This is a genomic window from Paenibacillus sp. FSL R7-269, from assembly GCF_000517865.1.
Taxonomy (GTDB): Bacteria; Bacillota; Bacilli; order Paenibacillales; family Paenibacillaceae; genus Paenibacillus_AQ.
Genome location: NZ_ASPS01000029.1, coordinates 1 through 48,398, shown reverse-complemented (window position 1 = coordinate 48,398; position 48,398 = coordinate 1). Strand labels below are relative to the sequence as shown.

Below are 48,398 nucleotides of genomic sequence, written 5' to 3'. Positions count from 1 at the left end.
TCGAAACTTTTTAAGCTTTGCCTTTCTCGCTTCCGCGATGATTCTGTTGAAGTAGCTTCAATATGATTAGTTTTCAGACACGCCCTAACAAAATATTTCTTTCTTCAAGAATAATAGGGGCCTTAAATGGTTTGGTAATATTCCAATAGGCTTCTGAAATTAATTCGCAATTGATCTGAGAAATTGTGAATTCTAATCTTTCTGCTGCTATGAGTATACTATTGAGACCGTAGTTTAATAACCAGTACTCCCCCTTAACTATCATCATCATAAGTTATTTGTTAAAAATCAATAACCTCGCGGCAATTTCCTGAAAACTCTAAACATGGTGAGATGATCATTTTGCTTCCTCCCTTGATATTAATTATAATAAGTTGCTTGTGCATGCCACATGCCAGCATAGACCTTCTTTTTATTTAGCAGCTCTTGGTGTGTGCCATACTCTACGATCTCGCCTTGATCAAAAACCGCCACCTTATCACAAAAGGTACAAGAAGACATTCTGTGGGAAATGTAGATCGTCGTTCTCCCCTTAGCCAAAACATTAAAGTGTTGATATATTTCTGCTTCAGCATAAGGATCTAGTGAGGATGTGGGCTCATCAAGTATTAAAATCGGAGCATCCTTTAGAATATTCCGCGCAATTACCAGCTTCTGATATTGTCCACCGGAAAGTTCAATTCCACTGCTGTCCAGTGTCTTGTATATGGATGTGTTTAAGCGTTTAGGTATTTCCTGAATTTTTTCGAATAGACCGACTTGCTTCAGTACCTCTTCCATACCATCTTCCGACCTTTGACTTTCGTTATCTAGGTTTTCTCTAATCGAGAATGGAAGTAGCTTATAATCTTGAAAGACGACAGAGAGAAGCTTCATATACTCCTCATAATCGTATGTCTGAATATTTTTTCCACCTAATAAAATTTCGCCTGCCTGTGGTTTATAAAGTCTGCATAGTAATTTAATGAAGGTTGTTTTTCCAGCACCATTAGGGCCTACAATTGCCAGCTTCTCGCCCATTTGAAGGATAATTGACACGTTCTTAAGTACTAATGATGAATCATCGTTATAGGAAAACGATACATTTTTAAATTCCAGCTTTAAATCATTGGGGAAGATACGATTACCGTCTTTATCAGGTTCTGGAACCCGGTTAAAAGTAATGAAGTTGTCGATGTGCTTACACATTTGCCTGAATTCAATGACAGACCTGGTCAGCTCTGTCAGATGATTAGAAAGTAAATTGGCAGATGAAATATACATCGTAAATTGACCAATCGTTATATTTTGTTTAAAAACACGGTAGGCCGCATAAGCAACAATAGCTGCATTCTGTATTTGAATAGCAAGTGAAGATATCCCGTAGCTCTTACCTTTGTAATGGGTTATTTTATCGTTGGCTGTAATCGCATCTTCATGATATTTCTTAGTTTTATTCATAATAAAAGGCGATATGTTATAAAGACGAATATCTTTTGCAGTAAAGAAGTTAATGGCCAGCCCTATATAATACGACCATTTCCGATTAAACAATACTTGATTTTGCTCATGTTCAAACTCTCTGTTCTTCATTTTTTTGTATATATATGAATTAAAAATCACTACTGCAACCACTAAGAGAAGGATATAAACATTCATTGTTACTACTATGATTAAAAACCCGATAAGCCCAACAACACTCTGTATAAAACGATTAAGTAATCCTACAATAGTCATCTTATTGTTGATAAAAAACATCACTTGCTCCCGCAAGTTGAGTACCTTCGCATCCTCTAAATATTTAAAATGAACATCCATAATCTTTTTGCCCAGCTGAAGCTCGATATCCGCCATAAGCAGATGATTTTTCAATTCCAAACTTCTTGCCATTAGCCTATCAAGCAAGCCAATGACTAAATTCCCAATAACCATTATAGAAATGTACATGATCAACTGACTAGCAACTTTGTAGACGGTTAATTCATCGATTATAAAACGCAGCATGATTATATTAACAAAGGGCTGCGCAGTTTGAACAAGTGCTGATAGAATCACAAGTATAAAGTAGTTCTTGGATAAGCCTTTTATAAGCTGGATGTAAGAAATAAATGTTCGGATATCATGCTTCATCGGAGTATTCCTCTCCAGCAGATTGATAGTACTGGCTTTGGACCTTAAACATTTGTGCATACTTACCATCAAACTTCATTAATTGATTATGATCGCCATATTCAACAACCGTACCATTTTCAATGTAGGCAATTTTATCGCAAAAACGAGTGCTAGATAGCCGGTGTGAAATATACAACACTGTTTTATTTTCTACGATTTCATTGAAGTTTTTATACAATTCATATTCTGCCAATGGATCTAAAGCGGAAGTGGGCTCATCGAGAATAATAATACCTCCGTTTTTATATAGAGCACGCGCTAGAGAAACCCGTTGGCTTTCACCACCGGATAACTCGATACCATTTTCGTCTAAAATCTTGTACAAACTCGTATGAATCCCCTGCTTAAATGAACTTATCTTCTCTGCCAGCCCAACCTTTCTTAGACATTCATTGACTAATTCGATATTCATTTCCCCGCGTTCTTGGAGTGAAATATTCTCGGCAATGGAATAGGCAAAGAGCACAATTTCTTGAAAAACAGTGGAGATAAGAGCGAGATACTGCTGCTTAGGGAAGGATTGAATGTTTATTCCATTCAGCAGGATTTCACCCTCAGACGGCTTATATAAACGACATAGTAATTTAACTATTGTCGTCTTTCCAGCACCGTTCACGCCCACAATAGCGAGCCGCTGCTCTTGCTCAATTGTCAAGCAAAAATCCTTCATCACAAAGTTATCCGCACCCTCATACTTAAATGATACATTCCTGAATTCAATCGAATAGGGCGGCGATAGATGCTGATCTGCGGGAAGGGCAGAGTCCTCCTCTTGTTCATAATACAAAAACTCACGTAAATCGCTAATACGCAAGGTATTATCATTAATATCCACCAAGCTGCTCATACTATTTTTAATAGCGTGATAGAATACAGCAATAGATGCCGAATACATGATAAAATCACCAATGGAAATTTGGTTATGCCATATCAGGTAGGCCAAATATGTATACGAAACAACTTCGCCAAAAAAAGAGAATAATAACTCTACGCTTTGAACAAAAAAATATTTCTTAGATATCTCTTTGGCCAAAAGAAAACGCTTACACTTTGCTATATTATATTTATTAATTAAAAACGGTCCGTAGTTGAACAAGCGTATATCTTTACCGTAGCTAAAATCCTTCATAATGCCGCTTATTACATCTTTCTGCCGCTCCTGCTCTGAAATGGCATCCTGCTTGTGGTAATGAAAGCTTTTGGCGTGATTAGTAAATTTCGCTAGTACAAACGCCATTACAACATTAAAGATAAAGAGTAAGGGGTGAAGCGTCATAATAATGGCCGCATAACCCAATACAATGAATATATTGCTCATCAGTGAAGATATTTGCGGCAAAAAACTATTTACCACACTATAAATTGTCATTCTTGCGGTATTGGATTTGTTCAAAAATTCAGCGTTTTCAATATTAGCATAATCTGTTGTTAGGTTAACGTTGGTATATTTGCGTAAAAATCCATACACAATTTTCAGACAGTTATTTCTCTGTTCGATAAAATTTATCGCGAAATTCACAACAATCAAAGCACCTGTGCTACAAACAATTAACATAATGAGCATATTAGAGCGGTTTTGTCCCGTTAATTCGTCAATGATTAACTTAGGCATGAATACCGCTAAAAATGGTTGAATGCTGACAAAAACCGTTAAACAAAGTGTCATTAAGATATATTTTTTATCAAAAAACCATGCTTTCCCGATGATATACAGAGTGTTTTTGTACTTCACATTTAACGTATCTATGTATGCAATATGACATCAGTCCTTTGATTAATATTAGTTACTATGTTAACCGGGCTGTCGTGGCTTCATTTAAGCCTACTAGGTTATTCAATTCCCCTTCAGTGCTGCGACAATTTCCATGCCTGGGTTGAGCTCGGGTTCAATGCCCTTGAACTCAGAGCTATAAATAAGGTTAATCAGGTCCACACTTAAATCGGGACTTTGCTGAATCACTTCAGCTATGATGACTATGTAAAATTTGGTGCTTCATTGGAATTTCCGCCTCTAATTGATACCTTATCATATTTCCCGGCTCCCGGCACAAACACGTCCTCCAGCACCATGCAGCACTCCCCTATCTCTCGCCAATTCTGAGAATTCCCTCTCACCGACCGCTTGTATGGATTCGCATACATTCTAGAATCATCACGGAAGTCCCAACTCCAGTACAATCACAAGTGGAAACGGCTTTGCCGTCCTTTTAAGGGACAGTACCGTTTCAGCGAGAAATAGAAGGATAAGTCATCGTGTGAAACATATAATTTCTTGTATTTCAAAAAAAGCCCACCCGTAATCACGGATGAGCTTGGTATTAGCTGCAACTTCGTCTTATTCGCTACGTTTCTTAGATTTACCCAGGGTCACAATCGTCATCATCATCCCTACAAGGCCCATGCCTAACAGCAATCCTTGCGAGAAATCCATCACGTTGCTTGCGCTAGGCTGAATCACTTGGCTGGCAGCAATGGCTGCAAGTGAGGCCAGGAACAGCGTCGATACCTGTTGGTTTTTGAATTGTTTTTTAATCATGTTAGACACTCCTTAGCAGGTTTTTATTTTGTATACAATCTTAGATTTTATAAGCCTTCATCGCTTTTCTGATCTCCTTGATGCTAGGGCGCTTGCCGTACATCAGGACGCCGGTGCGGTAGATCTTGGCGGCGAGCCAGCCGAAGAGGAAGGTTGTAGCCAGCAGGATCGCCAGCGAGACCATGATCTCCCAGAAGGCCACATGTCCGACCCCGATGCGCAGCAGCAGGCTGAGCGAAGAGGTGAATGGCACGAAGCTCGCGACCTTAACCAGCAGAGTGTCCGGGTTCGAGATACTGAACAGCGGCAGATAGAAGCTGACGAAGCCCAGCATCATGACCGGCATCACGGCCTGTCCCAGATCCTCTGTCCGGCTGACAATTGAACCGACAGCGGCATACATCAGGGCGTACAGGAAGTAGCCCAGGATATACAGGATGAATCCATAGACGAGAATTCCGGCATTCAGCTGGCCCAGATCCATATTGAAATCACTCAGGATACTCGAATTGTGCGGCAGCATCAGGTTGACGGCGATGGCAGCCGAGATAATCGCGATCTGCATCAGTCCGACAAGGAAGATTCCGATCACCTTGCCGAACATTTGGGTTAAAGGCGAGGCGCTGGTGATGAGAATCTCCATAATGCGCGAGCTTTTCTCCGAGGTAATCTCGGCTGAGATCATATTCCCGGTCATCATGACTGACATGAAGAACAGCATCAGCAGAACATAGACTACTACATAATTGATAACAGGCTTCGCTTGATCCTGATCTGAGCCATCCACTGCTCCGCTGGAACTGAGCTGCTCTGTACCGATGGAGACTGGAGCGAAGATTGCCGCCACCTGGCTCTCGGTCAGCTTGTCGCCGACAATCAGCCCGGTATTCACCTGCTGTAGAGCCGCTTGCAGATTCGTTCTCAGCTGGCTGCTGATGTCTCCGTCTTTGCTGTGATACGTAACCGGTGGCACCCCTACACTGCCCTTGTCGGCAAAGGTAAGATACCCCTCAATCTTCTCATCCTCCAACCCCTGCTTCAGCGCAGCATCCTCAGCGGAAGGATAAGCGGTAAATACGACTTTATCGTCTGCTTCAGCCGGCGGAGTATAAGCGAGCAGCAGCTCGGCGGGCCGGAAGCCCTGCGTGGCAACTATTCCGATCTGTGTCGCGTCCTTGGCACCGTCTTCTCCCTTGAACACTTTGATTAGATAAGGAATATTCATCCCAATGCTAAGCAGAAGCACCAGAATCAGGGTCGTAATCATGAAGGATTTCGTTCTTACCTTGTTCTTGAATGTGAAGCCGATAATGGTTGCCATTTTATTCATTGGATTCACCCACCGCTCTGATAAAGATTTGGTTTAGCGTCGGTTCCTTAATCTCGAAATGCTCGACCTCGCCTTGAGCCACAGCCAGCTGCAATATGCGCTGCGACGCTCCCAGGTCATTGATGGATAACACATACCCGCGCTCTTGCCGCTGCACTCCGGTAACTCCGGCAATCTCGGTAAGTCCGTTCACTTCCCCGGCGGTGCGCAGTACAACCTCTTCCCGCGGATACCCCTTCTTGATCTCGCGGATATCTCCCTGAACTACGGTGTTCGAACGGTCAAGAATCGTGATATTGCGGCATAATTCCTCAACATGCTCCATGCGGTGCGTGGAGAACAGAATACTCGTTCCCAGATCCCGCATCTCTCTGACTGTATCCTTGAGCAGCTCCACATTGACCGGATCGAGGCCGCTGAAGGCTTCATCCAGGATCAGAATCTTCGGCTTATGGACCACAGCGGCGACGAAGCCCATCTTCTGCTGATTACCCTTGGACAGCTCTTCAATCTTCTTATTGTAATATTCCGGAACATCGAAGCGCTCCAGCCAGTACTTCAGGCTCTTATCCGCTTCACTGGCGGACATCCCGCGCAGCTGCGCCAGATAGATAATCTGATCGCTTACTTTGACCTTCGGATACAGTCCCCGTTCTTCCGGCAGATAGCCCATCAGATGCTGAAGCTCCTTACTATACGGCTTGCCGTTATACAGGATGCTCCCTTCGTCGGGATAGATCAGGCCGAGCACCATGCGCATAGTCGTTGTTTTGCCGGCGCCGTTGGCACCCAGCAGACCGTAAATCTCGCCTTGCTCCACCTTTAGACTGATTCCGTTGACGGCTGTCTTCTCACCGTACTGCTTCACTACCTGCTTCAACTGCAATGCTTCCATTCTTATTCCCCTCTCTTCTGGTCGATCAGAACCGGACGATGTCCCCGGGTCCATAAGCTTAGGATTTCATCCAGCTCCAGGCTGCGGCTCTTGAGTACCTTTACGCCCAAATCGTGGATGCGTTTCTCATACAGATAAATTTGTTGGGTTAAAAAGGAAGCCACACCCGGCGTCTCGAGCTTCAGCTCCAGCGCTTGTGGCAGCTCGGCTGCGAGTGCCTGCAGGTCCTGCTCGTCTTCAATTTGAACCCACAGCTCAGCCCAAGAGCCGAATAGACTGTCCTTCTCGGCCATTCCCAGCAGCTGCCCCTGATGCATCAGCACGATGTAATCGGCCAGCCGCCGCACCTCATCCACAATATGGGTCGAGATGACAATCGTCGCCTCGTGCTCCTCCATGTAGTTCTGCAGCGTATCAATCATAGTCTTCCAGGCAAAAGGGTCCAGGCCCGAAGAAGGCTCATCCAGCAGCAGCAGCAGGGGCTTCGCCGCAAGGGCCGCCGCAAGCTCGAACTTGCGGCGCTCACCCTTAGACATTTTACCCAGTCTGGCATTCTCTGGCACTTCAAACCTCTGGATCAGCTCCTCGAAATAGCTCTGGTCCCAGGAAGGATACCAGTGGCTGCGGAAAGCCGCCGCCTCACCGGGTGTCCAGAAGTTCTCCTCTGGCTGGGGCATCTCCGGCACGTAAGAGATGGTCTGGCGGAGCTCCATCGGCAGTACACCGCGGTAAGCCTCTTCATACCAGCGGATCTCCCCTTCATCCGGCAAAATCAGCTGCAGGAGCATATTCAGCAGCGTGCTTTTGCCCGCGCCGTTCTGGCCCACCAGCGCTGTAATATATCCTTGCGGCAGCCGGAGATTCATCGGCCCGATGGTTTTGTTCCGCCGCTTCTTGCAAACATCCCGCAGTTCTATAGCTTGCTGCCCCATCAGCTTCCCCCTCTTTCTGCCTGCTTCCCGTATTTGCTCTTCACAATCTCTGTGAACAGCCTGGTCAGTTCCTCTTCGCTGCATTGGACGGACAGTCCCGCCTCCACGGCGCTCTCCAGCGCCTTGCGGATGGTCTCCTGCTTATAGTCCTCCATGGCTCCGGTCCCGATATGGGATACGAAGGTGCCCGTCCCCTGCCGGGTCCGCAGCAAGCCTTCGTTCTCGAGATCCTGATAGACGCGGCGGACCGTAATGACACTGCACTTCAGGTCACCCGCGAATTCGCGGATGGAAGGGAGCAGCGTCCCTTCTGTAATCGCACCTGAGATAATCAGCGATCTGAGCTGCGTCTCAATCTGATGATACAGCGGCTCTGCGCTGTTCTCATTAATTTGTATAGGTATCCACATCATTTACACCTGCCTTCCAGGCCCGGCCCCCGGATGAACGCCTTGCCCCGTCTCATACGAGATCACGGCTCTTCAGCCGGTAAATCGTCCACTTGCAGAATAGCTGCATGGATAGAACACCCGCTGCAAGTGCACCCCACATCAGCGGAGAGCCCAGCCCCCATGACCTGGAGGCAGCGACCGTAGCGAGCAGAATATTGCCTCCCGTCAGGTAGACTAATCCTGACACGCCCACCGCCAGCAGCATAACGGATGAGATGATCCAGAAGTACATGACGCCGCTGACCGAGAACTCGATGATAATGTAAATGCCTGCGACAATTAGACTGTAAGCGATCCAGGTAAAGGCAAAAGCCAGATACGAAGCAGGCGGCAATTCCGCGCGTATTCCAGGGCTGAACAGATAGATCAGGCTGAAGTACAGCGTGCCGTTCATGACAACGGCGAACAGGGTATCCAGCTTTCTTTTACAGAGAACAGCAGCTACAGGCACCGGCAACGCCCGCATATACCCCAGCATCCGGGTATAGGTATCCTCCGAGATATACTTCATGTTCCGCCGGGAAAAGGTGATCGTGAGCATAAGCATCATCGTAACCATCAGAACATCGCTGAGCAGCTGCTTGTCATGTCCTGTTAACGTATCGTCGATGACCATTCCTGACAGCGCAGCAAAATATCCCATGAACAGGAGCGAGAACAGTAGCGCCCACAGCAGCTTCCAGCGGTCACCGTGGAATTCGCTGCGTACGATGACCCATGCTTGCTTTAACGTCGTCATAACCTTTAACCTCGCTTTATTCTTCTTTGAGCGGCAGAAGCCGCCAGATCTGCTTAACTTCAGTGTGTATCTATGTGTGCTTACTGTATATATCTATATACACAGTATATGACCTGTGCTTTTCACTGTCAATAGAAAACCTCGGCTATTTTTATTCACAAAAAAACCCCGCACATGGGCGGGGTTGGTTGGACTTTATTTATAGGAGCATACGCAGGATTTACGGCACAAGTCCCGGATTTGAATGCAAATACCACATGAAGCTAAGTCAGTATGTATACTTTGACGTTTTTTGTCGTACAATATCTCTTATGCGACTTTTTTGGAGCGAAGCAAGAGAAACTATGCATACTTACGCATAATCAAACAGCAATGCGTTTATTATAGGTCATTTCCTAACTTCTGTATAGAAACTTCGCCGGACCAACCCCTCTATTTCCACAACGATGTTCAATTCGTGTCTCTGCAATTTTTGTCGAATCTAATCTATTGAATGAACGTACGCAGGCTGTCCTCTACAAAATCCGGGGCAGCCTTTTGAATCTGTTGAACGGTATGGAGATACCGCTGGGTGGTATTGATGTGGGAATGCCCCAGCGATTCCTGAACCTGCTGAAGTGACGCTCCCTGGAGCAAGGCCAGTGTGGCATTCGTATGGCGCAGCCAGTGCGGCGTCAGTTTTTTCTCAATCGTACTGGCAGCTCCGGCGTTCTTAATAATCCGTTCCACCTGCCGTGAAGATAACGGAAACATCCTCTGCTCCGGGGTGACCTCTTCCTTCCTTGGCAGGGTCTCAGACAACTTGGAGTACAGCTGCCAGAGGGTCGGCGGAACCTTGATTTCTCTGAGCTTGCTCCCCTTGCCGTTCTCCACGGTCAGCCAGACCGAGGTCTCCAGCAGATCATTATGGAAGTCCCCCCACTTCATCGCCGTCAGCTCCGATACCCGCAGACCCAGTACTACCAGCGTCAGCCCGATCAGATAGTTGCGCAGTCCTTGCTTCTCCAATACATCCAGTAATTCTCCCACCTCCCGTTTGGTCAGGAAGTTCTTGCGGCTGGTCACGGTTATTTTGGGGATGCGCACCGAGGAGGTCGGATTCACTGCAAAGATCCCGATATGCTGATCACTTCCCCATTTATAAAAAGACTTCAACGGCGCAAGGAATGCCGCTATGCTTGCCGGTGCCAGCTGCCTCTGATAGCTGTAGCCCCCCTGCGTCAGGAAAATCTTATACGCCTCAATCTCCCTCCAGCTAACTGCCCGTAAGGAGGTGCCTGCAATAAATCTGCGGAAATCAGCAATCGCGCGCTTATAATTCCGACCTGTATTAACATTCGTACAGCAGGTAGCCATAAACATCTGAACAATCTGATCATCGCTTAGATAGCCCTCTTCCGGGTACACCAAGCTGAGCGCCGTACGGCTAAATTCGGTCTGACTCATTCTTTTTTCATCACTCCTCAGGATTAGACATGTCGCATAAGAGATATTGTACGACATTTTTGTGGTATTTTGTCCCATTATCACACAGGGATGGCTAAAGACCGGAACATGCAAGATCAGCAGAAGGTAATGCGAAGAACTCAGGAGGGAGACGGAGACAGAGTAGCAGCTGCGGGCCAGCCAAGTAATATGAGAAGCCGGAGGGTAACTATGGAGACCGTTTTGCAGAAACAATATGTTGAATTCGGGGTAGATCACGAGCATTATGCGATCCCGATCTCAGATGTCCATGAAATTATAAGAATGCAGGAAATAACGGAGATCCCCAGCAGCCGTCATTATGTTAAGGGCATTATCAACCTCAGGGGTAAAATTGTGCCAGTGCTCAGCCTTAGAGTGCTGCTCCAGATGGAGGAAGTGGCCCATACCAAGCATACACGCATTCTGGTGGTTCATCACCAGGAGGAGTCTCTCGGCGTCATTGTCGACAACGTGAATAAAGTGACGACCTTCAGCGATATTCAGCCCGCAAATGGCAGCATCGCCGGAATCAGCGGTTCCTTCTTCAATGGAGTAGGCTTCTCTTCTTCCGGGCTGGTCGGCATTCTGAGGCTGGATGAGATCCTGCTGCGCGACTAAACAAAGGCTACACGGAGAGAAGGCGAACTATGGTTGATTTATCGGAATACCGAGGGATTTTTCTGGAGGAGCTGGAGGACCAGCTGCAGTTGATCGAGGATGAGGTGCTCAGGCTGGAGCAGGCCGGGGAGACGGAAGTCGGAATCCAGCAGTTCTTCCGGGCGGCCCATACCCTTAAAGGCTCCTCAGCCTCTATGGGCTACAACGGGCTGAAGGAAGTCACGCATCATCTGGAGCATCTGCTGCATCAGATGCGGGGCGGGGAACGGAGGGTCACGCCGGAGCTGATCCGCCTGTTCTTCGAAGCGCTGGATGGAATGCGCGCGCTACAGAGCGAAATCGCGGCTACGGATCAGGAGACCACAGATGTATCCGGTCTGGTTCAGCGGCTGAGTACATTCGCAGCGGAAGGGCAGCGGGAGCCAGAGGATAAGGCCCCCGCTGTGCAGACAAGCCAGGCCGAGATGCCCCTCCAGTTGTTCTGGGTGCATGTGTGGCTCTCTCCCGGCTGTGAGATGAAGCTGCCCCGTCTTCACCTGATCGATGCCAAGCTGCGGAGTATCGCTGCGGTCCTGCGCATGAAGCCGGAGCTGGAGGAGATAGAGGACCACGACAGCCGGATCGACGAGGCCTCCTGGTTGCTGTCGCCCAAGATTGATATCGGGGAGCTCCATCAGGAGGTCTTATCCATTATGGATGTTGATCGTATCTACATAGAAGAAGTGCTTAACGATTCTCCGCGTCCCGGTGAATACATGAGACCGCCCCATCTAGAGACTGGAAGCCGGGAGCTCCCGGAAGCACCCGAATCCCCGCCGTCTGCCGCTGACAAAACCAAGCCGCAAACCATCCGCGTCCAGGTGGAGCGTCTGGAGAAGCTGATGAACCTGGCGGGTGAGCTGGTCATCGACCAGACCCGGTTCCATCTGCTGAACCGCAGATTCCACCAGCAATACGGAACCAATGATCTGACAGAGGAGCTCGGCCAGCTTGCTGACCATCTGGCTATGATTACAGGCGAGCTGCAGGAGAGCATGATTAAGGTGCGGATGCTGCCGATAGAGCAGCTGCTGAGCCGCCTCCCCCGCATGGTCCGGGACTTGTCCGGCTCCCTGGACAAGCAGGTTGAGCTGGTCCTTGAAGGCAAGGAGACGGAGCTGGACCGGACGCTCATTGAGGAGCTTGGCGACCCGCTGATCCATCTGCTGCGCAATGCTGTCGATCACGGCATAGAGACCCCTGAAATCCGCCGCAAGTCCGGCAAAAGCGAGACCGGAACCGTCCGCGTCGCCGCCTCCCACGAGGACAACCAGGTCATCCTGGTCATCGAGGACGACGGAGCCGGGATCGATTCCGCCCTGATTGCAGAGTCTGCTCTGCGGAAGGGTATCATTACGGCAGAAGAGGCCGGCGGGATGACTGAGGATGAAGCGCTGCGGCTTATTTTCCGGCCCGGCTTCTCCACAGCTCAGCAAATCAGTGATATTTCCGGCCGCGGAGTCGGGATGGATATCGTCCGTAATGACATTGAACGGATTAACGGCATGATCGATATTGAGACCACCCGGGGAAGAGGCACCCGCTTCCGGATTCGCCTGCCCTTAACACTCGCCATCATCCGGGGTCTGCTCGTTCATGCCGGAGGAGCGACCTTCGTGATTCCCATGAGCAGCGTGGCCGAGATTGTCCGCGTCACTCCAGAGGAGATCAGCTCTGTCCGGGGGCAGAATGTCATTACCGCACGGGGCCAGCTCGTACCGGTGGTCTGGCTGCAGGATGTCCTGCGGCTCCCCGCAGGCGCGGGCGGCAGCGCAGCATCCATTCCGCTGATCATCGTGGGGCGGGGCGAGAAACGGCTGGCATTGGCCGTAGATACACTTATCGGCAATCAGGATATCGTAATCAAATCGCTCGGCTCCTACATGGGCAAGACTGAGAATATATCAGGAGCTACCATCCTGGGAAATGGAAATATCGCACTGATCATAGACATAGCCAGCTTATTTTTCACTACGGGAGTTTTCGCTTAACAAAATCATGTTTATTGGGGGAAACAGGTATGAAATGGTTCTATAATCTAAAAACAAGCGTGAAATTAATCTCGTCCTTCCTGATCGTCGCTGTTATTCTTTCCTTCGTGGGTCTCTACGGACTGAGCAATCTCGGCTCTATCAATAAGAGTCTGGATGATATGTATGTGAACAATCTGGTTCCCGTCTCCTCCCTGCAGAGCTCGCAGAACAGCTTCTCCGTCATGCGCGGCATCGTCAGGGATCTGTACATTAAGCAGACCCCTCAGGAACGCCAGCAGAGGGTAGAAGATTATAAAAGAGAGAAGCAGAACGTGCTCGATAGCATCGCCGCCTTCCGCAAAACCAAGCTGAGCCCGGAATCGGTTCAGACCATTGCCCCTTTTGAAGCTGCCTGGAATGAATATTTGCTTACCTACGATTCCCTGGTCAGCCTCGCGCTGAGCGGACAGGACGAGAAGCTGCTGGAGATGCTGCGCAGCAGCACGCTTAATAGTCAGGGCGATACCTTGAAGCAGATCCTGAACGATCTGATTCTCACCAATACCAGGGAAGCGGATCAGGCCCGGCAGGCTGGAGCCGTACTCTATAGCTCTTCACGCAACATTACCCTCGGCATTATTATCGGCGCGGTTATTCTGTGCATCCTGTTAGGGTATATCATCTCCCGCATTATTTCTAATCCGCTGGCGAAGGTTGTCAAGGTTCTCTCGAAGGTGGCTGACGGCGACCTGCGCAGCCAATCCGATATCGATACCAGAGATGAAATCGGCATTCTGGCTGCCAAGGTGAACGAGATGGTCGCTAGCCTCCGCAAGACAGTGGGCTCCATCCTGCTGCATTCCCAAAGCCTGTCCGCCGCCGCCGAGGAGATCTCCGCCAGTACGCAAGAGGTGGCAAGCGGCAGCACGACTACAGCGGATGATGCCGGGACCATTAGCGAGTTATTCAAAGAGCTGTCCAGTGCAATCCACTCTGTAGCCCAGAATACCGAGCAGGCCTCGATGATTTCCGATGAGACGGTAACCATTGCCGAGAACGGGAACAGCATCATTCAGGAGTCGATGGAGAGCATGCAGGCTGTCAGCGGGCAGATGGCTAAGCTTGAGGAGGACTCGCAGAAGGTCGGTGAGATTATCGATGTCATCGAGGATATTGCAGATCAGACCAACCTGCTCGCTCTGAATGCCGCCATTGAAGCAGCCAGAGCAGGCGAGCAGGGCCGCGGCTTCGCGGTTGTGGCCGACGAGGTGCGCAAGCTGGCTGAGCGCAGCGGCGAGGCCACCAAGCAGATTACCAGCATCATCAAGGGAATGCAGGTGAATACACGCTACAGCGTGAGCGCTGTACAGGAGAGTGCGGAGCTGTCGCAGAAGACCGGCGTTTCTTTTCATCAGATCGTGACGATGGTCAACAGCGCCGGCCAGAAAATATCAGAAATCGCCGCCGCCAGCGAAGAACAAGCCGCCCAGTCCACCAACGTCCTCGCTGCCGTGGAGAGCATCTCCGCCACCACCCAGCAGTCCGCCGCCAGCAGCGAAGAAACCGCCTCTTCCGCCCAGTCCCTGGCCAGCCTGGCCGAGGAGCTGCAGAGTACGGTGTCTTCGTTCCGGTTGTAGCTCTTGGTTCATTCAGGTGCCTGCAAGCTCTCTTTCGGAGCTTGCAGGTTTTTTTGTTTATCTTGCAGGATCAGACGGGTATACAGTATCTTTAATTATTGGAGGAATGTGTAATGGATGATTCTTGGTTCACGGTTACAGCAATCGATAATTCAACCTTCGCCATCAGCGAATACGGTCATTGGGAACAGGTACATTCCTTCCTGTTACTCGGAGCAGACCGGGCTGCACTGATCGACACAGGGCTTGGCATAGGGAATATCCGCAGCATCACCAGCCAGCTGACCAGGCTGCCCATAGATGTCCTTACTAGTCATGTTCATACTGATCATATAGGCAGCCATGGAGAATTCGGGCGGATTCTGGTGCATGAAGGTGATCAGCACTGGCTGATCCATGGTATCCAAGGCTTGTCTCTGGAGCAGATTAGGCGGAATATCGGCCGGGATATCACACGCCAGACACCTGCGGGATTCACTCCCTCTACCTACACACCTTTTCAAGGGGAACCGGCAGGATTGCTCCATGACGGAGATACGGTTGACCTGGGCGGCGGACGGATCATCACGGTATATCATACGCCCGGGCATTCACCAGGCCATCTATGCTTCTTTGATAATCAGCGGGGGTTTCTCTTCAGTGGCGATCTGCTCTATGACACCATGCCAGTCTACGCCTTCTACCCTTCCACGAATCCCGCTGAACTGACGCGCTCCCTGATACGCATTTCAGAGATTAGCGGCGTCCGCAAAGTATACGGCTCACATTATACTCTTGGACTTGAACCTGAGATTCTTCAAGAAGCAAAGTGTGCGGCTCTATATCTGCAAGAGCAAGGGCTTGATCATTTTGGAACAGGAATCCACCGATTCAATGGTTTTAGTGTACAGTTCTGAACGCAGCCGGTGGCGTTAAGTGGATTTTGTCCATCTATTTTGACGGCACCGCCCCATTCACGGACAACAGTTGGAAAAAACGACATTTAATTTCTTCGATTCCGTCCAATTCGATGATTTCCGGGGAATTAGGTGGACTTTTTCCAATTGCTTACCTGCAAATATCCGCATCGCTGGAATTAAGTGTGCTTTTTCCAACTATGATCCTTGCCCCTCTTCGCTGAACCCATCGATTAACGAAATCCCCTTGGTAATACGCACTGTACTCTCCTGCAAGAACCCACGGGTCCAATCGTCAGCCTGTGTTATATCCCAACTCCGGTGCATGCCGACGACTACGATAATTTCACGCAGTTTAAGAAACAAATCCAGTTGACTCTTCCAGCCATCGGGGAGCTGCCGGCCATCCTCCGTGTAGCCTAGCTCGAAATGCCGGATAAAAAGCTCGTATTGCGCCTTACGTTCAGACCTCGAATCTTCCCCAAATACATATAGTAAATAATAGAGCTGGATAGCAATATCCTCGGCATACCAGCTGTACTGACACTCATCGAAATCAAAAAGCGTGATCCGCCCTGACTCATCCACTGAGAAATTGCCTACGTTGATATCCCCATGAATTAAACCAAAATCATCTGAGGTGACAGGCAGACTGGCCAACTCTGCTTTTAGTCCATCAAGGGCATGTATAATGGGCCCAAGCTGTGCCGGTAAATAATCTTTCGCCCGCATAAGGTATTCATTAGTCTCCCAGGTATGCCTTCTGGATACCGGTTTGTACCGCTTAGTCAGTTCATGAAGCCGGCCTGTAATACGGCCACATTGTTCATATAGCATCGGGTTCCCCAGGCATTCCGGATATCCAATCTTCTTGCCGGGTGCATAATTGAACGCTGCTGCGTAAAAATCCATCGTATTCCCATGAATACGCTCAACGTCCTTTCCATTCACCGATCGAACCGGAGCTGAAACTGACACCCCTTTCTCCGCTAGGTAACGAATCCATTCGATTTCGGCTGCAACTCCCTCGGAGGTACGAAGTGTCCCCGGAGTAAAGCGAAGAATATATTGGGACTCACCGAGGATATAAGAATATATGAAGTTTTGAAAGCCTCCAATGAAGGTCAGATCCTTGGGGCTAATCCCAAAGCGCCTAGCACCTTCAGCAGCATGTTCGTCCAGAAACATTCGTTTGATGTGTGGGTCCATGTTTTCTCCTTAATGATTGAAATTAAACTGCATTGTTATTCTTAACATTTGGCGAGTGCAATCCCACGCGCATTGTAATCGGTTTTTCGATTACATTTCGCCCACTCCAAGCCCCTAACCCAAAAAAAGCCCGCCCCTCCCCCGCAGCAGCGGCAGATGGACAGGCTTCTCCCCTATTTCAAGGCATCTCTTCCCTTCGGATTACGCGCCCAGGATGATTTCCCAGACTGGCTTGGTATGGCCGCCCGGATAGAAGATATACAGCAGTACATAGACGGCAACTCCGGTGATGGCAGTGATGAACCAGATGACAGCGGTCACTCTGCCCCACTTGCGGTGCTTGGCATACTTGGCCTTGAAGCCGAGCGTCAGCGTGGTGATGCCGAATACGGCAGCGACGGTAGCCAGCACGATGTGGAAGATCAGGAAGACATGGTAGATCGTCGTCAGCTCATCCGGGCCGCCCCAGGAGGTATTGCCTACGAACACCGTTCTTGACGAGTACACCAGGAAGAACAGAATCGCTGCCACTGCAGCCGCAATCATCGTCTTCTTGTGCGCTTCGCGTTTGCCTTGAATGATCTGTCTCCAGCCGATTGCCACCAGCACCGCGCTTATGACGATGAACGATGTGCTGATCGTAGGAAACAATGTGAAAATATCCATGAATATCCCCCTCGGTACTTACCAGCTCATTATAGTTCAGACCTCCTCCGCCAGTGCAGAGGGTGACGCGGACACATCTGTGTCCTCTTGTCCGTTCTCTTTTTTATACCAATGATAGAACACATAAGCAAGCATCGAGGCGAAAATAAATTCCTGAATGAACTTCATCACGATGCCGCCGACCTGCTGATCTACCTTGGGAGAGAGAGATCCGAAGAAGCCGGGACCGCCAAAAGCCTGCAGTAATGCAGCCGGACTCTGCGGAACACAGTAGCCCATCGCCTTCGCCCAGGTGCCCGGGTCGCTATATGTAGCATAGAGGGGGGAGCCCGCAAAGATTATCAGCCCGCAGGCCGGTGTCAGCAGCACCATGTTCAGAAAGATGAAGCCTACCTGCCCCAGACCGCTAAGCGCCCGGTATTCCGGCAAGGGGTTGATCAGATTCCACCACATCAGCGCCGAGGTCAGGAACAGGACGCCATAATACAGACGGTGAACGGTGAAATGCAGCATGACATAATCATGGATGGCGGGGATATGGTAGAGCGAGAACAGGCCATTGAAGAGCAGGGCCGCCACCACCGGCTTAGCAAGAAAAGCCAGTCCCTTCAGCGGATTCACCCGCAGCAGAGCGCGCCAGCACCAGTCGGGAATACCGAGCATAATCAGCGGAACCGCCACCAGATAGGATAAGGCCATACTGACCATATGGAAGGAAAATAAGATATGTCCCAGCAGACTGACCGGTCCCCCCTGCGCCAGATAGAGGGCTAGTATTCCGCATAAGAACAGCCCCCTCCGCCAGAAGGGGACTGCAGTGCTGCCCTCAAAACGGGAGGCCAGCGGACCGATCAGCACAAAATATCCGGCAGTCAGGAGGAGCATCAGGGCCAGAAACAGCGGACTCCATAGTTCCGTAAAGCTGAAATATTGCAATCCCGGTATCATCCTCAAGACCTCCCCGGAGATAGAATCAATCCCACCATACCCAATAGAGTGCCATTACAATACAGGTGCCTGCGATAAAAAAACCGCCCAGCATGAAGATAATCGGGATCATATGCCCTTTGTCCTTCAGATGCATCCAGAAGCCCATCTGCAGGAACACTTGCAGCACAGCCATTACCAGCAGCAGGATGATCGCAAAGGTAGCATTCACCCCTCCGGCCGCCACCGCGGCAAAAGCGATCAGCGTCAGCACCACGGAGAACACAAACACCACAATATGCCGCTGCGGTCCTTCCGGACGGTGCCGGTGCTTCACCGCAGAATCTGAAGAAGGCTGCTTCGTCGTCATGGCTTCACCCCACCTTTCCGAGCAGGTATACGACTGTGAAGATAAAGACCCATACCACGTCAATGAAATGCCAATACATCGCCGACACGTAGATCTTCGGTGCAGTAACGACCGTCAGGCCTTTATGCAGCAATTGTCCGATCAGCACGGCAATCCACAGAATCCCGAAGGCAACATGGGCACCGTGGAACCCGACCAGCGTATAAAAGGCCGAGCTGAACGCACTCGTCGTCATCCCGAATTCCTCATGCCGGATATATACACTGAACTCGTAGATCTCCAGGATCAGGAATGCAAGGCCAAGCAGGACGGTCACCAGCAGCCAGTTCCGGAGCTGGGCCACATTTCCCCGGTGCATGGCCTGAATGGCGAACACACTGGTCAGACTGCTGACCAGGAGGAGAAGGGTCGCTGCTGCAACCAGCGGCAGGTGGAACAGCTCAGCCGCCGTGGGTCCCTCATTCGTCTGATTGCGCAGGGCCAGGAATGTAGCGAACAGGGTGCCGAAGAGCACCGCTTCCCCCCCGAGGAACAGCCAGAAGGCCAGCACTTTGTTGCGTCCTTCCAGGGTCGCTTTCTCAGGTTCATGCGGGAGTATACCGTCCGCCGCTTCAGCATGTGCCGTTGTCATCTCTGCTCACCTTCTTCCAGCTCTTCGGGTTCAATATGCCATCCGTGATCGTCGAACAGCGACCGCATCAGCATCGATCCGAAGGTAATAAGAAGCCCCAGCGCCGTAACAATATAGTTATTGAACAGGAAACTCATTATGCTGCTGCTGAATTCATCGCGGCTGAACATGAAGCCAAGGCCCGCAATGAAGATACCGACGGACATCAGGAACGGCAGAATCGTGGCTGACGGCATATGAATCGGGCCAATCGGCTCCGCAGGAGTCATGGCTTTATGCCCGGCCATTTTCTCTTTCCAGAAGGCATCCAGGCCCCGCACCAGCGGCGTCTGCTTGAAGTTATATTCCGGCGGCGGCGAAGGTATCGTCCATTCAAGCGTCCGCCCGTCTTCCCACGGGTCTTCCGGCGCATCCGCCGGCCGTCTGGAGGTCAAGAATACATTTATAAGGAAGATAATCATGCCCACTCCCATCAGGAACGCTCCCACTGTACTGACCAGGTTGAGCGTATCGAACTGCTGGTTCGGCAAATAGGTGAATACGCGCCGCTGCATCCCCATCAGCCCCAGGAAATGCTGCACGAAGAACGTTAAGTGGAACCCGATAATGAAGGTCCAAAAGGTCCACTTGCCCAAGGATTCGCTGAGCATGCGCCCGAACATCTTCGGCCACCAGTAGTGCAGCCCGGCGAACAGCCCGAGCACTAGACCGCCGACAATGACGTAGTGGAAATGCGCCACCACGAAGTACGTATCATGGAACTGGAAGTCCGCCGGCGCGGAAGCCAGCATCACCCCGGTTACCCCGCCCATCGTGAAGGTAGGAATGAACCCGGCCGCGAACAGATTCGGAGTCGTGAACCGTACCTGTCCGCCCCACATGGTGAACAGCCAGTTGAAGATCTTGATCCCGGTCGGAACGGCAATCAGCATGGTAGAGACGGAGAATAAGGCGTTAGCTACCGGACCAAGGCCGGTGGTGAACATATGATGCGCCCAGACCATGAAGCCCAGGAAGGCGATCAGAATCGTCGCAAAAACCATGGAGCTGTACCCGAACAGCCGCTTGCGCGAGAAGGTCGGAATGACCTCGGAGATGATGCCGAAGGCCGGAAGAATCAGAATATACACTTCGGGATGGCCGAAGATCCAGAAGATATGCTGCCACAGCACGGGATTGCCCCCACCGTCAACATCGAAGAAGTTGGCATCCAGTATCCGGTCGAAGGTAAGCAGGACAAGTCCTACGGTAACCGCAGGGAAGGCAAATAGAATAATGGCTGAGGTAATAAAGGTAGCCCAGGCGAACATCGGCATCCGCATGAAGGACATCCCTGGCGCGCGCATCGTAATGATGGTAGCCAGGAAGTTAATCCCGCCAATCAGGGTGCCGAGACCGGCAATCTGTAGTCCTATCGTATAAAAGTCCACTCCATGCGAGGCGCTGTAGCCCTTACCTGATAGCGGGGTATAAGCCGTCCAGCCCGCATCAGGCGCGCCGCCCATGACCCAGCTCAGGTTCAGCAGAAGACCGCCGAACAGAAAGGTCCAGAAGCCCAGCGAGTTGAGAAAAGGAAAGGCGACATCCCGCGCGCCGATCTGCAGCGGAATCACCGCATTCATCAGCGCGAATATAACAGGCATGACTCCAAGAAAGATCATGGTCGTGCCGTGCATGGTTATCAGCTCGTTGAAGGTCTGGGCATCCAGGAAGGTATTCATCGGCTTGATCAGCTGAATACGGATCAGGATTGCCTCCAGGCCACCGATGCCGAAGAATAGACCTCCGGCCCATAGATACAGGATGGCTATTTTTTTGTGGTCGACGGTGGTAATCCAGTCCATCAGCCCGGTATGCCGCTTGGCGCTGTGGCCGGGCTGCAAGGGCTGGGAGGGCTGCAAGGATTGCGCTGCGTGAGCCAAGGTATGTACCCCCTTATCAAATATGCTGCTTCCGCTTCAGTCATAAGCCCCTATTCCAGCGTATAACCGGCCAGATATTCGGCAATGCCGTCGATCTCTTCATCACTTAAGCCCATATCCTTCGGGTTCGGCATCTTGTTGCCGGGCTTCACACTCTGCGGATCATGCAGCCAAGTCTTCAGATTCTCCAGGATTGGCGCCCCGTCTTCACGGGTGTCATCATTAAGCAGAATTCCCGCAACCGATTCACGGGAGCCAATTCCGGTCAGGCTGGGAGCCACCGGTGATGCGGGCATGCTGCCAATCGCGTGGCAAGTCAGGCACTGGGACTTGAACTTCTCGGCCAGTACCGGGTCTTCCGGCATCACCGACTCCGGCGCCTTCATCGAAGCCACCCACTTGTCAAAGGCTTCACCGCTGACCGACTTCACCTTAAACTCCATGAACCCGTGTGAGGGTCCGCACAGCTCCGCGCATTTCCCCCGGTAAACGCCTTCATTCGGCGCACTGAAGCTGAAGCGGTTCACCGTGCCGTCGGGATTGGTGTCCATTTTCCCGGCAAGCGAGGGTACCCAGAAGGAATGCAGCACATCCTTGGTACTCAGCTCGAAGGCAATATGCTTGCCAGTAGGAATAATCAGATCCTGCGCGGTCGTTATTCCGTAATCCGTATATTCGAACTCCCACCAGTACTGGTGGCCGGTCACCTTGACCTTGATGGCGTCCTTGTCATCCGAATGATCATTGCCGGCAGCGAACACCACCTTCACCGTGGGAATCGCCAGCACAATGACGAGAATAAGCGGGATGACCGTCCACAGCACCTCCAGCTTGAAGCTGCCCTCCACCTGCTTCGGAATCTCATCCTGATCCTTCTTCCGGCGGAAGCGAATCCATACATAAGCCGCAATGGAGAAGACGATCAGCAGCACCACGATCATGATCGTGATCGACAGCTTCATCAGTCCGTAAGAGCTTTCCGCTACGGGTCCCTGCGGTCTGAGTACCGACAAGTCCTCCCGCCCGCATCCGGCCAGAAGGAGTCCAAGCGCTGCGGTCATGGGAAGAAGCCGCTTACCAGCCTGCCACGTTTTCATCATTGATCTACCCCGCTTTTCCCGAATTCGTAGATTAGAGTATTTTCCTGTCAATTATAACAATCACTATTAATATAAGTTCGGCCTACGGTTTTGTCAATCGTTCACAACAAATTCACAAAATCATTTTTAAATCGCATAAAGCTTGTCAACACTGATTTTATAAGCGCTTTCATTTTTGCTGGAAAACTGTTAAACTACTTCTGAAGCGTATTCATATGTATTTGTGTCTAAACATTCATTTGACATACGAAGACAATCTGCAAAGGGCATACAAAAAAAACCGATTCCAGAAACAGCAGGCTGCCCGGGCACGGTTTATGAGAATCCTCATGGATGTTATCGCTTGAATGTAGCTTACATATATAGTTGTCGGTATCACACAGCACAAAACAGAATCTGGCTGCTTTTTCAGGAGACGGAAGAATTCATTCTAACCAGCTCATGCTCCACAACCATGGTCAGCTCTTCCTCATAACCTCCCGTGATCCGATACTTCCGGACGTACTCTTTCACAAATTTCTTGGGATCTTTGGGCCGGAAAATACGTGTCATTTCCCGTAGACTTTCCTTGACTTCGTTATGACCTTTACTTGCCATGATCAGTTCCCTCCCAAAACATTGAAAATGAATGCTCCGTTGTAGAGAATGCATGATGAAAAGTTCGCCGTAACCTTGAAATGCAAGTTAACAACCATTACACATACGCGGCTTGCATTACCCGTCCAGACTACCATTCCAGTAACTTGGAATTCCGCCTTGCCGGTGAAGCAGGTTCGTCGTGATTTGGGCTGAGAGTAAGGATGTCCCACTGCAAAGACACCTTGACACTTTAATTACCCGAAGAGCCACTTACTGAATCACTCCTTTCGGGCCTTATCGTTATATTGTATCATATTCCAGATGAACTTCCACCTTTCCATGTAAAAATGCAAATGGAAATTTTATATAGTATATGCTTGCCCTCCCGTTTGTGAACCTGAACATATTGTGCTCCCTTTCCCCAGAAATTATTGGACAGCATCTCCGCACGGCTCATACTTTGCCTGGACACCTCATAGGCTTGTAGGGAAGGAGAGTGAGCCCTTTGTCGCCTTTCAGATCTTCGACCGGACTGCCCGATAACATTGCTGCCGCTTTGTGTTATTTCTTCCCGTTTATCGGGGCGATTATTTTCCTCGCACTGGAGAAGCGCAGCCGCTTCGTTCTGTTCCACTCGCTTCAATCCCTGATTGCCTTCGGAGTGCTTATGATCGCTCATGTGCTCAGCGGCTTCATTCCGCTTCTCGGTGATGTGGTAGGCGCCCTGATCTCCCTTTGCAGCTTCGCGGTCTGGCTCCTGATGATCTACCATGCCCTGGGCAGCAGATGGTTCAAGCTCCCTTGGGTCGGGGAGATCGCCGAAAGCCAGCTGCGGCAGCTGTAGCTGCAGCGCCGCAGAAAATAGTTTCCCTTTTGCCTGCCCGCTCCTTACAATGGGATAAGACAAGCAGGAATCTACAGGCTGGGGGAAGCATCCATGTATTTGTTCATCATAAATTCCCGCTCCGGCGGCGGAGCGGGGCGCCGGACCTGGCACACCGTACAGGCCTTGCTTGCGGCGCGGGCTGTTCCCTATGAAGCGCTGTTCACCCAGAGCGCTGACAGCGCAGAGAGTCAGGTGCTTCAGGCGCTGGCCCGCAGCGAAGACTGGCGCGCTGCCATCGTTGTCGGCGGCGACGGCACGATCCACAGTGTGCTAGGCGCACTGCGGCGCAGGAATGTCCCGCTGGGTGTCATCCCGGCGGGTTCGGGCAATGACACCGCGCGCGGGTTCAGCATCCCGCTCGCGCCCGAGGCAGCGCTGGATCATGCGCTGCAGGAGCGCTGGATCGAAGCCGATCTGCTCAACGCGGCAGGTAGCCTCACCCTGACCGCGGTAGCCAGCGGCTTCGACGCGCAGGTGGCCGTCAATGTGAACGGCAGCCGCTACAAGCGGCTGTGTAACGCCATTGGCGCCGGGCGCCTAGCCTATATCATCGGCGTTCTGCATACGCTGATGACCTTCAAGCCCTGCCGCGTCAGCGTGACCTGCGACGGCAAGGAGCAGGCCTTCGATCAGGCGTGGCTGGTCTCGGTCTGCAACCTGCCCAGCTACGGCGGCGGGCTGCTGATCTGCCCGCAGGCGGAATCAGGCGATGGCCTGCTTGACGTCTGCGTCGTGCACGGGGTCAGCCGCGGGCAATTGCTGCGGCTGTTCCCGACGGTGGTGAAGGGCAGGCACACGAAGCTGCCCTATGTCACCATGCTTCGCGGTCGCAGCGTAGCCGTCCACTTCGCGCAGCCGCGCCATGCCATCGGCGATGGCGAAGCGCTCGGCACGGCGCCGCTGGCCGTGGCTTGCGAGCCGGGCGCGCTGCGCGTGCTCTCGCTGCTGGCGGCAGCCGGGCCCGGTTCCAGTCACGCCAGCATCTAGGGCGGGCATCGAGCCTCAAACACTCGAAGTCCGGCCTTAGCTCCAGAGTCAGGGGTCCTGCGAAGGCTTCCTGTAACACAAATAAAACAGGCCCTGCGGAGAGTGATCCGGGGGGCCTGCTTTTTTTGTGCTGCTTTTATGCTATTATTCATCCAGATGATTAATCAAATTGTAGCATCAAGCTCCATTACTTCCAGGCGGAGCCTGCTTTGTCATCTACAGCCCTGTTGGCTTCTGGGGCAGTAAGTTGCCGACAATCGACTTCAGCTCACCCTCCGGCTTGCTGTTTTTCTTCCCGTTGTCAAAGCTGGTAATGCGGATCTCAGAATAACTTTCTCCCGGAGCCACTGGCTTGAAAATCCATTTCTCCCGGTTATCCAGCCGGACGTTGAACTTCATGTCCTTGAACATCTCCACCAGCTCCCGTTCTTCCGGGGTCTTGCCCTCTTCAAGGAACAGCAGTCCGCGCAGCGGCTTGACGCCATCTGCATGCTGCACTTCAAAATGTACAATACACTCCATGCTTGTCACCTCCCTTGCTTAGTGAACTTGGGCACTTACTACCCCAGCCCTATTCCTCCGGCTTTTCTCCGGATTCCTCCTGATCATGCAGCACATATTTGCTGTAGATCCGGCTGTAGCGCTCCCCGTAGCGCCGCTGCAGTTCGGGGCCCATATCTTCCTCAAGCTCGAACAATACCAATTCCTGTGTAAAAGATTTGAGCAGCAGCTCCACCAGCACCGGATGCTCAGTAATCACAGCCTGGGCGCTCCCGTCCTCATAACGCATGCCGAGCATGCACCAGCTCCGGTCCACGACGAAGGAGAACTTCCGGCCTCCGCTGCGTTCCGGCTTGCCCGGCAGGGGCGGCCATACCGGATAAGGTGCCGGTACAGCGTCACCGCCGTCAAAAGCCCAGAGCAGCTTCACTCCGCGCTTCTCCGCCTGCTCAAGCTCACTGCGCAGCAGCGAGGCTTCCTCCCGCCACACATCCACTACAATCTCCTGAGCGGCAAGATTCAGCTGGCGGACCAGCTCTCCAATTACATTCCGGTCACCCTCCACGTTGTAGAAGGAGGGGCTGACCGGACCCCCGCGCGGCATTTCACTCTCCATATAAGCAAGTGAGGCCTGCACCCGGCCGGATATCATCGTGGCCAGCTCTTCCGGGTCCAGCACACTGTAGCGTGCCGGCTCCCCTTCTCCGCAGCGCACGTAGCCTTGCTGAGTCAGGCGCTGAAGCGCCGCGTATACGTTCGATCTTGATACTCCTAGCTGCTTTGCCACTTCGTAGCCCGAAGCCTGGCCCTTGGTGGCCAGCTCAACCATGATTTTGGATTCCATCTCTGTGAAACCCAAATTGCGCAGATGCAGCAGCAACTGTTCCATCTATGTTGTCCCCCTAAGCTGTCAGTACTACACTGTCTATATTTGTTCCGAGCCGCAGCGCGGGCACCACATGGAGCCCTTCGGCAAGTCGGCGCGGCAGATCTGGCAATTCACGACCTCCCGTGTATCCACATCTCCGGCTACCCGTTCTTCGGCTGGCTCACTTGCTTTCCAGTCCCTGATCCGGCGGTCCAGCTCCAGTTGCCGCTCCCGTTCCCGTTCCAGCTCATCCGCCTCCCGGCGGCTCCGGTCAGAACCTGAAGCCATCCGGTCGACTTCCTCCAGCTCTGCCTCTTCTTCCAGTTCAGGCAACACCTCCGCGTACTGCACACGCGCTTCGGGTCTTCTCGCCAGCTCCCGTTCCGCTTCGGTCAGCTCTTCCTCGCCGTAGTACTGGTCTTCCTCATCTTCATGCTCCAGCACCGTATGTACGGTAACCGCAGATGGCGCTGCGGTAGCGGCAGCCGCGGAAGACGGTTCTTTACGCAGTGAAATCTCCTTATCTTCCGGCTTGCGTGGTTCCAGCTTACGTCCGCAATGCGGACAGAAATTGGCATCCAGCCCTACGATCTGACCGCAGGCGCACAAGCGTTCATTCCTCAGTTCGGCAATTCTTGAGCGTACGTCCTCGATCTGCTCCTGCAGCTTGTTACAGCCCCGCGCAAGCTCGATCATCTGGCCTTCAGCCACCGACATATCCCTTGAACGATACCCCTCGTAGAACAGCTTCCCCATTTTCAGAAATTCAACCTGCATCTCATGCTCAATATCTGAAATCTGCCCATTCAGCTTGCTCACTTCCACCGAGCTTTGCGCTTTTTCACTCACCCGGCTGGCACCGTCTTTAATGCGTTGCAGAAAATTCATTGTAGTTCCTCCTTCTCCAGAGTGAGAATAGGCTGATTCGCAGCCGCGTATATCCTTCCATTCCGATTGCCGCTCCATGCAGCAGTGGAAACGTGATTCTATCATACCAAAAGTCCACGGCAGATTCATTATTTGTCGTCATGTGGTAAATACCAAGTAGAGCGGCTAGCGTTCTTACTTGGAATGAGTATGCTGCGGAAGGAGCAATCATACATATTGCCTTCTGCTGTCTTTCGTTCCTGCGTACCCGTACATTATCGAATGATGGAGGGATGAATTGTGACTAACGATAACCTTAACCGATATTTCGTCTCTGTGAATCACGGTCTGATTCACGAAGAGAGGGGCGACTCCAGTGAGTACGAGGTTCTGCTGTCCAGTAACGGGCTGACCGTGCTTCAGGATCTTCTGGCTGATCTGGCCAGCGGGGATGAATACGCCTTCCGGCGTGCTCTGGTACCCTACAAGTCAGCCGATCATGATGATGCCGCAGAGCAGTTCGATGACGCCACCATCCGCCTGTTCCAGTATCTGCATGACCACGGCACTGACAAGACCCGCCTTCAGATCGAAGGATTGAACGTCCTGCAGAAGCTGGAGAATATGGGCTATCAGGATGAAGGTTACGGCACAGGCTCTCCCACCAACAAATAAGAATGAACAGAGCTGCGCCATAAGAATGGCTTAATGCCTATACTGTGCTAATACGCGCCGGAGGGAAGAATGTTTCTCTTCGGCCAGGGTTACGGTTTTATTTTGCTTCCGGAGCTGTACATCGGTTAAAATAGAATCAGAACCGCAGCTAGCGCTGTATAGGATTGCCGTAGTCATCCATTCATGATCTACAGTCACAAATAACGAAAACCGGGAGAGTTTCAGTGGAAGAATATGATAGTACACAAGTAACATTGAACAAGTTGCAGGTCCATGTGAAGGATATGCAGAAGTGGCAGATTAACGAGGATTTTGCCAAGCAGGTTGAGAATTTCAAGGCTTTGCCGGCGCTGTACCGCCATGCTCTGAATGAGCTTGAGAATAAAATCGATATCATCAGGACCGAGTGGCAGGTGCGTGACGGCTTCAGTCCGATCGAGCATGTGAAGTGCCGGATCAAAGAACCGAAGAGCATTGTGCAAAAGATGCAGCGTAAGGGCTACGAACTTAACCTGGATAATATGGAACAGCACATCCATGATATTGCGGGGATGCGGATTGTCTGCGCCTTCGTGAAGGATATCTACCGGCTGGTGGATCACCTGTGCGCCCGCGAGGATATCCGTGTGCTTGAGATTAAGGACTACATCGCCCATCCGAAGCCGAACGGTTACCAGAGCCTGCACCTTATCGTGGCTATACCACTAGTGTTGCTGGATGGCACACGCTGGGTGAAGGCAGAGATGCAGCTGCGTACGCTAGCCATGGATTTCTGGGCGAGCATGGAGCATATTCTCTACTATAAATTCGACAAACAGCTGCCCTCCCATGTGGCCGAGGAGCTGAAGGAAGCCGCCCGTGCCGCCGATGAGCTCGACCAGAAGATGCTCCGCTTGCGCCGGGAGATCCTGGAGCTGTCAGAAGGCAGCGGCAGTAACGAGTCTTAATTGTGCAGCACAGAACACACATAAACTTAGGGTGAAATGCCCGCAGCTAGGCCGTTATCCGGCTACAAGAGGAGCGCTTTTGTGCTCCTCTTTTGTTTTGCTGGCTTGCTGGGAGGGTGCCGCCTCCGCCCGGTTTGGGCCAATTCAGGTGCACTTCTGCTCCTCATTCCCGCCTCCCGCCCGGTTTGGGCCAATTCAAGTGCACTTCTGCTCCTCATTCCCGCCGCAAGCCTGGTTTGGGCCAATTCAGGTGCACTTCTGCTCCTCATTCCCGGCTCCCACCTGGTTTGGGCCAATTCAGGGGCACTTCTGCTCATCCGCGCCTGCTGAATATCAGCTAAATGTCTGCACGCCAACTTCTGGCCGATTCAGAGGGATTTATCCCCTTCATTTCTTCATTCCGCCAACTTCCAGCCGATTCAGAGGGATTTATCCACTTTATTCTCGTGCAGCCATCCCCAATCCTCTCCGGCGCACTGCTCTCAAAACTAATGTTACTTGGTAGATCATCTCTTCCGTTCGTGTCCCGGCATCCGATTCATTTCCACCAGTTGGCCTAGTTTACACTCTATATTACTTAAAGAGCAGCTTTAGTCGCCGTACAAACAATACAGCATAGCTCATTTAATCCCGCCACACCTATCCGTTCAACCCGGAGCTTACTATAGAGCCATGCTTACGAACCCGCGTAGCTACAGCTTACTTAGGTCCACCTCACGAACCCATGCAACTACAGCTTACTCAAGCCCGCCTCACGAACCCGCAGCTACACCTTACTCAAGCCCGCCTCACGAACCCGCAGCTACACCTTACTCAAGCCCGCCTCACGAACCCGCGTAGCTACAGCTTATTCAAGCCCGCCGCTCGCTTCGCGGCAGCTTCCGAGACGCGGCGCATCAGGAGCGCAAGCCCCTCACGCGCCTTGGGTGTCTGCGGCAGGAGTGCGCTCCAATCCTCCTCCGGTTCCATTACCTCAGGCATTGCCGGAAACGGACGGGAGGAGATCTCATGAAACAGCGGCCCCGGCTGGTGCAGAGAGCCTTCAGCCGCAGCCTCGGCCAGCCATTCTCCAGAGGATACAGCCGGACCCTTGCGCTCCAGCCTTGCCAGCTCGGACGCGAGCGACACAGACGCAGGCGCGTCTTCTTCCGCACTTCGCTCGTTCTCCTGCTCCGCCCACAGGGCGAACACGCCGGAGAGCAGCTCTTCCTTGGACAGTCCGCGCAGGGCGAACGCAAGCAGCGGCTCCTGGGTCAGCTGCTGCTGGACCTGCCCCACCAGTTCCTCAGCCGGCAGCAGACCCGTGCCCTGTTCATCTGCAGCCAGCCTCAGCTCGTCATCCGCAGGCAGCAACTCCAGCGCAGCAAGCCCGCCATTCAGGCTGCCCTGCAGCAGATCATACAATTCACCCGGATGCGCCGAGAGCTGATGCAGTGCTTCATTCTTCCGGGCGGGCGTCCACTGCGGAATGCGCAGAGTAACAGCTTCCCGCTGTACCTGCGGCACAGGTTCCACCTGCTGACCTTGCTGCACACGTTGTCCTTGCTTCACTTGTTCCGCCCGCTCTCCTCGCTGTCCCTGTTCCGCCCGTTCTCCTTGCGACGCCCGCTCTCCTTGCCGCACGGTTTCCGCCTGCTTTCCCTGCCCTTGCTCCGCCCGCCGCTCTTTCTCCGCGCGCACTCCTTGCTTCTCTATCCCTGCTCTGGCTTTGCCGCTGCGTCTGTCTGTTCCTTCAGCAACAGGCCCCACACTCCCGGTGGCCTTAATGACCCCGGGCAGCACCTCCAGCCGCAGCTCCAGCAGCTCATTCATCGATGCTTCCTCCTTCTGCCTTACAATCTATTGCACAATCTACATCCAGTCCTGTCCCTGTAGTTCAATCAGCTCTTTGAGCTCGTGGTTAGACATCTCGGTCAACCAGTTCTCGCCGGAGCCGACGACCTGCTCGGACAGGCTTTTTTTACGTTCAATCAGCTCGTCAATTCTCTCCTCCAGCGTCCCCTGGCAGATCAGCTTATGCACCTGCACATTCTTGTGCTGTCCGATCCGGAAGGCGCGGTCCGTCGCCTGATTCTCTACGGCCGGGTTCCACCAGCGGTCATAATGCAGCACATGATTGGCCCGTGTCAGGTTGAGGCCAACGCCTCCTGCCTTAAGCGAGAGAACGAAGAAGGCCGGACCTTCCCCCTCCTGAAAAGCATGCACCATCTCGTCGCGCTCGCGCTTCGAGATGCCGCCATGCAGGAACAACGGCGTCTGACCGTATCTTCGGGCCAGCCGGCTGACCAGCAGCTCGCCCATCGCCACATACTGGGTGAAGATCAGCGCCGATTCGCCAAGCTCAGAGATGCTGTCGAGCACCTCGAACATGACGTCCATTTTACCCGAAGGCTCACTGCGCAGGCTCCGCCCCTCGTCCTTGCGGAACAGCTGGGGATGATCGCAGATCTGCTTCAGCTTGGTCAGTGAAGACAGCACCAGCCCCCGCCGGGCCATTCCTGAGCGCTCGCCGATGACGCCCAGCATCTCATCCACAACGCCCTGATACAGCGCTGCCTGGGTCTCCGTAAGCGGACAGTAGGACTTCAGCTCAAGCTTCTCCGGCAGATCCTTCGAGATATCCGGGTCACTCTTGAGACGCCGCAGCAGGAAGGGCGAGACCAGCCGGTGCAGCTCACGCAGCCGTTCGCCGCCCTCTCCCGACACATAACGTTGGCGGAAGGAATGGTACGTGCCCAGATAGCCTGGGTTGAGAAAATGGAAAATCGACCACAGCTCGCCCAGCCGGTTCTCCACCGGAGTACCGGTCATTGCGATCCGGTGCGGCGCGCTCAGCTTCATGACGCTCTGCGCCTGCTTGGTGCGGTGATTCTTGATATACTGCGCTTCATCCAGCACAACAGTAGACCAGCGTACCCCGGCCAGATCCTCGCTGTCCCGGCCCGCCAAATGGTAGGTGGTCAGCACAATCTCATGGCTGGCCGCCAGTTCCCTGAATCCTTCGCCGCGCACCCGCCGTCCTCCATGGTGAATATGCAAGCTAAGCGAAGGGGCGAAGCGCTGCAACTCCCGCTGCCAGTTCCCCAGCAAAGAGGTCGGGCAGAGAATCAGTACAGGCTCCTGCTTCTCGCCTGGAGGGGCATTCAGCGCCCGGTCCAGCAGGCAGGTAATGACCTGTATGGTTTTGCCGAGGCCCATATCATCAGCCAGGCAGACTCCGAATCCGAGGCTGCTTAGTGCCGTAAGCCACTGATACCCCCGCTCCTGATAAGGACGCAGTGTCCCGTTCAGGTCCTCCGGCACCGGACGCAGCGGCATCCCGCGCAGCGCATCGCCATGCATGAGGGAAGCCAGCAGGCCGGAGGTCTCCATGCCGGTAACCGACATGCCCTTCCACAGCCGCTCATCGCCATCCTCCGCCTCCAGGCGCATCCAGTCGGCTGCTGTCATCTCTCCGCTCTCACCGCGCTTAATATATCTCAGGACCTGACGCACTTCCTTGGGGTCCACTTCAATCCATTCTCCCCGGAAGCGCACAAAAGGCACGCCCGCCTCCACCAGGGCATTTAATTCATCCTCAGTGATATCCGAATCGCCTAGAGAGGCTTCGATGCGGAAAGAGATCAGCTCTTCCATGCCCAGCGCCGGCTGAACCGGACCGTCCATTCCGCCAACCGGCGGCTGCATCTTCATTCTCATGCCGATCCGCCGACGTCCCTCACGGCTCCAGCGCGATGGCATCTGCACCGTAATTCCCCGTTCCCGAAGCTGCTGCACGCTCTCCTTCAAGAAGAAATACAGCCGCTCCGGCGGCAGCTCAATACCGCGCGGAGCCGGTTCAGCCAGCGAACGCCGGATATCCGGCGAGCTCTTCGCCGCCCGTCCCAGAGCTGCAAGCAGCTGCTGCTGGATATTGCGGTATCTCTTGCCCCATAGGGTGAATTCCCGCTCCCGGCTGCTCCACACCGCTTCCGCCGGAATCCAGAATTCCCCCTCCTCCCGGCTCTCCGCCCAGAAGGTCAGTTGCCACAGCTCGCTCTCCTCCGCCGGCGGCTCCAGCCGCAGGCCCAGACTAAGCTGTCCGCTGCGGGCCTCCTCGGTCTCGAAATGCGGCACCTCATGGCCCGCCGTCTCGTTCACCACGCTCAGCAGCTCCGTCACCTCAGCCGGGGTCCCCTGCACGGGGATATCCCGGCTGCCGGTAAGCAGACTGTTCCACCACAGCTCGGTCAGCGGAGAATAGCCGCGGCGGTAATTGGCCTTATACGGCGCCAGCGCGCCCTCATGGGCGGCAACCACATTCTTGATCTCGGCGGTCATGACCGCCTGCAGGAAGGAATACAGCACATATCCGCCTGCTTCCTCGCGCGAGGACAGGTCGCCTTCCTCGGCTACATGCGTGCCGAGCGCAAGCACCGGCATAGAGGCCGCCATCTGCAGGAAGAACTCCTTATCCGCCTCTTCCCGGAACGCCGGTGACCAGCATACAGCAGCAGCCTGTTCGCCGCCGCGCCGCCGCGAGCCCACCTTGCGCGGCGGCTGAGCGCCGGGCACAATCCCGCCCTTGCCCATCAGCTCCAGCGCGAAGCGGGCCGCTGCCGACCAGTAGCGCAGCTCTCCCCCAGGCTCAATGCCTTGGGCGCTGCTGGCCTGTTCATCCCAGGCCAGCAGCAGCTCGAAGGCATCCTTCGGAGACAGCGCCAGCCCTTCCAGGGTGCGTCCGGGCAGTCCGCGCCGCGCCGGCTTGCCCTCCGCAGCAGCGGCCGCAGGATACTTCACTTCCGCCAGCCGCAGGGCAGCACCCGCAAAAGGACGCCAGCCGCTACGGAGCTCCAGCCGTTTGATCACGCGTGTCCATGCGTCCACCTTCGGCTCGGAGGTTTCGCCCGAGAAGCAGAATAATACGTCCCCTAACCATATTGCATACAGATGCTTAATCATTGTTGGTTGATCTCCATTCTTTTGAGCAAACAGCAAGAACAGCCCTTCCACTCCGGAAGACTGCCTCCTGCTGCGCGAGAAATATATTATGAAGCTGCACCGGCGGCAATAGCTCTAGCCGTACAGCCTTCCTGTTACGTTGTTTGCTGCAACTTTTTCTTCATCCCTTCATCTTATACGAAAAAGCATATATTTAAAAACTTTTCTGTACATTTTCTGTGATTTTCAGCAGATTGTTGTTCAGATCAGGCCAATACTGTCCAGATTGCGTTACAGCAGGAAGAACCGGCACGCCTCTCCAGGCAAGCCGGTCCTCAAATCCTTTTACAGTTACAACTATCTGCCCCCTAGTCCTTACCCGCCAGAATACGTAGTTCTCCGCCCCCGGCAGCATCTGCCACCTGAACGATGACCGCGCCGTTCCTGCCGTTCCGGGCCCAGCCCAGCGCCCCTTCATTCAGCTCTTCCAGACTAATCTCGGCCAGCCCCCCCACCGCATCAACAGTGAAGAACGGATAGCAGAGCGCGAACCGCAGCGTCTCCCGGCGCGGCTTGTAGTCATGCACCGCATACGCCCACTTCAGCGCAAGCGTACCCTCCCCGCCTTCGGCCTGCACGATAAGCTCCGTATACTCCCCTTTGCGGTAGCTGAAGCTGTGGCCGTCATCCTCATACAGCTTGAAGGACGAAGAGAAGCCCGCAGCTGCTTCCGCCCCGTAGAGATGGAAGATGATCGTCTCCTCCCTGTCCTCCAGCGCATACTGTCTCAGCGGGCCTTCGGCCACGAAGCTGCCAGCCTTCACATACATCGGCATGATGTGCAGCGGCGCAGCCGCAAGAATATGGCATCCGCCTTCGTGAATCTCCCCGTCCCAATAGTCCAGCCAGCAGCCTTCCGGCAGATAGACGGAGCGGTGATCTGTATCCGGGCGGTAGACCGGGGCTATCAGCACATTTTCACCCAGCAGGAACTGGTCGCACAGGTTGGTTACATGCGGATCCCGCGGATACTCGAGCACCAGCGGACGGATGACAGGCAGACCGCTCATTTCCGCTTCATGAAAAAGATTATACAAATGCGGCATCCAGCGGTACCTCAGCCCGATGAATTCACGCAGAATCCCTTCCACCTCTTCCCCGAAGGACCACGGCTCCTGGCGCAGCGTTCCGATGGAGGAGTGATTTCGGCAATAGGGGAAAAACACGCCCATTTGCGTCCACCGCACCAGCAGCTGCGCCGACGTATGATGGGCGAACCCGCCGATATCCGGCCCCGAGAAGGCCAGCCCGGACAGCCCCATGTTCAGCACCATCGGCATTGCCATTGCCATATGCTCCCAGAAGCTGCGGTTATCGCCGGTCCATACGGCCGCATAACGCTGGATGCCCGCATACCCGGCACGGGTCAGCACGAAGGGACGCTCTCCCCCCATATGCTCGGCCAGCCCCTCGTAGGTCGCTTTGGACATCATCATCCCGTACAGGTTATGGTATTCTTCATGCGTCACCGGCCGCCCGTTGTTGAAATGCATCACATCAAGATCCATTGTCTTAGTCTCATTGAAGACCGCCGGCTCGTTCATATCGTTCCAGATGCCCTGAATGCCAAGCTCCGTGTAGTATTTGTGCAGGTCTCCCCACCACTCAGCTGTCCGGCTGTCGCTGAAATCCGGAAAGGCGCTGATTCCCGGCCATACCTCACCGAAGAAAATATCCCCCTCCAGGCGGCGGCAGAAGTGCTTCTCCAGCACCCCTTGCTTATACACCTCGTATTTGGGGTCTTTTTTGACGCCGGGATCGACAATCGGGACAATGCGCACACCCAGCTCCGCTAGCTCCGAGATCATTTTCTGCGGATCAGGGAAGTTGACAGGGTCGAAGGTGAATACGCGGTACTCGTCCATATAGTGGATATCCAGATAGATCACATCGCAGGGAATGTTCTTCTCACGGAAGGTCTTAGCCAGCTGCAACACCTCCTGCTGGTTCATGTAACTGTAGCGGGACTGGTGATAGCCGAGCGCCCACTTAGGCGGAAGGGCGATCCGGCCGGTGAGCGTGGTGTATCTTTTGACGACATCCTTCATCTCAGGCCCATTAATGAAATAGATATCGTAAGCTCCCGTTGAACAGCCAATGGTAAAAGCAATCCCGTGCGAGCGCATGTCGAAATCACTCCGGCCCGTATTATCCAGAAACAGCCCGTAGGAGAGGTCACCGTGCATGTGGATAATGAGCGGAATCGACTCATAGAGCGCCTCAATCTCCGGCAGATGCGGGGCGAACACATCGGTGTTCCAATTCGTATAACGTTCCCCGCGTTTGTCCAGGAAGCTCGACTTCTCACCCAGTCCGTAGAAATGCGAGTCCGGCTGCATATCATATTCCGCATGGCTTGCGCCGCGCGGGTTCCAGCTCGACAGATTCTGCTGCATGATCACCTTGCCGGACGTATTCTCCACGCGGAGCAGAAATGAGGCCTTCTCAATAATCAGCCGGATGGCGCCGGTAGAGAAAATGAGCTGCTCCTCCGTCTCCTCTACCGGAAACAGATGCGGAATACAGCACTCCTTCAGCACCGCCTCCGAGGTAGTCAGGTCCGGCACCTTATCATGGAAGACCTTCATCCGGAACATATCATCACTCAAGAAGATAAAAGCCATCCCGGCGCATTCCCCGCGGACGATATAGATATTCTCAGAGCGTTCCCAGGACACCACGCTGCCCGGCGTGTTCCAGGTCTCCTTCATCACCAGCGGCCCCATCTTCTCGGGGCGTATCGCCTCACTGCTCTCCATGTATCTTCTCCCCCTTCGCTGCTTGCTGATCTACTTCTTGACTACATATTACCCCGGGCCTAAGGAATACTATCCGCAATTGTTATGACCAATTGGTCATTTTTTCGCCGAATTAGTCTTAATTGCCACCAAAGCGGGTATATTCTATATAGGCCAAGGCTAAAACGTAGTTATCAATCAAGTTAGGGGTGGTCATATGACTAGAACTAATCCTTATAAGTGGGGGAATTTGCTGCTCTTCCTCGGCGTCATTGCCGTCAATACCCTTTCGGTCGTCCTGCCGCTTGGCGGGAACAGCACCGCCGAAATCTCGGACAGGTATCATACGTACCTCACACCGGCCGGATATGCTTTTTCCATCTGGTCCCTGATCTATCTGCTGCTGGCCGGATTCATTATTTATCAGTTCCGCAAGGGTACCGGGGGCAGGGATTCCATCCAGCGGATCGGGATCTGGTTCATGCTTAGCTGCATCTTCAACATGGGCTGGCTGCTCCTCTGGCATTATCTGTACATTGAGCTATCGCTGGTGGCGATGGTGCTTCTGCTGCTCTCCCTGATCGTCATTTACCGCAAGACCCGCTTTATCGCAGATCCCACGACTGGCGAGAAATGGCTCGTGAAGCTGCCGTTCAGCCTGTACCTCGGCTGGATCTCGGTAGCCACCATTGTCAATGTCAGTGTTGTGCTGGTGAAGAATGACTGGGACGGCTTCGGACTCAGCGCCCCGTTCTGGGCAGTCATCATGCTCTGCGTCGGTGCTGTGCTGGCTGTGCTGGTAAGCTACCCGTATCGGGACAGCATTTATCCGCTCGTCTTCGTCTGGGCCTACATCGCCATTGCTCTTGAGCATAAGGACACGAATGAGGTGTATTTCACAGGCCTGATTGCAGCAGGACTTCTCTTGCTCTACAGTATTTGGCTGCTGCTGACTCCGCGCCGTTCCCGCAGCAGATACTAAATAAATTGAACTAATAGTTTTCTGTTTTGGGATTAGTCGTGACTCCAGAGAAGTTTTGGACTTCCAGCCGCTGTTGTCTGCAGATTTCTTGATTCATCCCGTTTTCAACGGTTGAAATCCGCAGACAAAGGCGGTCGCTACCGCTCCTCCAGTTCCAAAATTCCCTTCCGCCACTTTTCCCTTCCCTTAAGTTTTCAAGTTCAATCTATGTAGATACGCTTATATGTGCACGCAAAATCCCCCGCACGCCTGCTTCACGTGCGGGGGATTTCCCTTTACCCTGCCTTGACCGGATGTAACCGGCCGGGGTCTTATTTCTTGCGCGCTACCGCTTCGATCTCGACTAGCGCATCCTTCGGCAGACGGGCTACCTCAACGGCACTGCGGGCCGGGTAAGGCTCAGTGAAGAAGGTGCTGTACACCTCGTTAACCGCCGCGAAATCATTCATATCCTTCAGATACACGGTTGTCTTCACCACTTGATCCATTGATGCTCCGGCCTCTTCCAGGATGGCCTTTACATTGCTAAGTGACTGGCGTGCCTGCTCCTGTACACTGCCCGGCAGTTCCGCTGTCTGCGGGTCCATTCCGAGCTGGCCTGAAGTGTAGACCCAGTTGCCGGCAACAATCGCCTGACTGTAAGGACCGATCGCTCCTGGGGCTTTGCTTGTAGCTACTTGTTTCTTGGACATAGTGAACGCCTCCTGCATGCTGTACGCGGCCTGTAGACCGCTATGTACATTCTAATCGTATGCCTATTGTAAGTCCTGTAGTCTGCGGTTTGCAAACCCTGCTGCCCGGTTAATGCTTGCCGATCACATGAATGACTTCATTCGTGTAGATGTGCACGCCGCCTGTATCGGCCAGAGCAATATTCATCATCGCCCGCGCAACCGTGGCTGCTGGAATGGCCCGGAACTTCGCAGCCTTGCCTACCATGGCGAAATCCAGCGCCTTCATCAGCACAGCCGCGGCGCGTTCGCCTAACCTGAATTCTGCCCGGTCACCCAGCAGCAGGGACGGCCGGAACAGATGCAGGCCGTGGAATCCGGCAGCAATCAGGCCCTCCTCCGTCCGCCCCTTAATCCGGCTATAGAAGGTGCGTGATTTGGCGCTGGCTCCCATAGAGGACACAGCCAGGAACTGCTTCACGTTATGCTCTTTGGCCAGGGCGGCAGCGGCAAGCGGGTACTCCAGATCTACCCGTTCGAACTGCTCCTGGGAGCCCGCCTGCTTAATCGTTGTTCCCAAGCAGCAGAATACTGCATATACACCGGCGAATTCCCCGCTGTATTGCTCAAGCCGGTCCCAATCCACTTGAATCTGTCTCAGCTTGGAATGCTCAAGCGCAAGCGGACGGCGGACCAGTACGCGGACCTCGTCCCAATTCCCGTTCAGCAAATCCCGGGTCAGCGCACTGCCGACCAGACCTGTAGCACCCAGTACCAGTGCAATTCTTGTCACCGAAATAGCCTCCTTGTATTCCTCCTTATTCATCCCGCAGGATACGGCGGCCCAGCAGCAGCGCCAGCAGAATCATCAGCACGCCTACCACTAACTGCATGCCGTAGATCTGCATCCACTGCGGCCATTCCTTAATCCATTCATAGATACGGCCGCCCAGCAGCGGGCCGAAGAAGGCCGCCAGACCCGTAAGCGCCGCATACATCGCCATATACATCGGCCGTTCGCGCTTCGGCGTATCACCAATAATGAAGTTGAAGGCAAGCTGGTTGAAGCCGCCCACACCCACGCCGAACACAATATGGGCTGCAAATAATACCGGAAGCATCGGCAGCACGGACAAGAGTCCCCAGATCAGGGAAGAGACCGCGATAATCGGCAAGGTCCAGAGCAGCAGCTTCTTGTTACTGTGCCTTGCGTTCAGGTTGCCCCATACATAGAAGCTGGCCATCATGAAGACCGTCTGCGCCACATTCAGCAGGGACAGCTTCTCATAATTGATATTCAGCAGTTGCAGCATGACATAGGAATACAGCGGTACTGTCAGGTTCTGCAGCAGCAGCCAAGCAGACAGGAACAGCGTGGATTTCATGAACAGCTTGTCCTGAAGCGGCTTCTTGAGCATCGGCAGGAAGGCCTTCTCTTCGGATTTCTCAAACGGCACATCCGGGTAGAAGAAGAACACCACGATGTTCGAGATGGAGAAAATCCACACTACAATATACAGGATAAGGAATCCGTGTCCGCCTGGATAACGGTCAAGAACAATACCGCCCCCGTACATCACCAGGCTTCCCAACGCATTAAGAAACGTATTACGAATGCCGAAATAACGGCCCCGGACCCTTGCAGGCACCAAGTCACTGATGACCGAGTTCCAAAGCACACCGCCGGCAGTGTTGGCAATGAAGGCAATGGTATACAGAACGATGAAGGCGGTAACCCAGTGCTCTTGCGGAAAAATAAACGGAACCAGGCCCGTAGATCCCCACAACAACCGGTGTAAGCCAATAAAAGTCACGAGTGCCCACTTTCGGCTCGGCAGCTTCTGGATCAGGAAGGCCACACCGATCTGTGCGACGTTCACCAGCGTAGTTAGTGCCAGGACAAATCCGATCTGACTGGAGCTGGCACCCAGGTATAACAGAAATCCTGTAAGAAATTGGCCTTGCAGCAGCACCTGGAATATGGTGGACGGAATCCCCTCGAAGGTAGCGATCTGCAGATTCTTGCGGTGTACGGAGGCCTTGCGCAAATCCTTGGAACGGTTCCGCAGCGGCCGGCTTCTCATGATGTTCATGGGGTGTTGACTCTCCTTTGATGCGGCTTTTGCTTCATTCTACTCAGCACCAGGTTCCTGTCAATACACCGAAATCACAAATAAAGTTGGAGCTGCGGGGATTATACGGACGCGCCTGAATGCAGTGGTAAATGTAAGGAGAATATACTGCCCTGGCCTTCCCGGCTACGCAGGGTAATGAATCCGCCCAGGAGCCTGGCCAGATCATTGCTGATAGACAGGCCCAGCCCCGTACCGCCATACTTACGGCTGATATTGATATCCGCCTGTTCAAAGGCCTCGAAGATCAAATCATGTTTCTCAGGGGGAATGCCGATTCCGGTATCTTCCACCTCAAAGGCAATCCACTTCTGCGAAGCAGCCCCCTCCTGACGTTCCACTACACGGATATTCATAGTGACCCCGCCAGTCATCGTGAATTTGAAAGCATTCGAGAGCAGATTGCGCAGAATCTGCTGCACCCGCTGGGGGTCCGTGTAGATTACGGCCGGCACCCCTTCGTCCAAGGAGACACTGAAGGTGAGCTGCTTCTGTCTGGCTAAGACACCGAACTGCTGGACGAGCAGATCAGGGACCTCGCTGGTATTTAAATCCTCTATAATAATATCCAGCTTCCCGGCCTCTACCTTGGACAGATCGAGAATATCATTGATGAGCGACAGGAGATCCTCTCCCGAGCGGTGAATGATCCCGCCATATTCAGCAAGCTCCTCCTCACTCAGGGACTCATCGCCTTCTTCAATCATCTGGGACAGGTTAATAATGCTGTTCAGCGGGGTTCTTAGTTCATGGGACATGTTCGCCAGGAACTCCGATTTGAACTGTGAGGCGAGCATGAGCTGCTTGGCTCTTTCCTCTAGTACAATTTTATTCTTATGCAGCTCCTCCGTCTGCTCGGACAACAGCTTATTCGCTCTAATGATCTGTCCGGTACGCATCAGGTCCAGATGGAAATCGCGGATAATCAGCGCGAACAGAGCACTGAGGACAAGGCCTGCGGGAAAGGTAACCGGCAGAATCTTCGTTATGTAATCATGTGTGGGAATGACCCCAAATAAGGCAATATTCAGCACATTTACTACATTGACTACCAAGATGGTGACAATCCCCTTATACATCAGCGAGGAAGGTGAACGCTTCATCCATAGGCTCAGAGCGGCACAGACGAAGCCCAAGATAGTCAGATTCAGCACGCCTACCAGCGCTGCCTCGTTCACTCCGAAGGTCAGGCGCGTAAGCCCGGTTGCGATTCCGATGATAATCAGGACCAAGGGTTGGGGGTAAGCCAGTGTTGAGATGATAAGCGGTACATACCGCAGGTCGAAGATGACATGCTCATGCAGTCTGTAGCCGAAAAAAGTGCTGATCCACCCTGCGAAGACCGCGAGCAGCACCCAGCTTACTCTTTTTACAGGCTCAGATGCGTGGGTTACGGTGTACTTGTATATTAGATTCGCCAGATACGACAGAGTGATCAGTAAAGCTGTATTCACAAAAAAGATTTTGACATATTCCATAGCTCCACTCCTGCAGCGAAAATAAGTTCACAATAATATTTATAGTATCATACTGGAGGAATGAAAACATGAAGCATGAGGGCTATAGCATATGTATTTATATGAGAGTGAAAACTGCCTCATGTCCTGAAGACAGCAAAAGAGCGCAAATCAGATACGATCCGCGCTCTTTCCTTTTATCGTTAACTGCTGATTAGCTGCGGTGGGAGGACTCCCATTTATGGTACTCCGCTTCGGCTTCATCCTTGGAATGGCCGTAACGCTCCTGCAGCTTGCCCACCAGCTTGTCTTTTTCACCGTCGATGATATCCAGATCGTCATCCGTCAGCTTGCCCCATTGCTTCTTGGCTTCACCTTTAATCTGTAGCCATTTACCTTTGATCACATTGTTATCCACTACAAGCTCATCTCCTTAGTTGTCTATTTAATGTCTGGCGAAAGCTTATAATTGCTTGTGATCTATTACCCCTATGACTTTTTGCTGAATCGCCAGGGTGTGCAGGGGCTGCACCTGCAACCGGGTGAAACCATGCAGAATAACTCAACTTTCGTCACATAAAAGTCTTTATAAAAAGCTATTCAACTATCTTAAAATTTGATATACTTCAGAAGTAAATTTATTTATGATTTAAGTGATTATTTTCACATGATAGTTCCATAGCTTGTGCTAAAATGCCATCGAACAAGAAACGATATGATTAAATTTTTTCTTATTGCCTGCCGATATATGTCGTATGCCTGCTACAAAAAGGGACTTAAGACCGAGTTGAAAGTGACATTTATCATTTATAAAGTGATTTTTATCACTTCCATGGCTATTAAAATGTTTTACATTTTAATATATATATTTTAAACTATTTTCTTGGAGGTCATATCAAAATGAAAAAAGCTTCTGTAATCTTGTCGAGCGCTCTGGTATTGGGTACTTTACTCGCAGGTTGTGGCAACAGCAACAAAGCAGAGAACGCTGCTGCAACAACAGCACCTGTAGCAACTGCTACTGCCGCAGCTGAAGCAACTACTGCACCTGCAGCCGAAACAGGCAAGTACCAGGACGGAACCTACTACGGTACAGTGGATGCCGATCCAGAGACTGGCTGGCAGACCTTTACACAACTGACTGTAGAAGGCGGCAAAATCACCAAAGCTGACTGGAATGCTTTCAATGTTAAAAAAGCAGGCGATTTGAAGAAAAAAGTATCCGAAGACGGCAATTATGGTCTGGTTAAAATCGGCGGTGCGAAGTCCGAATGGCATGAACAGGCTGCTCTTGCTGAAGCCTACCTGATTGAAAAACAAGATCCTGCTGCTCTCACTGTAAATGCTGAAGGCAAAACAGATGCAATCTCCGGTGTATCCGTACACGTTAGTGATTTCGTTGGCGCAGCTCAGGCTGCACTTGCTGCCGGTCCTGCACAAGCAGGCCCATACAAAGATGGCGGATACACTGCTGAAGGCGAAATGGATGCTACATCCGGCTGGAAGTCCACTGTAGCTCTGTCTGTTGCTAACGGCAACGTTGTAGCTGTTAATTTCAGCGGTGTGAATGCTGCAGGCGACGATAAGAAACAATATTCTGTAGACGGCAAATACGGCATGAAAGCCGGTGGCGCTGCTGCTGAATGGCATGAAGAAATCGCCCTTGCAGAGAAATACTTCCTTGAGAACAAAGGCGTAGCTCCTACCCTGGATGCTGAAGGTAAAACAGACGCAATCTCCGGCGTATCCATCCACGTTGGTGAATATTTCACACTTGCACAAAAAGCACTCGAAGGCGCGAAATAAGTATTCGCCACCCTTTTGCAGCTAATCAGATGAATGAGGTGAGTTTCTCTTGAAGAAAATAGTCATTTTGGGCGGCGGCTACGGCGGCGTACTCACGGCTAAGAAACTGGCAAAGAAATTTAAGAACGACAAAGATGTAGAAATCAAACTGATCGACCGAAATCCATATCACACTCTTTTGACTGAGCTGCATGAGGTTTCTGCGAATCGCGCACCTGAGGATTCGATCAAAATTGACTTGAAAAAAATCTTTGCCGGCCTGAAGGTAGATGTTGTTCTAGACGAAATCAGTAACATTGATTTCAAGAACAAGAAGCTGAAGTCCGACAAAGCCACCTATGCTTATGATTATCTGGTCATCGGCACAGGAAGCAAGCCAACCTTCTTCGGAATCCCCGGAGCAGAAGAGAACACCTTCTCCTTCTGGTCTTACGATGATGCAGTAGCCCTGAAGCGTCAGATCCGCGACATGTACACCAAAGCTGCGAAGGAAAAGAACCCGGCTACTCGCCGCGCTATGCTGACCTTCGTAATTATCGGTGCCGGCTTTACCGGCGTTGAGCTTGTAGGTGAAATGGCCGAGCAGCGCGAGGAGCTCTGCAAGGAATTCTTCATCGATCCTTCTGAGGTTAGATTGGTTGTAGCTGATATGGCTCCGAAGATTCTGCCTATCCTGCCGGATAAGCTGATCCAGAAAGCCGAAGCCCGTCTGCGCAAGCTGAAGGTAGAAATCGTTACAGGCGCCAAAATCACCGAAGTAGGCGCAGGCTCTGTTGCCCTCGGCGAGAAGAACATCGTGGATGCACAGACAATCGTCTGGACAGCCGGTGTTGAAGGCTCCGAAATCGTCGGTAACCTTGATGTTCAGCAGCAAGGCCGCAAACGTATTGTTACTAATGAACACCTTGAGAGTGTTGACCATAAGAACGTATACGTTGTTGGGGATAACATCTTCTTCATCCCTGAAGGCGAAGAACGTCCAGTTCCGCAAATGGTTGAGAATGCTGAACAGGCAGCTCCGGTTATCGCAGGCAATATCACTGCCGATATCAAGGGTACGCCTAAAAAAGCATACAAACCAGGCTTCCACGGCACCATGGTTTCGATCGGCAGCCGCTACGGTGTAGCGAACGTTGGTCTTCCGGGCAAGTTCTTCATGCTGACCGGATTCATGGCTATGTTGTCCAAACATTTCATTAATATGTTCTATCTGTCCCAGGTTGTGGGCTTCAACAAGGTCTGGACTTACATGATGCACGAGTTCTTCCATGTTGAGAACCGCAAGAGCTTCGTCGGCGGTTACTTCTCCAAGCGCTCACCGAACTTCTGGCTCGTTCCGCTCCGTATGCTGCTCGGGGGAATGTGGTTATATGAAGGTATAGAGAAGATCCGCAAGATCTGGGTTGATCCGAATAAGATTTTCCTGATTCCTGCGGCTCCTTATGCAGACGCCACATCAGCAGCAAGTCAGGCTGTAGATGCAGTCAAAACTACCGTAGATGCCCAATCTGCCGCTTCCGCAGTATCCACTGCCAAAGAAGCTGTATCGGCTCTTCCGGTTCCAGGTTTCATCTATGATATCTCTAACTGGTTCATGGATCTCATGTTCTATAACCCGGACGGTTCTTACACCTTCCTGGCCAAATGGTTCCAAATCGGTATGGTTTGTGCCGAGATCGTCTTCGGTGTAATGCTGATTGTTGGTCTGTTCACAGCGATCTCTGCTCTGGCCACGATAGGTATGGCGGTTATGATCTGGACCACCAAGATGGCAGCAACAGAAATGCTCTGGTATGTTGGAGCAGCTATTGCCTGCATCGGCGGTTCCGGCAGCGTGTTCGGCCTGGATTACTATGTTCTTCCTTGGCTCAAGAAGCAGTGGAAGAGGATTCCTCTCGTCCGGCGCTGGTATCTGTATACCGACTGATGAACCGGGTAACTGGTTGTTACGAACTACATTCATTTATAAACAGCGGCGGATGCACAGGCTGCGCTGCTGCAAGCTGAATAGGATATTCTCAAGAGTAATGTGTCCCTAGGACACATTACTCTCCTTGTTTAACGAGGTGAAAGTACATTTATATGCGTTTTTTCAACAAAGTGGTTTTGTAGGAATATTCAGGGATTGAGTTCCTTCCAGCAAAACCGACATGAAGGAGAGAAGCTTGTGAACCAAAAAATCACCCAAGATACGTTCCGGTTGCTTCAGGCTGAAATGTCTAGTATTGCCGGAATTCAGTTGTCTCTCTCTCCGGCAGAATATGAGCAAATGCTCTCGGTACTGGAACGCCATGATCTGGAGTATGACCGCAAAACCCATTTGCTAGGCATTTATACTATCCTTACCTTGGCAGCACAGCGCCATATGGAATGTGTCCCACATCATCCTGACCTGACCCGTAACATTTTGGATGGAGATTACCTGTACAGCTTCTATCTGCAGTTTGCAGTGAAATGCAGGGAGCTGGATCTGGTAGCTTATATGGCCTCTTCCATCAAAAAATTGCAGATCGAACGTTCAAATGGAGAGTTCACGGAACACAATCTGGCCAGGGAGCTTGGTGAATTCCTCATTCAGGAGCGCAGACAACGAAGCCGTACCAGCAAAGCCATTTGAACAGGTGGGAACATGAACGATGAAGCTGCACGAAGCCTTGAATATTGATCTGAATGAAATTAACCGTGAAATTAAGAATCTGGTGACCCGTGATAAGGATGTTCCCAAAAAGTCGCAGCTGGCGCAGAGCATTCTAGAACTGACAGGCTCCGGCGGTAAACGCCTCCGCCCGCTGATGGTTATTGTCGGCAGCCGGTTTGGTCCTAAGCCTGCCGGACGCCGAACCCTGCAATTATCCGCTGCGGCTGAATTTATCCATGTGGCCTCATTGATTCATGACGATATTATTGATAACGCCGAGCTGCGGCGGGGCGAGCCTGCGCTGCATATCAAGACCGGTATTCTATCCGCTGTCCATATCGGTAATTATATGTCTGCCCGCATTATTGAACTGCTCAGCAAGTACACCGGGGATAAGGACCGTTACGTTCACGATTTGTCCTCTGTCGCTACGGGCCAGCTATGTCTCGGTGAATACCAGCAATTGGAGCATGCCTTCGATTATGATCTTACACTGGAGCAATATCTGGAGAAGTCCCGTAACAAAACCGCGCTGCTGATGGCTACCTGCCTGCGGGTAGGCGCACTGTCGGCGGAGAGCAGTGCAGAGACTGCCCAGCTTCTCTATGATTTCGGCGAAGCGCTGGGGATGTCATTCCAGATTCAGGATGACATCCTGGACTTCACGCAATCAGCGGATGTACTCGGCAAGCCGGCCGGCAGTGATCTTCGCCACGGCCAGGTTACCCTTCCTGTGCTCTTCGCCTTACAGGATGCCGAACTTGCCCCTGTCATCCGCAGAATAGGCCCTGACTCTTCTCCTGCGGACATCGAGCAGGTCTTGGAGCTGGTAAGGGGCAGTGATGCCCTGGCCCGCTCAGAGTCTGTCAGCCAGGACTATCTGTCCCGGGCTGCTGCGATTGTGGAGCAGCTCTCCAGCTTCCCGGCGCATGCTGACCTGAGGACTCTGCTGCAATACTTCGCCGGGCGTGACCGCTAAAGCACCAGCACAATGTGGTGACAACCTGTGCGAGCACAATGTATGCTGTTTTTCGCATACATTCAATTTTTAGCTGTTGAAATCCCTCTTGTCTACAAATTTATACATCTTTCCACAGCATCAGGAAACTATAGTTTCCAATACAACTACAACAAAAAAAAGGCTGCCAGAACTTTCCTGGCAGCCTGGGTGCCCTGTAACAGGGGCGCCCTTTTGTTTATTCATTTTCAAGCAGCATCGTATCTATCTTCTCCTGAAAATCATCCCTGTACTGACGGAATGCCTCGGTATCAAACTTAGTATTGGGATCTTTGGGCATGGGCGGGCCAGTGAGGAGCTGCGCGTACAAGCGGTCAGTTTCTTGGGATAGCGGTGCCCATACTTTCTTCACATCGTCATATTCAGCACCCAGGCCTGCGATGTAGCTGTCGGATTCTTTCTTGTGGGCCATCGCAACAGCTAACCGCTCCATGGTTGCCTGAATATCCATCTTTTCGCCGACACTGTTCTTCCCGTTCTTGGAATAATAATGGAACTCAGCGAAGCCTTTGTTCCACACATCGACAATGATAAAGTTGACCAATTCATCCAGCACCGTCAGGGGCGGTAACGTCACAGCAGGAACCGGTGCTTTGAACTTGCTGCGGAGATGGTCAAATTCGGCTTTCTCCACTGCTTCCATAGCCCTGAAGATTTTGTTATCTGCAATTAGAACAATAACCTCATTGTACATATTCGACCGTTTTTCACCCTGAAGCAGTACCGCATCCACCTTTGCCCCATTGTCATCTGTATACTCTGTAGATTCAATGACCTTGGGTCTAAGCACTTTAAGCTCTGGCTCCGTCTCCGTCAATTGGGCTTCTTTGAACAAAGCCTGCACACCGGGATGGAGATGTTCAGCCACAAATTTCTTTTTCGCCGCCACATCCGAATTGTTCACATATGTAATGATGTAGTCCAGAGCCAGCTTCTCCGCAGCCGTAGGCTCTGCCTTAGGTGCTTCAGTAGGAGTAGTTGTCGGGGCAGGAGTAATCTCTGCCGTAGGTTGAACAGTTGCAGCGACAGTGGGTGCAGCAGCAGTCGGAGTGTTATCAGGCTTCGCTGTATTGGCGTCCGAAGCGCAACCCGACAGCACAGCACAAGCCACAGTAAGGCTGAGCACCAGTTTGTTGTTCAATTGGTATTCCTCCTTCAAGAAATTGGATGTTCCAA

General features: G+C 52.3%; 42 protein-coding genes. 13 read left to right on the top strand and 29 right to left on the bottom strand.

Annotation, left to right across the window (positions count from 1 at the left end; translation table 11 throughout):
- Positions 1-360: 360 nt before the first annotated feature.
- The 9 genes from C162_RS14935 to C162_RS14895 all read right to left on the bottom strand — a co-directional run bounded on the left by C162_RS14935 (position 361) and on the right by C162_RS14895 (position 10,481).
- Positions 361-2,109, bottom strand: a complete 1,749-nt coding sequence (locus tag C162_RS14935) for an ABC transporter ATP-binding protein (protein ID WP_036695288.1) — start codon at positions 2,107-2,109, stop codon at positions 361-363.
- Positions 2,099-3,883, bottom strand: coding sequence for an ABC transporter ATP-binding protein (locus C162_RS14930; protein WP_036695287.1), 1,785 nt, complete (start codon positions 3,881-3,883; stop codon positions 2,099-2,101). Before C162_RS14930 ends, C162_RS14935 begins: the two co-directional genes overlap by 11 nt.
- 603 nt (positions 3,884-4,486) lie before the next feature.
- Positions 4,487-4,687, bottom strand: coding sequence for a hypothetical protein (locus C162_RS14925; protein ID WP_036695286.1), 201 nt, complete (start codon positions 4,685-4,687; stop codon positions 4,487-4,489).
- Positions 4,688-4,727: 40 nt separating this feature from the next.
- The gene (locus C162_RS14920) at positions 4,728-6,017 is read right to left on the bottom strand and encodes an ABC transporter permease (protein ID WP_036695285.1); all 1,290 of its coding nucleotides are present in this window, start codon (positions 6,015-6,017) and stop codon (positions 4,728-4,730) included.
- The gene (locus tag C162_RS14915) at positions 6,010-6,912 is read right to left on the bottom strand and encodes an ABC transporter ATP-binding protein (RefSeq protein WP_036695284.1); all 903 of its coding nucleotides are present in this window, start codon (positions 6,910-6,912) and stop codon (positions 6,010-6,012) included. The genes C162_RS14920 and C162_RS14915 overlap by 8 nt, the downstream gene beginning before the upstream one ends.
- Before the next feature lie 2 nt (positions 6,913-6,914).
- Complete coding sequence (locus tag C162_RS14910) at positions 6,915-7,844, bottom strand: ATP-binding cassette domain-containing protein (protein WP_036695283.1); 930 nt, start codon at positions 7,842-7,844, stop codon at positions 6,915-6,917.
- Entirely contained in the window at positions 7,844-8,254 is a 411-nt protein-coding gene (locus C162_RS14905) for a GntR family transcriptional regulator (RefSeq protein WP_036695296.1), read from the bottom strand. Before C162_RS14905 ends, C162_RS14910 begins: the two co-directional genes overlap by 1 nt.
- A 52-nt stretch (positions 8,255-8,306) precedes the next feature.
- Positions 8,307-9,035, bottom strand: coding sequence for a hypothetical protein (locus C162_RS14900; RefSeq protein ID WP_036695282.1), 729 nt, complete (start codon positions 9,033-9,035; stop codon positions 8,307-8,309).
- A gap of 486 nt (positions 9,036-9,521) precedes the next feature.
- A complete protein-coding gene (locus tag C162_RS14895) occupies positions 9,522-10,481 on the bottom strand; it encodes a tyrosine-type recombinase/integrase (RefSeq protein ID WP_036695281.1) in 960 nt (319 codons plus the stop codon).
- A gap of 210 nt (positions 10,482-10,691) precedes the next feature.
- Here C162_RS14895 and C162_RS14890 point away from each other — a divergent pair, with 210 nt between their 5' ends.
- The 4 genes from C162_RS14890 (at position 10,692) to C162_RS14875 (ending at position 15,665) form a co-directional block, all read left to right on the top strand.
- A complete protein-coding gene (locus tag C162_RS14890) occupies positions 10,692-11,120 on the top strand; it encodes a chemotaxis protein CheW (RefSeq protein WP_036695280.1) in 429 nt (142 codons plus the stop codon).
- A gap of 29 nt (positions 11,121-11,149) precedes the next feature.
- Positions 11,150-13,150 (top strand): chemotaxis protein CheA, encoded by a 2,001-nt coding sequence (locus tag C162_RS14885; protein ID WP_036695279.1) that lies wholly within the window; start codon positions 11,150-11,152, stop codon positions 13,148-13,150.
- A 29-nt stretch (positions 13,151-13,179) separates the two neighbouring features.
- Positions 13,180-14,769, top strand: coding sequence for a methyl-accepting chemotaxis protein (locus tag C162_RS14880; protein WP_036695278.1), 1,590 nt, complete (start codon positions 13,180-13,182; stop codon positions 14,767-14,769).
- A 113-nt stretch (positions 14,770-14,882) separates the two neighbouring features.
- Positions 14,883-15,665, top strand: coding sequence for an MBL fold metallo-hydrolase (locus tag C162_RS14875; RefSeq protein WP_036695277.1), 783 nt, complete (start codon positions 14,883-14,885; stop codon positions 15,663-15,665).
- Between the two features lie 198 nt (positions 15,666-15,863).
- On the opposite strand, the gene C162_RS14870 is transcribed toward C162_RS14875, so the two are convergent.
- From C162_RS14870 to C162_RS14835, 8 genes are all read right to left on the bottom strand, one after another.
- The gene (locus C162_RS14870) at positions 15,864-16,874 is read right to left on the bottom strand and encodes a phosphotransferase enzyme family protein (RefSeq protein WP_036695276.1); all 1,011 of its coding nucleotides are present in this window, start codon (positions 16,872-16,874) and stop codon (positions 15,864-15,866) included.
- 201 nt (positions 16,875-17,075) lie between these two features.
- Positions 17,076-17,540: a DUF420 domain-containing protein gene (locus tag C162_RS14865; protein WP_036695274.1), complete on the bottom strand. Its 465-nt coding sequence runs from the start codon at positions 17,538-17,540 to the stop codon at positions 17,076-17,078.
- Positions 17,541-17,576: 36 nt separating this feature from the next.
- Positions 17,577-18,485 carry a cytochrome c oxidase assembly factor CtaG gene (gene ctaG / locus C162_RS14860; protein WP_036695295.1) on the bottom strand — a complete coding sequence of 303 codons (909 nt, stop codon included), beginning with the start codon at positions 18,483-18,485 and terminating at the stop codon, positions 17,577-17,579.
- 28 nt (positions 18,486-18,513) lie between these two features.
- The gene (locus C162_RS14855) at positions 18,514-18,837 is read right to left on the bottom strand and encodes a cytochrome C oxidase subunit IV family protein (protein WP_036695273.1); all 324 of its coding nucleotides are present in this window, start codon (positions 18,835-18,837) and stop codon (positions 18,514-18,516) included.
- A gap of 4 nt (positions 18,838-18,841) precedes the next feature.
- The gene (locus tag C162_RS14850) at positions 18,842-19,468 is read right to left on the bottom strand and encodes a cytochrome c oxidase subunit 3 (RefSeq protein WP_036695272.1); all 627 of its coding nucleotides are present in this window, start codon (positions 19,466-19,468) and stop codon (positions 18,842-18,844) included.
- Positions 19,465-21,312 carry a cytochrome c oxidase subunit I gene (gene ctaD, locus C162_RS14845; RefSeq protein ID WP_051493522.1) on the bottom strand — a complete coding sequence of 616 codons (1,848 nt, stop codon included), beginning with the start codon at positions 21,310-21,312 and terminating at the stop codon, positions 19,465-19,467. The genes C162_RS14850 and ctaD overlap by 4 nt, the downstream gene beginning before the upstream one ends.
- Before the next feature lie 128 nt (positions 21,313-21,440).
- Positions 21,441-22,490, bottom strand: a complete 1,050-nt coding sequence (gene coxB, locus C162_RS14840) for a cytochrome c oxidase subunit II (protein WP_036695271.1) — start codon at positions 22,488-22,490, stop codon at positions 21,441-21,443.
- Positions 22,491-22,898: 408 nt separating this feature from the next.
- Complete coding sequence (locus C162_RS14835; protein ID WP_019913840.1) at positions 22,899-23,087, bottom strand: hypothetical protein; 189 nt, start codon at positions 23,085-23,087, stop codon at positions 22,899-22,901.
- Between the two features lie 487 nt (positions 23,088-23,574).
- Here C162_RS14835 and C162_RS14830 point away from each other — a divergent pair, with 487 nt between their 5' ends.
- A complete protein-coding gene (locus tag C162_RS14830) occupies positions 23,575-23,913 on the top strand; it encodes a DUF4870 domain-containing protein (RefSeq protein WP_036695270.1) in 339 nt (112 codons plus the stop codon).
- A 93-nt stretch (positions 23,914-24,006) separates the two neighbouring features.
- Positions 24,007-24,942 carry a diacylglycerol/lipid kinase family protein gene (locus C162_RS14825; RefSeq protein ID WP_036695269.1) on the top strand — a complete coding sequence of 312 codons (936 nt, stop codon included), beginning with the start codon at positions 24,007-24,009 and terminating at the stop codon, positions 24,940-24,942.
- Positions 24,943-25,158: 216 nt separating this feature from the next.
- On the opposite strand, the gene C162_RS14820 is transcribed toward C162_RS14825, so the two are convergent.
- The 3 genes from C162_RS14820 to C162_RS14810 are packed head-to-tail and all read right to left on the bottom strand — an operon-like array spanning position 25,159 to position 27,199.
- Positions 25,159-25,464 (bottom strand): hypothetical protein, encoded by a 306-nt coding sequence (locus C162_RS14820; protein WP_036695268.1) that lies wholly within the window; start codon positions 25,462-25,464, stop codon positions 25,159-25,161.
- 49 nt (positions 25,465-25,513) lie between these two features.
- Positions 25,514-26,332: a TrmB family transcriptional regulator gene (locus C162_RS14815; RefSeq protein WP_036695266.1), complete on the bottom strand. Its 819-nt coding sequence runs from the start codon at positions 26,330-26,332 to the stop codon at positions 25,514-25,516.
- Positions 26,333-26,368: 36 nt separating this feature from the next.
- Positions 26,369-27,199, bottom strand: a complete 831-nt coding sequence (locus C162_RS14810; RefSeq protein ID WP_036695265.1) for a zinc ribbon domain-containing protein — start codon at positions 27,197-27,199, stop codon at positions 26,369-26,371.
- Between the two features lie 279 nt (positions 27,200-27,478).
- On the opposite strand from C162_RS14810, the gene C162_RS14805 reads away from it, so the two are divergent.
- Together C162_RS14805 and C162_RS14800 are read left to right on the top strand one after the other, a co-directional pair.
- Entirely contained in the window at positions 27,479-27,853 is a 375-nt protein-coding gene (locus C162_RS14805; RefSeq protein WP_036695264.1) for a hypothetical protein, read from the top strand.
- 284 nt (positions 27,854-28,137) lie between these two features.
- Positions 28,138-28,800: a GTP pyrophosphokinase gene (locus C162_RS14800; protein WP_051493521.1), complete on the top strand. Its 663-nt coding sequence runs from the start codon at positions 28,138-28,140 to the stop codon at positions 28,798-28,800.
- Between the two features lie 840 nt (positions 28,801-29,640).
- On the opposite strand, the gene C162_RS34395 is transcribed toward C162_RS14800, so the two are convergent.
- The 3 genes from C162_RS34395 to C162_RS14780 form a co-directional block, all read right to left on the bottom strand.
- A complete protein-coding gene (locus C162_RS34395) occupies positions 29,641-30,612 on the bottom strand; it encodes a hypothetical protein (protein WP_051493520.1) in 972 nt (323 codons plus the stop codon).
- A gap of 39 nt (positions 30,613-30,651) precedes the next feature.
- Positions 30,652-33,741 carry a DEAD/DEAH box helicase gene (locus tag C162_RS14785; protein ID WP_036695290.1) on the bottom strand — a complete coding sequence of 1,030 codons (3,090 nt, stop codon included), beginning with the start codon at positions 33,739-33,741 and terminating at the stop codon, positions 30,652-30,654.
- A 347-nt stretch (positions 33,742-34,088) separates the two neighbouring features.
- A complete protein-coding gene (locus tag C162_RS14780; RefSeq protein WP_036695261.1) occupies positions 34,089-36,539 on the bottom strand; it encodes a glycoside hydrolase family 31 protein in 2,451 nt (816 codons plus the stop codon).
- A 196-nt stretch (positions 36,540-36,735) separates the two neighbouring features.
- Between C162_RS14780 and C162_RS14775 the strand changes: the two genes are divergently transcribed.
- The gene (locus C162_RS14775) at positions 36,736-37,500 is read left to right on the top strand and encodes a tryptophan-rich sensory protein (RefSeq protein WP_036695260.1); all 765 of its coding nucleotides are present in this window, start codon (positions 36,736-36,738) and stop codon (positions 37,498-37,500) included.
- 311 nt (positions 37,501-37,811) lie between these two features.
- Here C162_RS14775 and C162_RS14770 read toward each other — a convergent pair whose 3' ends face one another.
- The 5 genes from C162_RS14770 to C162_RS14750 form a co-directional block, all read right to left on the bottom strand.
- Positions 37,812-38,192: a RidA family protein gene (locus tag C162_RS14770; RefSeq protein ID WP_036695259.1), complete on the bottom strand. Its 381-nt coding sequence runs from the start codon at positions 38,190-38,192 to the stop codon at positions 37,812-37,814.
- 109 nt (positions 38,193-38,301) lie between these two features.
- Positions 38,302-38,964: an oxidoreductase gene (locus C162_RS14765; RefSeq protein ID WP_036695258.1), complete on the bottom strand. Its 663-nt coding sequence runs from the start codon at positions 38,962-38,964 to the stop codon at positions 38,302-38,304.
- 25 nt (positions 38,965-38,989) lie between these two features.
- Positions 38,990-40,264 (bottom strand): MFS transporter, encoded by a 1,275-nt coding sequence (locus C162_RS14760; protein ID WP_036695257.1) that lies wholly within the window; start codon positions 40,262-40,264, stop codon positions 38,990-38,992.
- 101 nt (positions 40,265-40,365) lie between these two features.
- Entirely contained in the window at positions 40,366-41,781 is a 1,416-nt protein-coding gene (locus tag C162_RS14755; RefSeq protein WP_036695256.1) for an ATP-binding protein, read from the bottom strand.
- A 193-nt stretch (positions 41,782-41,974) separates the two neighbouring features.
- Positions 41,975-42,178, bottom strand: coding sequence for a CsbD family protein (locus C162_RS14750; protein WP_036695255.1), 204 nt, complete (start codon positions 42,176-42,178; stop codon positions 41,975-41,977).
- Positions 42,179-42,660: 482 nt separating this feature from the next.
- On the opposite strand from C162_RS14750, the gene C162_RS14745 reads away from it, so the two are divergent.
- From C162_RS14745 to C162_RS14730, 4 genes are all read left to right on the top strand, one after another.
- A complete protein-coding gene (locus C162_RS14745; protein ID WP_036695253.1) occupies positions 42,661-43,566 on the top strand; it encodes a hypothetical protein in 906 nt (301 codons plus the stop codon).
- A gap of 49 nt (positions 43,567-43,615) precedes the next feature.
- A complete protein-coding gene (locus C162_RS14740; protein ID WP_036695252.1) occupies positions 43,616-45,493 on the top strand; it encodes an FAD-dependent oxidoreductase in 1,878 nt (625 codons plus the stop codon).
- A gap of 240 nt (positions 45,494-45,733) precedes the next feature.
- Positions 45,734-46,183, top strand: coding sequence for a hypothetical protein (locus C162_RS14735; RefSeq protein WP_036695251.1), 450 nt, complete (start codon positions 45,734-45,736; stop codon positions 46,181-46,183).
- A gap of 19 nt (positions 46,184-46,202) precedes the next feature.
- Positions 46,203-47,183: a polyprenyl synthetase family protein gene (locus C162_RS14730; protein WP_036695250.1), complete on the top strand. Its 981-nt coding sequence runs from the start codon at positions 46,203-46,205 to the stop codon at positions 47,181-47,183.
- A 217-nt stretch (positions 47,184-47,400) separates the two neighbouring features.
- Here C162_RS14730 and C162_RS34390 read toward each other — a convergent pair whose 3' ends face one another.
- Positions 47,401-48,363, bottom strand: a complete 963-nt coding sequence (locus tag C162_RS34390) for a hypothetical protein (protein WP_156949632.1) — start codon at positions 48,361-48,363, stop codon at positions 47,401-47,403.
- Positions 48,364-48,398: the final 35 nt, after the last annotated feature.

Bases quoted from the DNA above. Each gene is read 5' to 3' on its own strand.
- C162_RS14935 (WP_036695288.1), bottom strand. From the start codon at position 2,109: ATGAAGCATGATATCCGAACATTTATTTCTTACATCCAGCTTATAAAA.
- C162_RS14925 (WP_036695286.1), bottom strand. From the start codon at position 4,687: ATGATTAAAAAACAATTCAAAAACCAACAGGTATCGACGCTGTTCCTG.
- C162_RS14920 (WP_036695285.1), bottom strand. From the start codon at position 6,017: ATGAATAAAATGGCAACCATTATCGGCTTCACATTCAAGAACAAGGTA.
- C162_RS14915 (WP_036695284.1), bottom strand. From the start codon at position 6,912: ATGGAAGCATTGCAGTTGAAGCAGGTAGTGAAGCAGTACGGTGAGAAG.
- C162_RS14910 (WP_036695283.1), bottom strand. From the start codon at position 7,844: ATGGGGCAGCAAGCTATAGAACTGCGGGATGTTTGCAAGAAGCGGCGG.
- C162_RS14905 (WP_036695296.1), bottom strand. From the start codon at position 8,254: ATGTGGATACCTATACAAATTAATGAGAACAGCGCAGAGCCGCTGTAT.
- C162_RS14900 (WP_036695282.1), bottom strand. From the start codon at position 9,035: ATGACGACGTTAAAGCAAGCATGGGTCATCGTACGCAGCGAATTCCAC.
- C162_RS14895 (WP_036695281.1), bottom strand. From the start codon at position 10,481: ATGAGTCAGACCGAATTTAGCCGTACGGCGCTCAGCTTGGTGTACCCG.
- C162_RS14890 (WP_036695280.1), top strand. From the start codon at position 10,692: ATGGAGACCGTTTTGCAGAAACAATATGTTGAATTCGGGGTAGATCAC.
- C162_RS14885 (WP_036695279.1), top strand. From the start codon at position 11,150: ATGGTTGATTTATCGGAATACCGAGGGATTTTTCTGGAGGAGCTGGAG.
- C162_RS14880 (WP_036695278.1), top strand. From the start codon at position 13,180: ATGAAATGGTTCTATAATCTAAAAACAAGCGTGAAATTAATCTCGTCC.
- C162_RS14875 (WP_036695277.1), top strand. From the start codon at position 14,883: ATGGATGATTCTTGGTTCACGGTTACAGCAATCGATAATTCAACCTTC.
- C162_RS14870 (WP_036695276.1), bottom strand. From the start codon at position 16,874: ATGGACCCACACATCAAACGAATGTTTCTGGACGAACATGCTGCTGAA.
- C162_RS14865 (WP_036695274.1), bottom strand. From the start codon at position 17,540: ATGGATATTTTCACATTGTTTCCTACGATCAGCACATCGTTCATCGTC.
- C162_RS14855 (WP_036695273.1), bottom strand. From the start codon at position 18,837: ATGACGACGAAGCAGCCTTCTTCAGATTCTGCGGTGAAGCACCGGCAC.
- C162_RS14850 (WP_036695272.1), bottom strand. From the start codon at position 19,468: ATGACAACGGCACATGCTGAAGCGGCGGACGGTATACTCCCGCATGAA.
- ctaD (WP_051493522.1), bottom strand. From the start codon at position 21,312: ATGGACTGGATTACCACCGTCGACCACAAAAAAATAGCCATCCTGTAT.
- coxB (WP_036695271.1), bottom strand. From the start codon at position 22,490: ATGATGAAAACGTGGCAGGCTGGTAAGCGGCTTCTTCCCATGACCGCA.
- C162_RS14835 (WP_019913840.1), bottom strand. From the start codon at position 23,087: ATGGCAAGTAAAGGTCATAACGAAGTCAAGGAAAGTCTACGGGAAATG.
- C162_RS14825 (WP_036695269.1), top strand. From the start codon at position 24,007: ATGTATTTGTTCATCATAAATTCCCGCTCCGGCGGCGGAGCGGGGCGC.
- C162_RS14820 (WP_036695268.1), bottom strand. From the start codon at position 25,464: ATGGAGTGTATTGTACATTTTGAAGTGCAGCATGCAGATGGCGTCAAG.
- C162_RS14815 (WP_036695266.1), bottom strand. From the start codon at position 26,332: ATGGAACAGTTGCTGCTGCATCTGCGCAATTTGGGTTTCACAGAGATG.
- C162_RS14810 (WP_036695265.1), bottom strand. From the start codon at position 27,199: ATGAATTTTCTGCAACGCATTAAAGACGGTGCCAGCCGGGTGAGTGAA.
- C162_RS14800 (WP_051493521.1), top strand. From the start codon at position 28,138: ATGCAGAAGTGGCAGATTAACGAGGATTTTGCCAAGCAGGTTGAGAAT.
- C162_RS34395 (WP_051493520.1), bottom strand. From the start codon at position 30,612: ATGAATGAGCTGCTGGAGCTGCGGCTGGAGGTGCTGCCCGGGGTCATT.
- C162_RS14785 (WP_036695290.1), bottom strand. From the start codon at position 33,741: ATGATTAAGCATCTGTATGCAATATGGTTAGGGGACGTATTATTCTGC.
- C162_RS14780 (WP_036695261.1), bottom strand. From the start codon at position 36,539: ATGGAGAGCAGTGAGGCGATACGCCCCGAGAAGATGGGGCCGCTGGTG.
- C162_RS14775 (WP_036695260.1), top strand. From the start codon at position 36,736: ATGACTAGAACTAATCCTTATAAGTGGGGGAATTTGCTGCTCTTCCTC.
- C162_RS14770 (WP_036695259.1), bottom strand. From the start codon at position 38,192: ATGTCCAAGAAACAAGTAGCTACAAGCAAAGCCCCAGGAGCGATCGGT.
- C162_RS14760 (WP_036695257.1), bottom strand. From the start codon at position 40,264: ATGAACATCATGAGAAGCCGGCCGCTGCGGAACCGTTCCAAGGATTTG.
- C162_RS14755 (WP_036695256.1), bottom strand. From the start codon at position 41,781: ATGGAATATGTCAAAATCTTTTTTGTGAATACAGCTTTACTGATCACT.
- C162_RS14745 (WP_036695253.1), top strand. From the start codon at position 42,661: ATGAAAAAAGCTTCTGTAATCTTGTCGAGCGCTCTGGTATTGGGTACT.
- C162_RS14730 (WP_036695250.1), top strand. From the start codon at position 46,203: ATGAAGCTGCACGAAGCCTTGAATATTGATCTGAATGAAATTAACCGT.